Source organism: Candidatus Curculioniphilus buchneri endosymbiont of Curculio glandium (genome assembly GCF_964275155.1).
GTDB classification, from domain to species: domain Bacteria; phylum Pseudomonadota; class Gammaproteobacteria; order Enterobacterales; family Enterobacteriaceae; genus Curculioniphilus; species Curculioniphilus buchneri.
In genome coordinates this window covers 230,685-288,355 of the sequence record NZ_OZ193413.1, presented here as the reverse complement: position 1 = coordinate 288,355, position 57,671 = coordinate 230,685, and the positions used below count along the sequence as shown (strand labels likewise).

Below are 57,671 nucleotides of genomic sequence, written 5' to 3'. Positions count from 1 at the left end.
GATTTTTACTTTTATTTGAATCGTATATTACATATTTATGACTTTGCCAGTACTCGTTCCACTGTGTGAATTATTGCTTGAATCTGAGAATCAACTTCAATATTCACAAGATCACCGAGGTGTTTTTTTCCGAGTGTAGTACGTTTTAAAGTTACTGGTATTAAATGAACGCAAAATGTATCATCTACAATTGATCCTACTGTCAAGCTAACACCATCTATACCGATATAACCTTTATATATAATATACTTCATTAATTTTTTATCTGATACTTTAAACCAAATTTGCAAATTATTCTCTGAAGCATAAGTTTGCGTTACTTCAGCAGTAAAAATAATATGTCCTGACATAAGATGTCCGCCAATTTCTTTATTAAATTTCACTGCCCGCTCTAGATTTACTTCATCGTTTATCTTAAGCTTACTTAAATTAGTAAGTTTTAGAGTTTCTTGTATTACATCAAAACGAACTACATCATTTATGATCTCATTCACTGTCAGACAACAGCCATTATTCGCTACTGATGCCCCAATAGTTAAATCAAATAAAAGTGAATCTGGAAATTGAACGTAAAGGATACGACAACGAGCTCTTTCTTCAATAGAAAAAATAGACGCAGTACTCTGAATAATCCCAGTAAACATGTATTATCCTCTTCAGTGATTACTTTGATTATATGAAAGCTTAATACTCATCGTAATGTAATAAACATATCCAGTAAGATAGCATAACGTTTTAAATAAGGTTAAAAAATATATTTCGTTATGTATCAATGGATATTAACTAGGAGATATATTCACCGTTAAGTAGTCAATAATTTATTGAGTAATTTTACTTAATTTTAGTTAGTTTACATAACTGCTATAGTGGAAATAAATATTATGATGTAGAAATAAGTCCATGAGGATCTGATAATCTCAGAGAACACATGATATCTATTTGTTGTCAAATATTTTATAGAATTAAAATTCTGTAGAATTGATTATAGTATGCGTGAATTCAAAATGATACAATCATTAAATTGATATGTTTGGACTTTTAATTGGTATGTACGATATGCATATTCTATGCGAATAGAGATAGATGATAGTATCATAATCATACATTATGTCACTCAATATTGCATATATAATATTCTTGATATTCTTGACATATTGTTATGTAATAATATTGAATACATATAGTTAGTATGCTGGTACGCATACTTTGAATGATGTAAAACATACTTATCAAAATCTTTATTAAAGTAGATTGATTATATATGATATTTCTTAATATAATATGCATATATTAATTTTTAAATTTATTTAAAATCTCTTCTATTAAAAAATCTTTAACAGTACTCATAATATGAGTATATTAGATCATTTTATTATTATTCGTGTATTATTAGTATAGTATTAATAATACAAATGGTTTAAACTATAGAAAATTAGTGGAATATGAATATATTTCATGATTATAACTTTTTAAAATATGAATTAACATTCATAAAATATTTTTATATTTGCAAAAAAGAAGACATACGAACATATAAAAATCTATTAATTAATTAGAGTGATATTTATTTCAAATAATACTGTTAACATAACCGTGTATATGAACATCTTATTACTACTAAATGAAATCAAAATACGATTCTTATTCTATTACTATTATATTATTAGTAATAATTTATTAATTATAGACTTTCATTTACTTTTCTATCAAATTTAAATTGTATAATTATATACAAGATATATATTTATTATGTACATAATTTATTATATGCATATGTACATTTACTATTTTAGTATCTGTTAATCTTGAACTATATTGCCTTATAACTACATTATTGATATTGATTGTTATCAATTGATAATTTTCTATAAAATATTATATTATGAGTAGATATTAATCTTGACTTTTAATACTTTGATTAAGTAAATAGTATAATATACTTAATAATATTATAGCTAAAAATAAATCTTAATATAATTTTTTTTATGTATCAAATAACATTTCGTTTTAGGTGTTTAATATAAATCTAATAAAAAATGTACTGAGTTTACAATTTATCAACTTTTATCTTTTGTTATGTTATATGAGCATTTTGAAAATGAAGCTATTCTATACAAATCATACAATTCTATTAGAAATTCTTTTAACTAAACTTTTAAAATAAACTTCACTATGTATTTTTATGCATTAAATAGATAATGTAGCCATAATGTCATATTTTATTATTTTTAATTTTACTTTTTATCTGCTACACTGCACTTATATCCCTGTTTACATCCGTAGCTCAGTGGTTAGAGCACCACCTTGACATGGTGGTGGCCAGTGGTTCGAGTCCACTCGGATGTACTAAACAAAATTGATTTTCTGTAAGAATTTAAAAAATTTTTACTATGTTTACTTGTATAATATTTCGTCATTTTTAATGCACTAATATTTTATATCTATACTTGTATTGAAATACAGTATATCATATTTTAATATTTTCAGTATGATATTACATTTTTCCTAAATCTGTAAATTAAAAATATGTGATAAACAATTGCAATTGTTTCATCCTTTATTAAGATTACGATACTTACAATTTTAATTGTATTAGTGTGTAATAGCTCCTTTCATAAATATAATACATCGTCAAATTATGTTTAATTTTTACTCAAAGGCTAATAATAGTTGCGTAGATAGCTTATTTACTAATATTTTATTTAAATTATTTATCGTTCCTAAAATTTTTAGATATATATTATTCAATAAAAATTGACAATCTTATTGTGATTTAGTTTTAGATTAAAACATTTACATACTATTTATTTATGTGATTAGAATTATGACTCTTTGATAGAGAGGAATACATTATCTATACTGGATGATCATCTTTTTTGTATCCCTGTATTTTATTGTTTTACTTTATAAAAAGTAATTAGGCAATTTATTTTGAATAAATTAAAATATTCAATAATCTTTTATCAACAATAAAGATATATTACTAAACATTAATTCGAAAAATTATTGTTTACTATAACAGTACTGATGTTATATTTATAATATTTTACTTATTTTAAATTCTTTAATAAAAATTTTAGGTTGAATTATTTTATTAAAAGCGTAGAAGATAATTATATACGTTTTAAAAATTTATTTAATCAAAAATTCATATTGTATTATAAAATGAGTGCCTTGCTTTATTATCTGCCTGTTCTAGAGACACTAAAATCAGTCAGATATCCTCTGACATTCAAACGCTGAATGCTAAAATTGACCAAATTATAAATAATATAAATGCTATACGTTTTGATGCACAGGATACTAAAGATGAAGCTTTTTGTGCTAATCAACGTTTGGATGATAATCAAGTAACTTCTTACCGTAAATAATTTTTTTATTTTAAATCAAAATAACGTACTAAAGTGCTCCATTTTTTTCGTCTTGTAAGGTTTTTTTGAGAAGGTATTCAATATACGAGATTGTTAAAATAGATCTATATCTATATCTGTCATCTATATAATAATAATTTCTCAAAAAGAAAATTCGAAACTCTTGTACTAAACACTAAAATAGCAGTCTGATTGATATATTTATAACATATATAAACTTTTATTTTAAATTGAATGAATATGTTAATTATACCTATCAAATGTTTGATTAATATACCTTCTTAGTACATCATCACAGCTGTGATATACAGCTCCATTTTAGTTTATCTAAAATGTAATTTTTAGATATTTTAAATAATAGTAGCTATTTATAAAAATCTACCAAAATAGAATTTGACGACTTTTCATAATACTTCATTATCCTTTTTTAAAAAATATAAGTTAATCATTTAGGGTAATTAGTTAAGTTAAGTATCTAGTATAAATTACTTGAAATCACATTCAGTAAAATGTGACAGATGTTTTACAGGTACATCGTAAGATCTACAAAAAAATTATTGATTTTCTTTATAAATTAACTTTTTTTAAAATAAAATACTAATTTTTAATTTAAGTACTATAATTTACCTTCACGCTAAAACTAGCGTATTCTAAAATAGATAAAGATCCGAAGAATACACTCTTCAAGTTATATCGAAAAATTTAGATATAATGTTATTATGACATACTTTTCTATATCAGTTGATAGAACTGGTACCGTTGATCACTTATTTCAATAACCTAATTATTATATTATCTTTATAATAAATGTTATTGATATATCAAACTAATTCATAAAAATAAATGTACAAAAATTAAAGATTACAGTTTAGTATAATGGTCATCGTAATAGGATGGATTACTATTTTATCTTTTATATTTTTTAAATTATCTGTTACATTATCAATATTTTTCTGACTTTAAAATCAAAAATTTTATTTTTACCTGATATAAATTTAACTGAATAACTCTTATAGTTAATTTATTAGTATTATTTTTTGATCCAAAATACTTAAGTATATACTGTATTAACAGTTATTATAAAGAAGAACGAATTTTTTAAACAATTTATTTCTTATTTAAATTTAAATAAGAATCTCTGATCATCAATCTTTTAACAATATAATGATCATAAGATTTCTATAAAAAAATTGCTGTTATTTTCAAGTAAAAGCATGCTCAATTTTACATATCAATACTTCTATATCATGGTTAACAACAACACAACAACAGAGGTGGAGCAGAAGTTGTTGTGCCATCCTGTTGTATGTCTTCAAGTATCGTATTATTTGTTCAAAATGTATAACTTATGCCTATTGCTAAAATATTATCTGTTGAAATCTTTGCAGTACGAATAAAATCATCTTTAGTCAGAAGATTGATTCGATAATCAACAAAACTTAACATGTTCTTATTAAAAATATAACTAGAACTGACTTCAATATACTTTTTATAATTATGATGTACCCTGCCCTTATCATGATTGATTCTAGATTGTATATATCCGATAGCAGGACGTAAACCAAAATCTAGCTGATATTGTGCAATGAATCCAATGTTTTTAACATGTTTAGCAAATCCAAAGATTTCATGATTATCTTGATTTGAAAAATTACCAAACGGCGTCATATGATACGTTTCATTATATAAAGCTGCTAAATATAAGTCGTTAGCATCATATTTAAAACCAAGAGAATAAGCTTCAGCTCTTTTGATTTTTCCACCGTGATAATGAACGTTAGTCATCAATCCATATTGAGATTGAGTAAATTTGCTATTGGTATAAGCAGACCCGATAGACACACCTTGTCCAAAATCATAAGATATGGAAAGACCATAACCTTCACCATTTTCCGTCTGTATGTTATTAGCAATATTATCCTTGTTATTGTTTTTTCCCTGGTACTGGAATGCGACATTTAAATTATCTATTGTATTAAAGAAATTTGCATTTCGATAAGTAAGAATACTATTGGCAGGACCTGAGAGAAAATTATCTGAACATATTAGATCGCCGCTAAACTCCGGCATGGTATTTATCCAGGCTCCGATATCGTACAACACGCCATAATTACGGCCATAATCAAGACTGCCGTTTTCTCCAAACTTAAGTCCAGCAAAACTGAGTCGAGTACAATTATTTTTATCTGTCGGATTTTCAGAACGCAATTTTACTTCATGTTCCCAAGTGCCAAAACCAACTATATGATTATTAATATAGGTATTACCATGACAACCATAATAGATAGAAGAGCGGTCACCATTATTATTACTGTCAATAGATAGATAATGCGTGCTGTTAAGATTACCATATATATCTAATTTACTACCATGTTTGTTATAAACCTCAGTGGAGCTAGCAATGCCAGATGCAACCATACTCAAAACGAGTAAGGTAAAATACCTTAATTTCATTTTAATATCCTCTTTATATTCTATAGATTTCTTATCTATGACTAGTAAAAATCTATATCGTCAGAACAAAATACACGTGTATTTAACTTTTTGAGATCACAGGTAAATTGGGTAATGCACTCACTTTAGTGATGATACTAAAGAAAAAATATTATTTTAATTCGAATAACCAAAACAAACGTATGATTCTAATCTAGAAATTAAATGTAATCAAATTATTAGATACAAAATATTTTCAATATGTAATAAAAAGTTAATACACACATACACTTAATCAGATTTATTAATTTCATATAATCAGATTTATTAATTTCATATCATTGAATATATAAATATATTAATTTACCAGACTGCATATACCATTTTATTCTTTTGATAAAAATTAAAATACATTTACTATTATATGACATATAAAATATTCAAATATATCATTTTGCAACATTAAAAATTCCAATCATTATTGGCTTATAAAAATGTAGCATATATCTTAAAATAAGATATTTTATCTTTTATTTTAACATTTCTTTGCAAAATCATTTTAAATACAAGATACTATAACTAATGTATTGTTACTATGAAACGCGCATGGATGCATGCTTACGTAAGATTACTATGCTATCATGACTATGTCATATTTTTTCAGGTGTGATTAATGTAGAACATATTTGATTAATGACATACTGGCTTATAGTTTTGTCATAGGGCACATACAATGCGCCATGAATTCATGCATATTTCTTCAATGCATAGTTAGTTCAATTAATCCTAGAATAGAAGTTGGTATTCAAATCATATTGTTATTGTTTAAAATCATTTATTGAGATGATACATTGTAGTCAATAATTTAACATACTTATCGGAATATAAGTAGAGCAAGGTACATGGCTTATAATTTAATAATAAAATGTTGTTGCTATTTAAATTATTGATTATCATGTAAATAATAACTGTAATAATTAAACATTAATGCAATATATGATAGTTATGGTGTGATAATATTACCAATAGTCGTTGACTATTATTGATTAAGTAACTTAATATTACTTTTTCTGAGGATAAACTCGCTATTTATAAGTGAGTGTATTATTACTTTTCAGTACAATTAGAAATTGTTCATCAGTTTTATGCAAAATTTTTCTCTGTAATGTAAAACAAAGAATGCACGTCCGATTTTTATTTTACAATTAAATATCATAAGTATAATATCATAAGTATTCTGCTGTATTAATATGAATGATACTAAATGTTTTTATTGATGATTTGAAATAATCAACTTACGGAGACTATATACCATTTATTATTTATAATAATTTTCACAGCTAGTTAATTAGTAGTAGAACAACCTTATTTTAAATAACTATATAGATTTATCATTTAATTTATACTATATAGTTGCTCTTTTTATGTGTAGTCTAAGTATTTTCATATGTTATATGTCAGCTTTTGGATCTCTATTTTTAGAGACATAAAATTTATATTGTTTTAATTTGATTAATAGAGAATTTACATATTTTTTAAATATACTTTGCTTTTCAAGAAGTGATTAATTAAATTATCGATATTGTCTTTATGTTTTTGTCAATTTATTATAAAACAACTACTATATTATAGTTTGTACGAACTGTATTAACCTGTATTAACTAACAAAAATGTTTGTCTTAATAATAAGCACTATATCATACAATGTAATGAATATACACTTGTTCTATATTTATCAAATAAATATGGTACACAGATGTCACTTTGTTACGTATCGAATACTAATAAACACACATTAAATACTACCCTTCAGTAATTTCTTAATGGAATTCAATTAATTGAAGTAATGTGTCACATAAATGAATAATCTTACGAACATCTTTTTTTAAAAAGATATATGAACATATATCAGTGAATCTACAGTATGAAAGATAAACAAATTTGTCGTATGTCATTAGCAATTGAATTGGCTTTATATTATTAGTATAACTATACTAATTAAAATAATATACATAATCTATTCACTTTAAATATTGAAAAATGACAACATAAATTAACGTTATATCTAATTTTTTATATTGTCCTTGGTCTATTCAATATAGACCTTATCTTCCTTTATGTTATTATGCTACATGTTAAATATACAATTTAAAATACCAGTTATAGTATAATTCATATGCTTATGAAACTATACCCAATGATTGGACGTATCAGTAGCTTATTTAAGTAATGAACTAATATCTGATTATTTTTTCATCTCTTCTCAAATAATAGCCACACATACTTAACAAATATGAATTTTATAAAAAAGAATAGTTTAAAATAATCGATTTAATTCATTAAATACTACAACTCGATAAGCTACTGCCATAATAGTAGGACGATTAAAGATCGTGTTAATGAATGAAGTATTCGATAGTGTTTTCCTCTCCTTTCTGCTCTATAAGAGCTTGTCCTATATGTAGGATTTTAATAGCACACTTTCCAAAGAAATGGATACCAAGGATTTTTTATTTCACGATGAAAATAATAATTTCAAGCTACCAATATTCATTCCAATAATCTTTGCTCGTTCTAGATGTGTAAATTTTGCTTGGCTTACTTTCATAAGGCACTTGCATTGTTGTCAATTTTTGTTCAATTTTTCCAATTGAACTAATTTCAGGGATAATATATATACCAGTAGGTATATTGGAATGCAGTTAGAGATTCTCCTGAAAAAATCATTTAAGTTACAATACGGCCTTGATCGTAAGCTATGGAGGCTAAACTAGGATAACCAATTACATCACCTACTGTATAAATATGTTGGATAGTTGTTTGATGCATGTAATTAACCTTGATAAGGTATGATCATCTTCTTTGAATCCAATCTTTTTCAAGTGTAAGAGCACTTATATTACCGGTACATCCATTGGCATAAAGAAGAATATTATCTTTAATCCGTTTGCCAAAACGCATGTACACCTCAACACTATCATTCAATTCAGTTATTTTGTCGTATTCTTCATTATGTCGAATTACTATCCCATTTTCACTAAAATGATAAGATAAAGCAATCTGGATATTTCTTGATCAAAAAATGCTAATAATCGACCACGAATGTTCATTAAATCTACTTTTACATTCATGCCACGAAATATGGAAGCATACTTACAACCAATTATTCCAGCACCATAAATAATTAAATGATGAAGATCATGTTTTAAATTAAAAATAGATTTACTATCATAAATGTATGAATGAGTAAAATCTATATCATGTGGATGATGGGGTATTGAGCCACAAGCAATGATGATATATTTTTCACTAAGAACTGTGGTGCATGATCGCCATAGTTGATCTGGACGTGGTGTTCACCAACAAAACTAGCTTCTTCAATCAATATTTGACAATGATTACGTTTGTAATTTATTGCATGTAAGTTTGTGTCTGGATTACTTGATTGGAATAACGTAAAATATCAGCGATACCAGTGCAATATATGCGAATATTACTATGTAAAGGTAAAGGAATGTGATTTAATTCAATAATTGTTCTGATTGTTTGATGCAATGTGTTTAATGGAATAGTCTTCCCCAATGAGTACAGCTATTACCAACGTAGTCATGATGTAATAATAGCAACATGTACATCATATTTACTTAATCCCATAAGCTCTCTCGCCACTAGGTCTTGAACCAATAATAATTACATCGTAATCATACTTAGGTTGTATAGTTTTCTAATTTTGTTAGTTAAGAAACATTAATTTAAATTACATACTATATATAATATATTCAGTTCCAATATTAGAATTAATATAATTTATGTACATTAGTAGACAATAGAACGTTGTCTAAGAATATTTCTTGTATTATGTTAATTTTAATTCAACAACATATTTAAGATATGTAAGTTATTATAATAAATGACTGTCAATCATTATATATCAGAATGATAATGGTATTTACATACTAAATGAGTGATCTTATAATTAAGATGTGTTATATTTATCTCTATTTTGATAATATGATCGAATATCATAAATACTTATTATGTTATGATAATATATAGACTGAGATTATATAGAAATTAAAGTTACAATGTTATTGTAAATTGATTTTTTAGTAAAATAATGAGGAAATTATTTTCTATATTTTTATACGGGTTAAAACACATTACACATATCGAGTACAGCTCACTCGAGATCTTCATTTATTAAATCATTGCTTTCATTAGATTATTAAATCAAATATATTGATACCATTATTCAAATTTTAAATTTTATCCTCATAGCAAGAATATAAAATTATTTCATCTGATTAAATATTAAGTAATTAGTTAGGATGGTTTCATAGGTTGTTAACGATGCAAAAAATAATATATTAATTATATAGAATCAATGTATTACACTACGAGAGTGAACAAAGAATTGTAATTTAACAAGTTGTTGACATTAACAAGCAATATCTAATCAAGATTATAGACTATTAATACTATAGAAATCTTTATTTTATAATTCATGATTTTAAAATCAATAAATTTTTATAGCTATTGTACACTTTACAAAATTAACTGCAAAATTAATAAAATATAAGATAATTTTGCATAAATATTACTGTGTGAGCAATATGTATCAATTTTTTAGAACTATTTCCATCCATCCTAAGTGGATCAGCTACTATGATATTTTTTTCAAAAATTAGGAGAAACACTATAAATAGTATTTTAAATCAATTTAGTGATAAACATAATATGTATTATAAGAATAATGTATTGCCTAAATATTACATAATGCAGTGTTTTTTAAATTCTGTATATTAAATTAAAAAAGTATATTACAATTTCATTATCTAATACTTATCTAACATTAATTTTGACAAGTAATATTAAATGATCATTTTTAATATTATTTACATGAAAAGATAAATTAATGTACTCAATTAGATATTTATTACTAGTACATAACAACAATATCATGATGCTGTTGATGAGTTAGCAACTTTATACTAAATTTTCTAATTTATCTCAAAATAATATTTTTCTTATGGTTATTAAATTGAAAAATAAACAAATTAAGATAAAATCTAAAATTTCTGATTTTAGAACTATAAAATGCCCTACTATTCTAATTATAGACTCGGGTGTAGGAGGCTTGTCAATATACGACAAAGTCAGACAATTATTGCCACATGTTTGTTATTTATATGTTTTTGATAATGCGGCCTTTCCTTATGGGAATAAAACGACACAGTTCATTATAGATCGAATGATAGTTATCATAAATGCTATGAGTATCCTGCATCAATTAGATTTAGTTATTTTAGCTTGTAATACAGCCAGCACTGCATCATTACCATTGTTGAGAAATTATTTTAATTTCCCAATTATTGGCGTAGTCCCAGCTATCAAACCAGCAGCAAAGATCACTCGTAATGGCATCATTGGTCTTTTAGCAACTCATGCTACTGTGCAATGTTCCTATGTTTATGCTTTAATAAATCAGTTTGCAAAGAATTGCCAAATTTTGCGATTTAGTGCACCTGAACTTGTAGAACTAGCAGAAGCAAAATTTTATGGAGAAGTTGTTTCGTTATCGACACTACGCCAACTTTTTCATCCTTGGTTAAGTATGATCGATGCACCGGATACCATCGTGCTTGGCTGTACTCATTTTCCATTTCTTAATCGAGAACTTCAAACAATTTTTCCTCATAGTACTTACCTAGTTGACTCTGGAACAGCTATTGCTTACCGTACTCTGTGGTTAGTAAATCATTGTTTAAATATAAATTGCACACAAGATTTTTCTAAATTTAACCAAGTTTATTGTCTTACTACTACCATGACTAAAAAAGTAGTCACTATGATGTCGAATTTAAATCATTATGGCTTTAAATCAATTAAGCAATTAATAATTTAATAATTAGTAAATTAGATTATGTTAAATATAGACTTCTTGAGTCTCGAACTTTAACTTAAAACTAACATTCAACTCTATAGTTAGAGTATAATATGTTATTTAAATACTTTCGTAATATTATTTTAATAATAGTTAATTATATTAAATTATTTATTATTAGTTGATATATAAGAAATTTTGCAGATTTAATTTATCTATGTTCATCAGAAATATTTGAATGTACACCATTTAAAATTCATGAATCAATTCTATTTGGAACATCTTGGAACATCTTTATTGAGATAATTAACAAAATAATTTTTTATTAATTAAAGTTTTAGAAGTTTAGCAATCAAATTAATTACATTATTTAAATATTCAAAATAATCTATACATATATCTTTTTATACATCAAAAAAAATACAAGTTCTAATAAATATTAGATTTGGTTTTTTAAATATTAATATATCATGTTAATTCTGTCATAATAAAGTGAAAGAATTAACTGAAATTATATTTATCAGTAAAAGATAAATAAATTGTCTACATTGTATAGGTTAAATAGCCATGGTTTTTAATTATAAAATACATGATGATTTAATTCTGTGTTTAAATCCATAGCTATACACAGCTATTTTATCATAATCATAGCTGATAGATATATAAGTTAAAAAAAGTAAGAGAAAGTAATATATAGTTTAGACTAATTATCTTTAAAAATGATATAATTCTTAGAATCATATAGTAATTTAAATAATCATCATCTAATAGATAAGTTTTTTTAAAAAATAGAAGAAATGGAATTTAATAATTCTTTTACGACATATAAAATTTCTTTATCTTTGTAAGAGTGTTATTAATGACATATCCATTTTATGGATATATGAAATTTTTAACACTTTGTAAAAACTCGACTATCTATCTTATGGTTCATCCTTACATATCGAAATAATCAATCATTATTAATAATATTTTGAAAATCAACATGCATAGAATAATGAAATTATTAATTTTGAATAAAATTCATAATATAATATTATTAATTGTATGTTATAGTAAATATATAAAAACATGCACAATAGTGCATGCTTTTCAATATCAGACAAGTTTGATAAAAAAATTTTATACATTAACATTAAAAAAATAAAATTTAATATGTCCTATTTTAGGATGAATTATTAGCTACCATAATGTTTTACATCATAAATATCATATGTTATATAATATGATACTCCATTAGTAATAGCTAGAAAAGATTTATATACAAATATCATGAAGATATTAAATAAAGTCATTAATCATTATTAGCATATGTTACTTTTTTATTTATTAGGATGAACTATTCTAAAAATAACCAATCGATAAATCATACTTGAATTTAATCTATTGCAGGTTTTTTAAAGTACTAACCTACTTTAGTACATCAAAAAATTAATGAAGACGTTAAATAGGATAAAATAAATTGTCTGAAAAACATAATTAAAAAAATATTATCATTATGTTATTAAAAGTTAATCGTCTTGCTATAGGATCATTTTAAAAAAAGGTCATATATATTTTTGATAGCACAATTGCTCATCGATATGAATAGAGCATGTATGTTGTGGCAACATCCATCGTTTCATTAACTCCTGTGCTAAAGATGGATAATTTTGATAAATATACCATGCAAGACGTTGAACTTCAGGAAGCATATCTTGATCACGTAGCAGACTTGCTATCCTAAATTTTATATTGCCAGCTTGACGAGTACCAAACAAATCCCCAGGACCTCGCATGTCTAAATCACGTTGCGCAATAGTAAAGCCATCATTATTATCACGTAATATTTGTAGACGAGCTTTTGCAACTTTCTTAAGTGGAGGCTTATATAGTAGTACACAATGAGAAGCTTTTGTACCACGTCCTACTCGTCCGCGTAGCTGATGTAATTGTGCTAAACCAAGACGCTCAGGATTTTCGATAATTATAAGGCTAGCGTTAGGTACGTCCACACCAACTTCAATGACTGTAGTTGCTACCAGCAAATCTATTTTTCCTAATTTAAAATTTTTCATTAATTCCTGTTTTTCTTGTGTTTTTAATCGACCATGAATCAAATTGATTTTTAATTCAGGCAGCGCATTTTTTAATTTTTTAAAAGTGACTTTAGCCTCTTGTGCTTCAGTCATTGCTGAACTTTCTATTAGTGTACAAATCCAATAAATTTGACGTTGCTCATTTAAACAAACCTGACGGATACGCTGAATAATTTCTGTACGTCGAGTATCTGGAATAATAGCTGTTACTACTGGTATTCTTGTCGGAGGTAATTCATCGATGATTGAAATATTAAGATCAGCATAAATGCTCATTGCTAGGGTTCGAGGAATAGGTGTAGAAGTCATAATTAATTGATGTGGATAAAAACCTTTGGATAAACCTTTTTTCCAAAACGCTAACCTTTGATGTACGCCAAAACGATGTTGTTCGTCAATAATCACCAATGATAGCCTTGCAAAGCTTATTTGATCTTGAAAAATTGCATGAGTTCCAACTACCATTTCTATGTGACCTTTGGCAATTGCATTCCGTTGTGTCTCACGTATTTTACAATTTTGTTTACCGGCCAACCAACCAGATTGAATACCTAACGGCGAAAACCAATCTTTAAAATTATGTGCATGTTGTTCAGCTAGCAATTCTGTAGGCACCATAAGGGCTACTTGTTGACCATTGCTAATAGCTTTTAAAGCAGCTAATGCTGCTACAAGTGTTTTACCAGATCCCACATCTCCCTGTACTAACCGTATCATAGGTACGTCACATGCCAAATCTTGATGAATTTCTGCTATTACGCGCTTTTGAGCATTTGTAAGAGAAAATGGCAAAGCAGTAATAAAGCGCTTTGTTAAATCAGTATTGTTTTGTAGCGGCATAGCCCGATATTTTTGTATATTATCTCTGATTGCTAACATACTTAAATGATAGGCTAACAACTCTTCAAAAATTAATCTTCGTTGTGCTGGATGGGAGTACTGTGCTAATTCATTTAGTGATATGTTTGTCGACGGACGATGTAATATACGGACTGCATCAGCTAAACTCATCATGTTATAATTTAATTCTGGTGGTAATAATTCAGACATCGATGTGCAATTAAGTATTGCAAGAATCTGATCGATTGCGTTTCGTAATATCGTTTGACGTACTCCTGCTATAGTAGGATAAATTGGAGTCAAAGTTGTAGTCAGTACTATACGTTTACGTTTTCTTACAACATATTCTGGATGAATAATTTCTTTACTTCCGTATCGATCTTGTTTAATTGTCCCATAAGCAGATATCCACTGACCTGGAAAAAAACTATTTTTCATCCTTTCATTGAACTTAAAAAAACGAAGCATCAAAACTCCGCTATCGTCACGTAAAAGGCAACTTAGCATTCGTTGTCGACCAAAACTAACAGTTCTATTTAAAACTGTACCTTGTACAGCGACCTTCCTTCCAGGAAGGACTTTTTCTATGGGAAAGAATCTGCTTCTATCCTCATATCGGATTGGAAGATATAACAGTAAATCTTGAAAACTTTTAAGTCCAAATTGAGTAAGTTTATTGATGAAATATGGATTGATCTTTGATAACGTCTTAAGCGATATAGCATTTAAAAAAATCCCTTTATTCACATCAAGACTCCACAGTTTATGATAGTGACATATTACTCCAATAAAGCTATAAATTTCATCTGAAAATAATCTTTTGACAGCATGTAAAATATTCAAAGTAGCGATCATTAGTCCTTCAGAAACAATAGGCTATATAATTTATTTTACATATCTTTATTTTATCTTGAGATTTTGTGAAGCAATACCAGTGTATTAATACATATAGTCAAGTTATTTAACAGGTTCTGAGAGATAAATACATTTTTTATTATTTTTATAATGATGTATAATTCCTCGCACATTGATACTGTATCAGTATTGGATTAGTATAAGTTTATCTAATTTTTATGGGATAATAAATACCATAATATAATTCATGAAAAATCATCAATTTTATTAAGAACTAAAATAAATAATAATTTTATCTTTAAAGATAGCAAAAAGTCGGTGATAACATTCAGATAAAATAATAAGAGTATGCTATCGCGATGTTTAATTAATATAGTGTGAAAATTAGCATTTTATGCTAATTCTAATAGAATACTTTAAATATTATTAGCAACAACACTTATGGAATAAGTTAAATTAATTGCAGCCACTAAATTTTGATCTGTTAGTATGACTATTTCGTTGTTGCATAATTTTTTTGAATATTTTCTAAAGAAATATTAGCTAATTTTTTATTTTTATTTAATTTATACATTGACAATTTATATTCTAAATTGGTTAAATTGTCGTGGTTAATAGTTTTAAGCATCCGACGCACTTTTACTCGTGCCTTAGAACTTACAATAAAATTTAGCCAAGAAGCACTAGGACAAGCGCTAGGAGAAGTAATAATTTCTACAGTTTGACCACTATTAAGTGGTTGAGATAAGGGATACATCCTCTATCTACTCGTGCACCGACGCACGTATTACCGATAAAAGTATGCACTGCATAAGCAAAATCAACAGGAGTAGCGCCAGCTGGCAATTCAATAATCAGTCCTTCCGGAGTAAATACGTAAATTTCATCAGGAAATAAATCAAATTTAACATTTTCGATAAATTCAAATGCACTGCCAGCACTTTTTTGTAATTCAAGTAAACTTTTCATCCAGCGTTGCGCACACATTTGAGTTTGAGTTGTAGTACTAATTTCACCTTGCTCTTTGTGTATCCAATGTGCTGCAACTCCCATCTCAGCCATTTGATCCATATCTTCTGTACGTATTTGTACTTCTACCGGTACACCGTGTGGACCTATCATGGAAGTATGCAAAGCTTGATAACCGTTAGCCTTAGGTATGGAAATATAATCTTTTACTTTTCCTGGTCGAGGTTTATATAAGCTATGCATTTGGCCTAATACCCGATAGCAAGCATCTACATCTATTACGATCACCCTAAATGTATAAATATTCATAATAGACTGAAAACGTTGATCTTTTAAATGCATTTTACAATAAATAGAGTAAGGATGTTTTTCTCTTTCACTAACGCGACATGGAATTCCTACTTCAATTAATCTTTCTTCTATTTCTGTAAGAATTTTTTGAATTACTTCCGTATGATTTCTTCGAGATACTTTAACTACATTTTTAATAATTCTATAACAATTAGGATACAGCGCTTCAAACCCTAGTTCTTCAAGTTCTATTTTTATATGATAAATACCTAATCGGTGAGCTAATGGACTATAAATTTCTAATGTTTCTCGCGCGATACGACGACATTTATCTGGTCGAAGAGCACCGAGAGTGCGCATATTGTGGGTGCGATCAGCTAATTTGATAAATATAACTCTGATATCTTGTACCATTGCCATAATCATTTTTTGAAAGTTTTCAACTTGTGCTTCTTGTTTATTTCTAAACTTAAGTTTATATAACTTAGAAACGCCTTCGATAAGTATAGCTACTTTTGTTCCAAATAGTGTTTCCATATCTCGATATGTAACCGCAGTGTCCTCAATGACATCGTGTAAAAGTGCTGCCATTAAAGTTTCGTGATCGAGACGCATCTCAGCTAAAATACAAGCTACTGCCACGGGATGGGTAATATAAGATTCGCCACTAGAACGAGTTTGTCCCTCGTGTGCATCACGAGCAAAAAGATAAGCTTGCCGAAGAAGTGTAATTTGATATTCAGGCAAATAGAGTTGAATCAGTAGATTCAGAGTTTTAAACAGATACAAAATAGACTAGTTACCTGAGCTATTAACAAAAATTTTTATTAATCACGATAATAACTTTATTATCTACTAGTTTATTCGTTTGATATACCTGGTCCATTATATCAATCCAATATTTTATTAGTGATTAGACCTTCTTCTATTTCACGCAAAGCAATTACAGTATACTTGTCATTTTCTTTTGGAACCAATGAATTTTGACCTCCAATCTGGATTTGACGGGCACGATGTGCTGCAACGAGCACTAGATCAAACCGATTTCCAATTTTTTCAACGGCATCTTGTACAGTGATACGTGCCATATATGAGTTACTCCATAATTAAATAAGTTACTAGCATATTATTAAAATATACGTCAGTCTGCTAATAATGTTCTTATTAATGTATCATGACGTAATTTTTGACGATTAACGCGTAATCTTTCACATTGAATAATAGTTTTTAAATCATTGAGTGCAGCATTAAAATTATCATTGATAATTAAGTAATCATATTCGTCATAGTGTATAATTTCGGAAACTGCTTGTATCATACGCTGAGTAATTATTTCTTCGCTATCTTGACCACGACTGCGCAGTCTCCGATCAAGCTCTTTTTTAGATGGAGGTAAAATAAAAATGCTACATACATTGGGTGCATTCCGTCGGATCTGCTGTGCTCCTTGCCAATCTATATCAAGCAGCGTAGTAACATCTATTTCAAAAACCTGTTTAATTGTCTGTCGCGCAGTGCCATAATAATTACCAAAAATTTTTGCGTGTTCTAGAAAAGCTCTTTCAGAAATCATCTTCTCAAATTCAGCTACGGATATAAAAAAATAATGTTGTCCATGTCTTTCTCCAGGTCTCATATCACGGGTAGTATGCGAGATAGCTACTTGTGTATCATAAAAAGTCCGTTTTTTAAGTAATGCTTTGATTAAACTGGATTTTCCAGAACCGCTTGGCGCAGAAATGATATATAACATATCTAAAATCATCATGAAATAGTCAATTAGGTTATAAAACGGAATTGATTGTACATGTCATAACGTAAACGTAATAGTGATCTAGTAGCACATTGCTAATGATAAAAAAGTCTGTAATCAACGAAAAATTATCGATTTCAGTATGCAGTATAGTTCATGCCATAAATTCAATTTTTTCTAGTCTTTTAATTAAAAAACATCCAGATAATATATCGTTTTTAATTTAAAAAATTCGCGTGTATAACATATATTAATAGTTAAATAACTATCAAAATATTCTGACAACTATTCAGTTGTTTCTTAGTAAAAATTAATGGTAGATTAGTATCATAATTTTTATTATTTTTTATATTTCAAGTATATCTATAATTTTGTTGAAGTTCTTTAACTTCTCTTCGAGAGAACCGAAAGTATATACCTTAAAAGTATATTATAAATATTTCTTATAATATGTAACTTTTACGATCTTTTTTTATGAAATGGATATATATCTTCTGATCTTTGGTAAGATTTTATTGTTATAGAATTTTTCCTTTTTCTAATACGATCTTTAATCGTGATTAAAGTATAATATGAAACATTTATACAGTATGGTAATGCTGGCAGCACTAATTTTACTAATACTTCATTCAATTTAAAAATTTTATTTTTAATACCGATATACTGTTGTTTAGTAAAAAGCTATTCACTTCTTTTTTTAAACGATAATATACAAGAAAATTTTATTTTGACAAAAATATAGACCAATTTATTCTATTGTTAATCTTTTTTTATATCGTTATAACCACTAGTTGCTTTAAAGGTAAATAAATGTTCATAAAATATGGTTATTTATAGAAAATATAATTTATGCTAAATAAACATTTATCTTTAAAAAAGAAACGTCTAAATTATTTTTAGCTTATACTTGTCTAGTAAGACAAGACATACCCTTTCTTCATTATTGACTATTTACGATAATTTATCAAAATTTTTAAAAATTAAAACATGTTTATAAAATAAAGATATATATCTTATTCAGAGTATAGTACCTATTTATATATAATAGGTTTGATGAACATTCAAGTATTATTTGTATTAAATTACAAAATTTATATTTTATATTAAGTTACATATGCAAGTACATGATTATTTAGAACATAAATACATTTATTCATAAAAAATTAACATGCGATATTATAATTGATATTAAAAATTTAATGTAATTAAATATTACAAAATACTCAGTATTTTAGTAAGCTTTAATATAAATCAAAATAATAATGAAATATGTTACATTTATATTTTAAGTAAATATATAAAATTAAAATATTTTTATTAAAATTAAATATTCGTAAAGCTTATGGGTGACTAAAAATTACTTAACAAATAGATATTATCTTAAATTGACTTCTTACTAATATTAAAATCATATATTTAAAATACGTTTAGTTTAAATATTAATTAATATAGCATAAATATATTATTATTGTATTCCTACTATTAAATAGTAGACCAGTGAATTTTTGTAAATTTAAAAATACAAATAATAAATATGTAATTATATTAACCAGTGAATTTAACTGGCATTTTTATGCCATGGTATTTCTTTTTAAGAAACACTGTATATTTTGAATAAAATATTCATTAATAAATTAGACAACAGCGTTAAATAATAATGAAATTATTCAGACCTACAATACATCATTATAGCGAATGATCCAATTAGGATCATGTATATAAATTAAAATATGATATATTTTTCTAATTGATTGATTTAAAATGCCGTAAAAAAAGGCAATATAACACTGCGTATCAAATATTTTGACAAAAATGTATCGTATAAAGTCATTCTACTATAGATAATAGTATTAAAAATTAAACATTAAGTACACTATAAAATGTTTATTGCAATGATAATAATCAATTATAACATTAGAGATAATATTCATATACATGAACCAACATATTAGTTGTGATTAAAATAGTTACCTTAAATAGAAGATGTAGTATAAACACATATTACTTTATAAAGAACTGACTTAAAAAACGCTAGTTTTTATAGTAGTTTATTTAGGCATTTTGTTTTAACAATCGAAAAAACATTTTTCAATATAAGATTGACTATCATTTTGAGTTAAAGTATATATTTTAATTTTAAAAATAGAATTTATTATTTTTACGTTTTTTTTAAAATTTTTATAAAAATTTTTACGTGTAATATGAACTATGAACATAGATATAAAAAATTACGTTTAGTTATAGATATAATTTTATTAAGTATTACATCATTATATGATGCGTGATCACAATCGTACCATTAGTACGATTTTAATAATCAATAGCACTACAATTCAGATATTAACCTGCATGACAATAAGTATAAAAGATTAAAATTTGTTCAACCTAAATAAAAGAAAATTAGTAAAATTTAAACAGTAAAATATTCTCTACATTGACATTGTGTAATGTAATTAATCTAGATGCAGACATCTAGTAAAAAAATATTTAGATCATACGATCTACCACAGATCTTAACCTTACTTAGGATATTAATAAGACGTATTTATTTAAATTTTTTTAATATTAAATAAATCAACAAATTTGAAATATAGGATAAACATCCTATATTATATTTCTACGGAAATAGCCAATATATTTAATCTATTCACAGAAACTATATATTATATCTTATAATAAATGTACTATTGTCCGTATTCAATCTACTATGATTGCTATAGCTTAAAATCTTTTAGATCGTCGTTGGTTACCTCAGAATCAATTTGACCTACTAAATAAGAACTAACTTCAACTTCTTGAGGTGCTACTTGTACATTGTCTGATACTAGCCATGAATTAATCCATGGAATTGGATTAGAACGAATTTCAAAGGGAAGTTTTAAACCAACTGCATGCATACGTATATTAGTAATATACTCTATATATTGACAAAGTATTTCTTTATTTAAACCAATCATAGATCCGTCTTGAAAAAGATAACTTGACCAATCTTTTTCTTGCTGCGCTGCTAACAAAAATAGAGAATAACTTTCTTGCTGACATTCATGTGCAATATCAGCCATTTCTGGATCATCTATACCAGAACGCATTAAATGCAACATATACTGAGTTCCGGTCAAGTGCAATGCTTCATCTCGAGCAATAAAACGAATTATTTTAGCATTACCTTCCATTAATTCTCGTTCAGCAAAAGCAAATGAACAAGCAAAACTAACATAAAAACGAATTGCTTCTAATGCATTTACACTCATTAAACATAAATACAATTTTTTCTTTAAGTTATGTAAATCAACCTTTATTGAATTACCATTTACTTGATGTATTCCTGTGCCTAAAAGATAATAATAACTAGTCAATTCAATTAGATTATCATAGTACCTAGAGATATCTTTAGCACGTTTCAAAATATCTTTATTAGACACAATATCATCAAAAACAAAAGATGGATGATTAACGATATTACGGATAATATGAGTATAAGATCTTGAGTGTATAGTTTCTGAAAATGCCCAAGTTTCGACCCACGTTTCTAATTCAGGAATAGAAATTAACGGTAACAACGCGATATTTGGACTGCGTCCTTGAATAGAGTCCAGTAGTGTTTGATATTTTAGGTTACTAATAAAGATATGTTTTTCATGTTCTTGCAGTGATTGATAATCAATACGATCTCTCGACACATCAACTTCTTCTGGACGCCAAAAAAAAGACAATTGCTTTTCAATTAATTTTTCAAAAACATTATATTTCTGCTGATCGAAACGTGCGACATTAACTGATTGACCAAAAAACATTGGTTCCAAAAGTTGATTATTTTTAAACATTGAAAAAGTAGTATAGGCCATATGATTATTCCAAGTGCATTAAAATAAATATTAAATTTATATTTGTCTAAGATTAAATCTTACAAGCATTGCTTTGGCAAATGTCCTGCTGTAACAACTTCAAATCGTCTTGCATATCTTCCGCACCATCACGAGTATTTTGATAATAAAGAGTTTTTACTCCAAATTTATACGCTGTTAATAGGTCCTTGAGTAATTGTTTCATTGGTACTTTTCCAGCTGGAAATTGAGCGGGATCATAATTAGTATTAGCAGCAATGGCTTGATCAATAAATTTTTGCATTACACCCACAAGATGTAGATATCCATCATTGTTTGACATTTCCCACAAAAATTCATAGGAATGTTGTAGGCGAATTGATTCAGGGACTACCTGACGTAAAATACCATCTTTAGAAACTTTAATACTTACTAAACCACGCGGTGGCTCAATACCATTAGTAGCATTAGAAATTTGAGACGATGTTTCCGATGGCATTAATGCTGACAAAGTGGAGTTGCGTAAACCGTATGCTTTAATGTCTGTACGCAAAGTTTCCCAATCATAATGATTGGGTTCATTAGTAATACTATCAAGATCTTTTTTATAAGTATCAATAGGAAGTATACCTTGCGCATAAGTAGTTTCATTGAACCATGGACATGCCCCTCGTTCTTTAGCTAAATCACAGGATGCCTTCAGTAGATAATATTGAATAGCTTCAAATGTACTATGAGTTAAATTATTAGCACTTCCATCAGAATAACGTACACCATTTTTTGCTAAATAATAAGCAAAATTGATTACACCTATACCGAGAGCCCGACGACCCATAGCACCTCGTTTTGCAGCTGGAACTGGATATTTTTGATAATCAATTAGTTCATCAAGTGCACGTACTGCCAACGGCGCTAGCTTGTCTAAATCTTCAAGACTATTTATCTCACCAAGGTTAAAGGCCGACAGAGTACACAGCGCAATTTCTCCATCGTTGTCATTAATATCCTCTAAAGGTTTAGTAGGAAGAGTAATTTCTAAGCATAAGTTAGATTGACGAACTGGAGCAATTTCCGCGTTAAAGGGAGTATGAGTATTACAATGATCTACATTCTGTACGTAGATACGACCCGTGGAAGCACGTTCTTGCATCATCAATGAAAATAAATCCAATGCCTTAATTCGACGTTGATGAATGCTATTATCTTTCTCATATTGCGTATATAGTTTTTCAAATTCATTTTGATTGGAAAAGAATGAATCATATAAACCTGGTACATCAGACGGGCTAAATAGAGTGATATTTTCTCCCTTTATTAGACGTTGATACATAAGTTTATTTAACTGTACGCCATAATCTATATGACGAACTCTATTATCTTCAATACCACGGTTATTTTTGAGTACTAAAAGGTTTTCTATTTCTAAATGCCAGATAGGATAAAATAAAGTGGCAGCACCGCCGCGTACACCACCTTGAGAACAAGATTTAACTGCTGCTTGAAAGTATTTATAGAATGGTATGCAACCAGTATGAAATGCTTCGCCACCTCGAATTGGACTACCTAACGCACGAATTCGACCAGCATTGATGCCGATACCAGCTCGTTGTGATACATATTTTACAATAGCGCTTGAAGTAGCATTAATAGAATCTAGGCTATCTCCACATTCGATTAATACACAAGAGCTAAACTGACGAGTGGGTGTACGTACACCAGACATAATAGGTGTAGGCAATGAAATTTTAAACGTTGATATTGCATCGTAAAAATGTTTTACATAACATAGTCGTGTTGTACATGGATAATTAGAAAACAAGCAAGCAGCTACTAAAATATATAAAAACTGAGCGCTTTCATAGATTTCACAAGTAATTCTATTTTGTACCAGATATTTACCTTCCAATTGCTTAACAGCAGCATATGAAAAATTCATATCACGCCAATGATCTATAAAACTATCCATTTGATTAAATTCGTGAATATTATAATCTTCTAGTAAGTGCTGATCGTATTTTCCCATTTCTACAAGACGAGCAACATGATCGTATAGTTTTGGTGGTTCAAATTGACCATAAGCTTTTTTACGTAAATGAAAAATTGCCAGTCTTGCAGCAAGATATTGATAATCAGGCGCTTCTTTTGAAATTAAATCTGCTGCAGCTTTTGTAATGGTTTCATGAATGTCGGTAGTTTTTATGCCTTCATAAAATTGAATGTGAGAACGTAATTCCACCTGTGAAACGGAAACATTGTTTAGTCCCTTCGCCGCCCAGTCAATAACTCGATGAATCTTGTCTAGGTTAATAGTTTCTTTACGTCCATCACGTTTAGTGACTAGAAAACTCTGATGCATGCAGCCCCTTACTTGTCTTTTTTATAGTCTTTAAAGATTACATTCCAACATGTAGGAAAGTTACGTTTTTTAGAAAAATAATTTGTTATATATATAAGATCTTTGATCCTGTTGACTAACAAGATAATAACAATGCATTACCAATGCAAGTGAGTCGAATTAGGATCTATGTGGATAGCATTGAGAAAATAACGTTCATAAATAAGGTAACTTACTATTTAATTTATGTTTTCTGGTTAATAAACATAGAAGAAATAAAATTTATTTGACCTTGAATTTTATTCAATAATAGTTTCTTATAGTGAACTTCTATTTCAATAGCTAGAATATAGCAAGATTTTTTAACAAAATACTACTACTGCATAGTATATCAAATTTTTATATTGACTGCTTCGTATATAAGATATAGTTAACATCCACATTATTACATAAATAAAATTGATCTTTGAATGGATTGTATTTTAAACCAATAATCTGCTTTTCATGCAACGAGGTGTCATCGATCCAATCGAGCAACTCAGCAGGTTGAATAAATTTATTAAAATTATGAGTTCTACATGGTATCATACGCAATATGTATTCAGCACCAATAATAGCTATTAATAATGTTTTTAAATTACGATTTAAAGTCGAAAAAAATACTTCACCATTTGGTGTTATCAACTTGGCACAAGCTTGTACAATTAATTTTGGATTTGGCACGTGTTCTAATACTTCCATGCACGTTATAATATCATAAGCACCAGGATAGATACTAGCATGGTGTTCCACTGTTTGATGGATGTAATTAATAGATATACCGCTTTCAAGGGCGTGTTGTTTAGCACTTTCTAATAGTTCCGCACTTATATCTAGACCAGTTACTTTTGCTCCTTCTCGTGCCATACTTTCTGACAATATTCCACCGCCACATCCAACATCAAGTACATTTTTAGAAAATAATCCTTTAGAACAATTAAGAATATAATCTAAACGAATCGGATTAATTTGATGTAGTACTTTGAATGCACCATTTGGATCCCACCAACAATTGGCGACAGAATTAAACTTGATAATTTCGTTGAAATCAATATTGTTTATATGTTTTTTGATGTGTAATAATGTTTTATCACTCATAAAGGTTATTATAATTTTTATCTATTAATATATGTAAAATAATCTATTCAGTAGCTAATGTCTTGATAAGGTTGTACTCTTCTATGTTAGAAACAATATTCTCTTCCGAATATATATAAAACTAAAGTAATTTTTATATTTTCCTTATCATTTCAAGACTGCCATTATACTGAAGAAAGATGATATAATCTGAAATTATGACACTTGGGTAAATGCTATATACAGTAACACTATAAGGATAGTAGCTCAATGAGCAATTTTGGTAAAGAAATTATACCAGTTAATATAGAAGAAGAGATGACACTCTCTTATTTAGATTATGCCATGTCGGTTATTATTGGACGTGCACTGCCAGATGTCCGAGATGGACTGAAACCTGTCCATCGTCGTATACTGTTCGCAATGAATGTACTTGGTAATGATTGGAACAAACCTTATAAAAAATCAGCGCGTGTTGTTGGTGATGTCATTGGTAAGTATCATCCTCATGGAGATAGTGCTGTTTATGACACTATCGTACGTATGGCACAACCTTTTTCTTTACGTTATACACTGTTGGATGGTCATGGTAATTTTGGTTCAGTCGATGGCGACTCAGCTGCTGCAATGCGTTATACAGAAATACGTATGGCAAAAATTGCTCATGAACTATTGGCAGATTTAGAAAAAGGGACTGTCAATTATACCTTTAATTATGATGGGACTGAACAAATTCCAGATGTTATGCCTACTAGAATTCCAAACTTGTTAGTTAATGGTGCTTCAGGTATTGCTGTGGGCATGGCTACAAATATTCCACCACATAATCTTGCAGAAGTTATTAATGGATGTTTAGTATATATTGATAATGAAAATATTAGTGTTGAAAGCTTAATGAAATATATTCCTGGTCCTGATTTTCCAACAGCAGCTATCATTAATGGCCGATGCGGTATTGAAGAAGCTTACCGTACTGGACGAGGAAAAATTTACATCCGTGCACGCGCTAAAGTAGAAAACAATAAAAAAACTAACCGTGAAACTATTATTGTTCATGAAATTCCCTATCAAGTCAATAAGGCACGTTTGATTGAAAAAATATCTGATCTAGTAAAAGAAAAAAGAATTGAAGGAATTAGTGGTTTGCGAGATGAATCTGATAAAGATGGTATGCGTATCATCATCGAAATAAAACGTGATGCAATAGGAAAAGTAGTGCTCAATAATCTTTACTCTTTGACTCAATTGCAAGTATCCTTTTCTATCAATATAGTAGCCTTGCATCAAGGAAAGCCAAAAATATTATCGTTGAAAGATATTTTATCAGCTTTCATTCACCATCGTCGTGAAGTAGTAACCCGACGAACCATTTTTGAATTGCAAAAAAACCAAGAACGTATTCATATACTAGAAGCATTAACGATTGCAATGATGAACATTGATCTAATTATTGCATTAATTCGTCAAACATCGACTCCAGAAGAGGCAAAAATTGCTCTTGCGTCTCGTCCTTGGACTCTAAAATCTATTGCAAACATTCCACTAAATCATATCGAAGATATCAACAAGCTAGACTGGACAAAGGAGGAACCGAAGCATAGAATTCTTGATGGACAATATTATCTCACGGAACAACAAATTCAGGCAATTTTAAATGTCCGGTTACAAAATCTGACGAATTTGGAACATGAAAAATTATTTAAGGAGTATCAAACTCTACAGTCCTTAATTAGGGAACTCACACAAATTTTAGAAAATCCAATTTGTATGATGCAGGTAATACGTAAAGAATTAATAGCTATTAAAGAACAATATGAAGATCCTCGGCGTACTGAAATTACTACTCATTCCTCTGATATAGAAGTTGAAAATTTAATTAATCAAAAAGATATAGTTGTTACTCTATCTTATCAAGGATATATAAAATATCAGCCGTTAACTGACTATGAAGCTCAACGCCGTGGTGGAAAGGGAAAATCAGCTGCTGCTGTAAAAAATGAAGATTTTATTAATCGTTTATTAATAGCAAATACTCATGATACTATCTTGCTTTTTTCAAATCAAGGAAGAATCTTCTGGAAGAAGATCTATCAATTACCAGAAGCAAGTCGAGATTCTCGTGGTAGACCAATAGCTAATCTTTTGCCTCTGCATCCGGAAGAACGTATAACTGCTATTTTACCAGTAAAACAATATAAAGAAGGAAGTTATGTGTTTATGGCAACAGCTAACGGTATTGTAAAAAAGACTTCTTTGAATGAATTTAGCCGTCCGCGCAGTACCGGTATTATTGCCATAAATCTTAATAAAGGCGATGAACTTATAGGTGTTGATCTAACCGACGGAAAAAATGAAGTTATGCTATTTTCTTCCTATGGAAAAGTTGTTCGCTTTTCAGAAAATCAAGTTCGTAGCATGGGCCGTATTGCAATAGGTGTTCGAGGAATTAATTTAGCAAAAAAAGATCATATCGTTTCTCTTATCGTACCGCGTAATAATGGACTTATCTTGACGGTAACCCAACATGGTTACGGGAAATGTACTCTTCAATCAAAATATTCAACTAAATCGCGAGCCACGCAGGGCGTAATCTCTATCAAAGTTAACAAACGAAATGGAAAAGTAGTCGGTGCGGTACAGGTAAATGAGTGTGATCAAATTATGATGATTACTGCTTTTGGTACTTTAGTACGCATACGGGTTTCTGAAGTAAATATCAGTGGCCGAAATACTCAGGGTGTTACACTAATTCGTACTGTAAATGATGAAAAAGTAGTAGGTTTACAATCTCTAATTAAACCACCAGAAGATACAAATATAAATCAAGAAACATCTGAAAACTAAATCATTTTCACCAAATAATTAATTATTTTAATAAAGTTCATGAAAATGACTAAATTGAATTTAGTTATTACTAATAATAATCATTTGTCATAATTAACTAGATGTGATTCTAAAACTAGAATGTGATATCATTTATTAGTTTTCAATTTAGGTAATTAATTTGCTTATATTTAATATGCTTAAATTATTTTATTTCACATTGCAGTTATTTTTCAGTTTTTTTTAAAAAAAGTATAAATTTAGAAATTTTTGTCTATAGACAAAAAAAATTACGAGCATGGAATTTGATAAAGTCAAATAGAGTCAATCAATCAGCATTGATCTAATCAATGTATTTATTTGTGTTCTACAGCTACAAATTATGATAGAAAATAAAATATTTATAATGAATAATTTATATTCTATTAATTACATACTGTTTAGTAATCGTTCTAGATTGTTGTATTTTTAACGTATTGTAACATCCAACAAAATGGATGGGATTGATATTAATCATATATTGTTTCACTTTCTTCTTATAGAAAAATATGATGTCTATATTTAAATTACATTTACTGATAAAATTAATTTATTTTAATTTAATTGAGTATATTAGAACAATATCTAGTTTTTATTGAAATGATCAGATCAATTCCTTCAATTACTATCTTAATAACTTACATTATCTTTTGGATTAAATCAATTTGATAATTAATAAATCAAATGATTTCTATATAAGTTGCTATAATGTTAATAAGCATCTAAAATGTTCAATATATGAAAATTGACATATACATTTTATTTAAAATCATGTCTTCATTTTTATAGTATATTATTTTTTAGGACGTAATACTGGAAAAAAAATTACATCTCGAATAGTATGTCTATTAGTCAATAACATTACCAAACGATCAATTCCAATACCTAATCCAGCGGTTGGTGGCAATCCGTATTCAAGCGCAGTGATATAATCATTATCATAGAACATGGCTGTGATATCGACATTATTATTATGTTTAGACTGTATTTGTTCAGTAAATCTAATAGCTTGATCTTCTGGATCATTTAATTCTGAAAAACCATTTCCTATTTCTAAACCTCCAATAAAAAACTCAAACCTTTCAGTAAAAAAAGGATTCTCATCATTACGGCGAGCTAGCGGCGAGACTGATGCTGGATAGTTAGTGACAAATGTCGGCTGAATCAAATGGCTATTTGCAATTTCTTCAAATATTTTAGTTTGAATTAATCCAATCTCCCAGCTTTTATTTATATCGATGCCAAGCGATTTTGCAACAGAAGTTATGGAGACCTTATCGTTTAAAGATTCTGAAGAAATATCTGGACAATAATGACAAATCATTTCTTTCATAGTCATTTTAGTAAAAGGTTTGTTGAAATCAAAAACTTTATCACCATAGCGTACTATTCTAGTACCTAGTACTCTCTTAGTTAATGTTCGAAAAAGATCTTCTACTAGCGACATTAAGTCGCGATAGTCTGCATAGGCCATATAGAGTTCCATCATGGTGAACTCTGGATTATGGTATGTCGATAATCCTTCATTTCGAAAATTACGATTAATTTCGAAGATTCGTTCAAAGCCGCCTATAACTAACTGTTTCAAATATAGTTCTGGCGCGACACGTAAATACATGTCATGATTGAGTTCATTATGATAGGTAATAAATGGACGCGCTGATGCTCCTCCTGGAATGGGTTGCATCATTGGTGTTTCTACTTCCATAAATTCGCGATCGATCATAAAACGACGGATTTCCGCTATAATATGCGAACGCAGTTTAAATGTTCGTCGTGAATAATCGTTAGCAATAAGATCTAAATAACGCTGACGATAGCAGATTTCTTGATTAGTTAATCCGTGAAATTTATCTGGTAGTGGACGTATTGCTTTAGTAAGTAGACGAATTTTATAACATCGAACAGATAGCTCTCCTGTACGAGTTTTAAATAATTTTCCATGTACACCTAAAATGTCGCCGAGATCCCATTGTTTAAAATGCTCGTTATATATATCATTAGATAAATTATTACAGGTCACATAGAGCTGAATTTTTCCACTAACATCTTGTAAAGTCACAAAAGCAACTTTTCCCATAATTCGACGAGACATCATTCGACCAGCAATGTTAACTGTAATATCCAATTTTTCTAGTTCGTTATTACTTTTTTCACCATAGCATTCATGTAATTGTTCGGTGATAGTATCACGACGAAAATCATTAGGAAATGCTATGCTTTTTTGACGAAGTTGGATCAATTTTTCCCGACGTATACGTAATTCATTATTTAACTTTAAATCTTGAGAAATATTATTTTTCAAATATAATTCAGACATATAGATTTTTATAACCCCAATTTCAAACTAGCTTCAATAAATTTATTTAAATCACCATCTAGAACTGCTTGGATATTTCGTGTTTCAATGCCAGTACGAAGATCTTTTATACGAGAATCATCAAGAACATATGAACGAATTTGATTACCCCATCCAATATCGGATTTAATATCTTCCATTGCTTGCTTTTCAAGATGTTTCTTTTTTAATTCAAGATCATATAACTTTGCCTTTAATTGTTTCATCGCCTGGTCCTTATTTTTATGTTGTGATCGGTCGTTTTGGCATTGTGTGACAATATTTGTTGGCAAGTGAGTTATACGAACTGCAGATTCAGTTCGATTAACATGTTGACCGCCTGCACCTGAAGCACGATAGACATCAATACGTAGATCAACTGGATTAATTTCAATATCTATATCATTATCCACTTCCGGATAAACAAAAGCAGCACTAAAAGAGGTATGCCGTCGTCCGCTAGAATCAAATGGACTTTTCCGTACAAGACGATGAACTCCGGTTTCAGTACGTAACCAACCATAAGCATAATGACCTACGATTTTGATCGTTACTGATTTAATACCTGCTACTTCTCCTTCAGACATTTCTATTATTTCAGTTTTGAAATCACGGAATTCTGACCAACGCAGATACATTCTAAGCAACATGCTAGCCCAATCTTGAGCTTCGGTACCGCCAGAACCAGCTTGGATATCCATATAGCAATTCGATATATCATATTCATTAGAAAACATACGATTGAATTCTAATGGAGTTAATTGTTTTTCCAAATTGCCTAGTGTATTTTGAATTTCAAAAAACATTTCTTCATTTTCATTATTTTCATTTTCTTCGATAGATAATGTTAAAAGACCATCAACATATTCTAGTTCTTGAGTAAGGTGATCAATTGTTTCAATGGTAACTTTCAAAAGGGATCGTTCTTTACCTAAAGCTTGAGCGAGACCAGATTTATTCCAAATATCAGGATTTTCTAATTCAACATTAATTATATTTAAACGTTCTCTTTTAATATCGTAGTTAAAGATGCCTCCTTACAATGGAGGTTCTTTCAAAAAGATTTGCAATGTGATTTTTTATCAAATTAATAATTTCAAACATAGATTAATGTGCTTACCTATAGTAAAATATGTACTAATATAGCATTATAATAGATTGACGGTCCAGTAGAAGATAATATCACTCATTGAGTAAAAGAAGTGCATGCTATTTACAATGGCCAAATATGCTGAATTAATAACTGTAAACTGCGTTGTCCTCGAAATGTGATTACATTAAGTTGATAAGCTAATTGGACAATATGAAACTCATTTATGGGTAGACAGGAGGGATCAATATTAAAAGCAATGCCATCGAGTATTGGTCCACCTATTAATGGTTTTAAAATAAGCTTTAAATGTTGTTTTTTTATTATTTTATGATTTACTATCTGAAAGTAACCATCAAATAGTGGATTTGGAAACGATTGTCCCCAAGGACCGGCATTTCGCAAAAGTTCTGCAGTATTTAGTGTCAGATCTTTATCTGTCAATTCACCATCTGACCAAATCACCTCTTCGAATTGTGTAGAATTTGAATGATCATTAACTAATTCAGAAAAATGTTTTTGGAATAAATTAAATTTTTTCTGTTCTAGCGTTAAACCAACTGCCATAGCATGTCCGCCAAAATTTAGCATTAATTTTGGGTACAGAACATTTAGATGTTCAAGTAAATTACATAGATGCAATCCGGAAATTGAGCGTCCTGAACCTTTTAAAAGACCATTTTGAGTTGAAGCAAAAGCAATAACTGGTCGATGGAAATATTCTTTGATTCGTGCGGCTAGAATTCCAATTACCCCCTCGTGCCACTTATCATGGTACATAGCTAACCCATATGGCATTTGACTCTGATTACATGACTCTAGATTCTGACATAAGGTCATAGCTTCAACTTTCATTCTTTGTTCAATTTCACGTCGACTTTTATTAAAAACATCCAATTTTTTTGAAAAAATATGAGCTTGAAGTAGATCATCCGTCAATAACAAATCTACTCCTATTGACATATCATCAATTCTTCCTGCAGCATTCAGTCTAGGTCCTAGTGAGAAACTAATATCATTAGTGCATAATTGAGTTCTATCAATTTTAGCTATATCCGAAAGTGCTTGAATGCCGGGACGACATCGACCGGCTTGGATACGCTTGATACCTTGATGAACTAAAATACGATTATTGGAATCTAGTGGTACTAAATCTGCTACGGTACCAAAAGCTACTAAATCTAGAAATTCTGCTAATTTAGGTAGCATTATGCCTTTTTTTACAAACCATCCAATACTATTAAGCTGAGCACGTAATGCCAATAGTAAATAAAAGGCTACTCCGACTCCTGCTAAGCATTTCGAAGGAAATGTACAATCATGTACATTAGGATTTACAATAGCATCAGCATCTGGAAGAATTGTGCCAGGTAAATGATGATCAGTAATAATTATCGGAATGGCTTTTTCACGTGCTAATTTTACTCCAGCATAGGAAGAAATTCCATTATCTACAGTGAGTATTAACTGAGCGTGGTGTGCTGCTGCTTTTTCCACGATTGCAGGACTCAATCCATATCCATCTTTAAAGCGATTTGGTATGAGAAAATTCACGTTTTTCGCACCCATTTGTCTTAATGACAGAACTGTTAGTGCTGTACTAGTGACACCATCAACATCAAAATCTCCAATTATCATAAAATTGTGTTGATTGAGTATTGCTTTTACAAGCAATGTCACTGCCGTCTTAATACCATTTATTTGATAATAAGCTAGCAAATTTCTAGTTTTTAACTCCAGTTCACTGATGGTATTGATACCACGTTGTACATAAAGTTGTTTTAGTAACAATGGAATATCAGCTTCTTCTAAAAGAGAAACGTTTCCTATTGGACGCCGACGTAATGTAGTTTTATTTATCATTATTTTATTGCTATATTAATGTTCTATCATTTACTTTAAACATTTTTATAATATTGGACATGCATATAGCCATTTTAAAACTATCTAATTTTGAATTAAAGAAACACTACTAATAGTATTATTATATTACATATATAATATATACTGATACTAATAATAAATATTGATAAAAAGTGTTTAGTATTTCAATTACAGAATAAAACAATATCTCAGTTAAATTACTATTAAGTATATCTGACACCAGGATCAGACAATTTTTATCTAAAAATTAGTTTTTATTAGAATAGGAAAATATTATTAGATTATATTGGAATATATCATAATTTTCGTGTTTTCCATGTAGTTTATAACTATTATTACTGAGGATCTTCGTAAGATATAATTACTCTTTTTAAGAAATTTTTGATGATAGTTAGCATCTTAAAGTATTTTTAAATAATTAAACAAAATTTAAATAATCTTGTTTAGTGATTAATTAATATTCTATGATAATATAGATGGGAGTATATAGTAAGTCATTCATTAATGTTTCTGAGTAGGTATGTCGTATTGAATGTTATTTAAATTTGAATTTTATTCACATCATTTAATAGATTACTTGAGAATTGATGTTTTTTGATAATAAATAATGGATCTATTTTATATCGATACTGCTGACAGGTATATTTAAATACTTTAATAAGTATTAACAACTTTAAATTATCAGTATTACGCAACAACTAAAAATTATAATCTTTACCAAAATCTAATTTTTAGTAAAGCATTGCAATGCTACATTATTTATTTTATTAAAAAAATATTATTTATATTTTAAATTCATTGCTTTTAATGTTAATAAATTAATTTTTTGATCTTATTCAAATATAATTTATAAATTTGTGTTTATTGGTACAGTTAACAAACTTTCTAACTTTATTTCGAAACAAATTTTATATGTCAGCTTACCCAAGATTTACGTTTGTCATTTTGGATTTGAATCATAGAAACAATTTTTTCAAAAGCATGATTATCTGGTTTTGTATAGTTTATGATCCAGCGAAATAAGTCAAGATCATCACAATACAATAAACGAATAAAATGTAGTTTTTCTTCCTCATTTAGGAAATCGAAATTTAGTTCGAAAAATGGTGTAATAATGATATCTAGTTCACGCATACTCCTTCGGCATGCCCATCGGAGTTGCGCTTTATTATAAATTTTTATATTAATTTTCCTTTTATACTCAAAACATTAATTATTTAATTGATATTTTCGATTATCTTTAAAACGTATCTATTGTACTGAACTATAAGTTTATGGCAATAGACGAATAAATTTATAATACAACGATATTGCAATAAAATAGATGCTAAACAAGCATATATTCCATACTTTCTACAAGAAACATACATTGTGTTCTATATAATAGAGTAATATTAATATATTGACAAAATTAAATATTCTAATTTAGCACTGGCTAATTAATTTAAATCAATAATATATAATAAAATGCCAAGTTTTTATTTTTAAAAACATTCACTAATCAATTTTTGATTAACTATAAAGTATTTAGTTCAAGTTCTATTGTTTAATAGAAATAACATAAATTCATAAAAATCATAGCAATATGAAAAAAAATAAATTAAGGGAAGCATTCCTACATCCGTTTAATAGGATGAATTTTAACCGTCTTAAACAATGTTCTTATTATCAAACTAAATTAATTTAAATTATACATTTAATCTTCAAATTATAAAAATTCATTCAAGAATACTAAATTTTTAGACCACAAACTTTTTAATGAGATGATTGTGTATCTTAAAATACATTTTTTGAAGGAAGAGATTATTATCAATATTATGTGTGACCTATAGCAATAACATTGTATTTGATTGTAAATATATCAGTTATTAATTATATATGATAAATATCTATTAATGATAGTCTCATTGTATGTAGTAATGCGTCGGCATTCTTCGGTTTTCAGCGTTTTAATCTTTTAAAAATTATCTTTATAATTACAGTTCTGTTACTAAGTAACGATGTTATTTTTTAGTTAAGTGATTTAATTATCTAGTTTTTAATTGCTAATATTAGCGATTAAATTACTATTATTGATTTTACTTGATATACTTACTTGTATTGGTTGTAATAATCATTGAGCAATGAATATGATTATGATCAATATCAAAAACTAACCAAAGTAACTGCGAATTAAAGAAAGCATGCTACATAGTGTGAATTGTATTATTAAAATGATATTTAATTAATCAATACAAAAATTAATCTAGAAAACTAAGTTCTGTTAATTTAAGTTATTTTTTAATTTAAAGTTATATGTAATCATATCCTAATAATCAATTTAATGTATTCAATTATTTATTGTAAAACTTTGAAAGAAACAAACAATTTTAAATTTTATGGAAACAGTGTCGTACAAAGAAATGTTTTAACTTTTTATAAAACAATGTTTTAACTTTTTATAAAACATGGTAAAGGACAAATATTTAGCATACTTGTGCTGTCATTGCATACACGTAATGAAGCATTTTTAGATAAATGATTATTCATCACTGCTTGTATTGTAATAGAAGTATCTGCAAGTCGACAAGCTGCTAATACTGTTCCGGTTCGTCGCCATCGGTTTTCTATTTGTAATTCAAGCTCATCTCCAGCAACAGGAATATGAGACGCTTGTCCTAACAACCAATATAAAGAACGTTTATTAATACCGCGATATTGAGCCCGAGCTACTGTCTCTTGACCAATATAACAACCTTTGTTAAAATCAATTCCCTTGAATGCTTGAATATTGGTAGCTTGAGGAATAAACTTCGTAATATTGGCGCTGTCAATTAATGGATAACCAGCTTCTATATCCAGCGCTAACCACTGTTGGCTATCATTGAATTGAGCTATGCCTGTTAGTTTTTTTTGTAATGCATCACGTATTTCTGGTGTTGTTATAAGTAGGAAACGAGATGTAGGTAAATTAAAATGAATAATGGTTGTATGTTGATGATGTATCACAGGACCAGATGCATATTGCATACAATCAAATAATTCACTAAGGGTTTCTTGTGCTTGAAATCCTGCAATACCCAGCAATACCGCTTGATCATTAGCTGTTATTGTGATTTGAGATAGAATAGAATATTTTTTTAGTGCACTCAGTTGAATATCGCGTACACTACGTCGTACGATATATCCCATTCCGTTTCCATAATAAAAAATAAATAAATTACTAATCATTTTACCTTTAGGGTCGCAATGAGCAGAATAACAGAAATAATCTGATTTTAATTTTTTTACGTCACATGTAAATTGTCCCTGTAAGTATTGTATAGTATCTTTACCATGTAGCGTGATTAATGCCCACTCCTCTAGAGAAATTAGAGTCAGAGGTAAATGTTGCGAAGATAATGGTAATCGGGGAGTAAAAGATACATTCGATAACATAACTAAGCCTATTGATATTTGATGGTATATAAAATGTCCTCATTTTCCTAATGCACTCATTTGCAATACAATGCTTACAAAACATTATAATTTTATAACTAAATGTGATTTACAATATGACATATGCTATTTTTTTGTTATGTTCTTTCGAACAAAGTGAGAACAAAAAGAATAGAAACGTTCATATACATGAGTATATATCTTACCTACTAATGTTGAACACCGTAAACTAAGAACCACACTAATGCATGCTACCACCAAAGATCCTGCCATATCCAGTGGAAAGTGCACACCCATATAAATTCTAGCCCAAGCGATAACAATACTAATAACGAACAAAAAGATACCTTGCCAGCGTAATATTCTACTTATAATCATACTAAAGCTTATGGCACACGATAGGGACATATGATTGCTGGGAAAAGAATTATTAGCAGGATGAGAAAGAAAATGTTGTCCAAGTGGAATCATAAATGGCCTCAGATGATATATCATAAAAATTTTTTCAATAGCTACATTGATAACTATTGAAAATAGCATACTAAGTGACGCTACTAATACAACTTTTTTAGTTTTCTTTCCACGCCAAAATAAATTAGAAAATAACATTAATGGAAATAATACGATGGCATCGCGTGCAAAGAATGTGCCTATTTGAAGGATACCGGGGTTAACTTCCACAGGAGCGTTAATTAACTGAAATAAGTACAGGTTGAGTTGTTCTAGTATTGGAATAGATATTATCATAATGATATGTCTGTATTGAATATTGGAAAATAGGTATATTATGCTATAATGTCAATATTATTACACTTTTATCCAAAAAAGGATCGTTATTAAATTAGCGATATTAATCTATATTACGCACAATAAATTGATAAATGGCAGTATTGAAAATAAGTATTCATGCATATTCCATTATCTCAATAAGATACTATTTAAAATGTTAATCATTTGTTTGCTTTTCTGTGATATATATAATAATGACGATAATGCAATAAAATTAAGTTAAAAGATGAGATATTTTCAATTATAAAATACAAGATGTTTAGCAAAATTTATCATATATATCAAATTTGTTGATAACAAAGTTAATATAATTGTGACTTTATTGTTGCTGAATTCGTTTTTGATAAGATCAATAAATCTAACAGATCAGCTGTATTGATTTCTTTTTACTTAATGAATAGCAGAATATATTTTATTAGCAAAATTGAATATTAACTAGAAAAATAATTCTTTAGAAGATCTATATAATTGATATGTCAAGTATTGTAGTCTAGAATGAATTATAAGAAAATTGTAATTTCAATAAACGTGAACTATGTATAAATATTTTTATAATTCATTTGGTGGCAATAACTTATATTATAATATTATATTCAATAAATTTATGTAATTTTAATATTAGTCAATTGACTTGTTCTTTAAAATTAAAAATATATTGCTATTCTTTTCTTTTTTTAGAGAAAAACTGATGTACATAATTTTTTTAATAAAAAAGTTTGATAAAAATATATTTTATATTGAAAAATTAATTTTTGAAAAAATTACAGATTGTTACATCAAACAATAAGATATATTTTTAATAAAATAGATAATTTTAAAAATTGACAATAAATATTAACACCATGATTTTAATAGTATTAATAAATAAATTTGACTTAAAGAAGTTATAGTGACAGCTATAATTATATATGAAGACATATATCGCAAGAATAGCAATAGTTTTAATTATTAATTTCTATTAATGGAATAATAAACCGCTTTCATGAAAGTAAATACTTAATTAAGTAGTTACATTAATTTATTTAATTAAGTCAAAATCAGTTTTTTATATGTTTAGTGAATATAAAAATGTGTAATTTTACAACATGTCACTTTATTTGACATAATCTTTAGAAAATAAAAACCTAAACAATACTCATTATCTAATGAACCGCATGCGAGAATAATAGATGTTCTGTATCTATTTAGGCAAAACCGATTAATATCAATAAACATAAAGTAATCTGTTTTACAACAGATTATCTTATAAGATAAAACGACTTAAGTCCTCATCGGATACTAATTTATCTAGATGATTGCGAACGTAATCTGAATCAATAGATATAACTCTACCATCCCATTCGCTAGCATCATAAGAAATTTCTTCCATCAAACGCTCTAAAACTGTATGAAGACGACGAGCCCCTATATTTTCAACACGCTCATTCACCTGCCAAGCAGCCTTAGCAATATTTTTGATAGCATCCTTAGTAAAAGTAATGTGTACTCCTTCTGTTTTCATTAATGCAATATATTGCCTAGTGAGAGAAGCGCTTGGTTCTGTCAAAATTCGTTCAAAATCTTCAATCGTTAGTGCTTCCAGTTCCACACGAATTGGTAATCGACCTTGTAACTCAGGAATTAAATCTGATGGACTAGCAATTTGAAATGCACCAGAAGCGATAAATAGAATATGATCTGTTCTTACTACGCCGTGCTTGGTAGATACTGTACAACCTTCCAATAAAGGCAATAAATCGCGCTGCACTCCTTCTCGAGATACATCTGACCAAGATACTGTATCTCGTTTACAAATTTTATCAATTTCATCTATAAATACAATACCGTGTTGCTCAACTGCTTCAATTGCTTGTTCTTTTAATTCCTCCTGATTAACGAGCTTAGCTACTTCCTCTTCAACTAACAATTTCATTGCTTCTTTAATCTTGATCTTTCTTAGAGTCTGTTTCTGTCCAGATAAATTTTTGAACATTGATTGAAGTTGGTTGATTATTTCCTCCATACCAGGAGGTGCCATGATTTCAACACCAAGTGAAGCGGCAGCAAGATTAATTTCAATTTCTTTTTCATCTAGCTTACCTTCTCGTAGTTTTTTTCGAAAATTCTGACATATATTGGAGGATTCATAATTTCTTTCGAAAATATCCTTAGAATTATTATTCTTTGGAGTTGGGATTAAAACGTCAAGTACTCGTTCTTCTGCTAATTCTTCAGCTCGTAATCTATTTTGTTCAATGGATTGTAACCGTACTATTTTTATTGCTGCATCAGTTAGATCTCGAATGATAGAGTCAACTTCTTTACCTACATAGCCAACTTCTGTAAATTTAGTGGCTTCTACCTTAATAAAAGGAGAATTAGCTAATTTTGCTAAACGACGAGCAATTTCTGTTTTACCAACACCAGTAGGACCAATCATAAGAATGTTCTTCGGTGTTACTTCATTGCGCAGCTCTTTATCTAGTTGCATACGACGCCAACGATTACGTAACGCGATGGCTACAGCGCGCTTAGTACGATGTTGGCCAATAATGTAACCATCGAGTTCACTGACAATTTCGTGTGGAGTCATTTTAGACATATTTAAGATCCTTACGCACTGTACGTTAATTCTTCAACGGTGTAACAATGGTTTGTATAAATGCAAATATCACCAGCAATTTTTAAAGCCTTTTCAACAATTTCACGCGCGCTTAATTCAGTGTTCTCTAAAAGAGCACGTGCTGCAGATTGAGCATAAGGCCCACCTGATCCAATAGCAATAAGATCATCTTCTGGTTGCATGACATCGCCACTTCCAGTAATTATGAGTGAATTATTTTCATCGCTTACTGCTAGGATCGTTTCCAAACGACGTAACATTCGATCAGTTCGCCAATCTTTGGCCAATTCTACAGCAGATTTAATTAAACGACCTTGATGCATTTCTAATTTACGTTCAAATAATTCAAATAAAGTAAAAGAATCAGCAGTGCCTCCGGCAAATCCGGCAATCACTTTGTCATTGTATAGACGACGGATTTTACGTACATTACTTTTCATGATAGTATTACCCAAGGTAGCCTGACCATCGCCACCCATGACGATATGTTTCCTACGGCGTACACTTATAATTGTCGTCACAAACATTTCCTTTAGAGTATAGGTAAAACAGGCATTTTCTTATTAGACAATACAGGGTAAAGAATAACTACTCAGATGGGGTGAAATTATAAATTTTCAACCCTTTCACAGAAACAGAGATATAATGTGAAAAATCTAATTTTTTCTATACCGTAGGTATGTATCAGTTTTATCTCAGCTTCAATAAAAAAATCTAATCAGATGCAATTAATATATTAATAGCGATTATACAACGTTTAACATTGGTGGAAGATTTTATCTAAGTAAATCTTCATTCTTTTATACTGTCACTATTTTTGATAGTATCGTAAAAATTACGCCTTTCACAAAATGAAAACATTTAAAAACTACTCCGTTAAATATACAATAATCGTTATGAAACAAGATGGAATTGTAAGTATGTATATTTTTAAATTTATTTAATCAAAAAGTAATACATAGGATGTTTCTTATTTATTTCATGGTTAATTAGGTATAACAATGAATCTTTACATGTTTTTTATTACTATGGTCTAGTAATAATACTTTTTTAATTTGAAGAACATGCTTTTAGCAAATGACATTTGATGAAATGTTATTGCGGCTTGTAAAAATGTTTTATGAAAAATATTATAACGGTTTTCAACACACAAGATATATTATCATGTTATTATAATTGAATTAATGTTTTTTAAATTTTTGGAAATAGCAATAATAGTTAAACTTACATTGCATGTATACATGCATACCATTTTACATGACATATGATTCCTTTATTTTTCTAATTTTAAAAATAAAATAGAATATTAATTTATTCAGAAAAATATTCTTCAGCATTGATTTTTTAATTAAAATTACGATTTTTTCATTATATAATATTTAAAGTTTAAATTTAGCATGGAGGATGTATAGATACTATCTAATTCTATGTTGCTACTGTGAAACATAAAAAATTTAACTGTTATTAAAATATTTAATACGATTAATTAAATCGTACAATTTTAACCAACTTTAATATTTAAAAAAGGATTTTATTATAACCTTATGAAAATTTTTTATAGTTTGTACTAATATAACGAGTTAGTTAGTATGCTCCTATATAGATGATGCTAGGAGTAGTTTTTGTAGAAGGACATGATGTAATGTTTATTAAATAAAGTAATAAATATGTTAACTGAATAATTTAACTACATTTAAGACATCTTGTTCGTTTCTAGTATATTCTGATAGTTTAAATATATTAAATATTATTTTGAACGTCAGTTACCATATGGACACTGCTTTGAATTCAAAAAAATAGCATATTATTGTCGATTTTTATATAAACACCAGTAATTTCACACCACTACTCTAATTGATTGAAATAACATAATCAACCTACCTGTTGTCTTATCCGTCTCAACTTAGATGAAGTTAATCGAGTCTATAAGTACTAGACAAGGTATTTATTTGATAATGTTAACACCAACTGTGTTGGTATGCATACCATGTCTCTATAAAGCATTTTATATTAAAAAATATTAAATACTTATCATTCACTAGTATATAAATAATTTACTTTATTTTAAAAAATTATTATTATTTTTTATGTATTATTTAAATATAACTTAAAAAACGATGTTAAATACCGATAGTATAAATAAAAATTCAATTTAATAAAATTATAAATAGGCTAACTAGATATAATTTTTGTAAAAAAATTTATGTTATTTATTTACGTTAAAGTAAATATTTCCGGTAACGTCATGTTACCATATTGAAATAAAAGAAAAAATTAATCTAAAATTCAAGAGAATAGATATCAACTTACATATAAGTACATTTTATAATCAATCTGAAATTGCAAGAAAATGCTGACTATTGTCAATAAAGCTTATTTCAATAACATACTATTTTATGAAAAATAGTGAGCTTTACTATGATATAGTAAGCATCTATTATACCTTGATAAATATATCAATAAATGAAAATTTAGATAAGGTAAAGTTTTATGACTATAAGCTAGCATATAACTAAAAGACTGAAAAATTATGCATAATATTTATACTGATGAATTACAACTATTAAAATAGTTGATAGTTAGTGGAATGGATTACTATTGATTAATAGTATTTCATGAAATGAAATGTGATGTAATTCCGAATTAATAGATAGTATAATATGCGTTTATTTCAATTAATTTAATATCTCTGGCTGCATTACTTTGCATATCTTTAACATTTATAATTTTGCATTTCATAATAAAATATAAAGATCTTTACTTATCTATTACATTCATCTAAAATTATTGTTTGTAACACATTTCCTTTAGGCTATCAAGGTATGTTCTTGGAATTTTGTTAACAATTGATCGATATATTCAATTCTTACTGTATGATCTGTTAAATTACAAATAAATTTTAGTCGAGTTGGGCTACCTATTTGGTAGGTAGTACAATGGGTCTTCAATAAGTCAATGAGATATTTAGGATCAACTCGTTGGTTTTTTTCGCTGAATTCAATAAAGCCTCCTTTATCATTACCTTCAATTCGACATATTCCTAGACCTTGTGCTTTTCGTCTTAAATTAGCAATTGCCAGGAGATGATATGTTGGTATCGGTAATAATCCAAATCGATCGATCAATTCTATTCTTATTGTTTCAATTTCATGGTCATTGGTGGCACTAGCAATACGTTTATAAAAAGACAGGCGTGTATTGATATTAGAAATATACTCTTTCGGTATCAGCATAGGAACGCATAATTCTAAATTAGTTACTTGTTGCGTTAGAGTGCTAAAAGTAGGTTCACGGCCTGATTTCAGATCAGCTAATGCACTTTCCAGTAATTCCATATAAAGGGAAAATCCTATTGTTTCTATTTGACCACTTTGATCTTCCCCTAATAGTTCTCCTGCGCCTCGAATTTCTAAATCATGTTTTGCTAAAGTTAAACCAGCACCCAAATCTTTCAAAGAAGCAATCGCTTCTAATCGTTTATGAGCATCATGAGTCATAGCTTGTATTGGTGGTGTTAATAGATAGGCGTAAGCCTGGTGGTGAGAACGACCAACACGACCTCGCAATTGATGCAATTGCGCCAGACCAAAATGATCAGCACGTTCGATGATAATTGTATTAGCATTAGCAATATCGATACCAGATTCAATAATAGTAGTGCATACTAGTATATTAAAGCATCGACGATGAAAATCGTTCATCACCTGTTCTAAATTGTGTTTATGCATTTTACCATGCACAACTGCTATTCGTGCTTCTGGTACTAATTTTTCCAATGTATAGACAGTATTCTTAATACTTTCTATTTCATTATGGAGATAATATACTTGACCTCCACGTAAAAGTTCGCGTATTATTACTTCGCGTATAAGTAAATGATCATATTCATGTATAAAAGTTTTCACGGAAAGCCGACACACCGGAGGTGTGTTGATAATCGATAAATCACGTATTCCAGCCATTGCCATATTTAAAGTACGAGGAATTGGTGTAGCAGTTAATGTAAGAATATCTACGTCGGCACGTATTGCCTTGAGACTTTCTTTATGTCGAACACCAAAGCGATGTTCTTCATCAATGATGAGTAATCCTAAATCATACCATTGAACATTACCTTGTAATAGTTTATGTGTGCCAATTAAAATATTAACTTTACCTGTGGCTGTTTGATTTAAAATTTTTATTTGATCGCTCGAATTACGAAATCGTGAAATCATTTCTATATGCACTGGCCAATTGGCAAATCGATCCCTAAAATTATCAAAATGTTGTTGTGCTAGCAAAGTATTAGGTACTAAAACGGCTACTTGTTTACGATTTTCTATCGCTATAAATGCAGCTCGCATTGCAACTTCTGTTTTTCCAAAGCCAACTCCACCACAAATTACCCGATCCATCGCTAACGGTTGATACATATCACTTAATACTTCATTGATAACTTGAGTTTGATCTTGTGTAGTCTCAAAAGGAAATTCTTTGCAAAAAATCTGATAGCTTGCCTTATTAGGAAGAAAAGAAAATCCAGTTTTGATTGCGCGCTGGGTGTAAATATTAAGAAGTTCAACTGCAGTGTCCCGTATTCGTTCAGTTGTTTTTTTTCGAGCACGCATCCAAACTTCATCACCTAATTTATGTAACGGCGCTTGTTCATCCGAACCAGCACTATATTGACTAATAAGATGCAATGAAGATATAGGAATATAAAGTTTATCATCATTAGCATAAGTAATGATTAAATACTCTGATTCAATACCATTAACTTTCAAAGTAGTCATTCCAGAGTAACGGCCTACTCCATGTTCTAAATGCACAACAGGTTGATTTTTATGTAGTTCCGCTAAATTACGAATTAATACATTGACGTTAATTGTACGATAATTTGTTTTTTTTTGGTGACGAACATGTTCTCCTAGCCAGTCGCTTTCACAAATCAATGTTCGATTACGGAGTACATCTATAAAACCGCGTTCATTAGCACCAATAATATAATACATACCGTGTTCACTTGCATCTTTTAAATTTTTTATTCGTTTTGGTTGAATATTGACTTGCATTAACAACTCGCTTACGATATTCCATCGGTTTTCACTATCTATTAAAAAAATGATTTGACCATCAAAATTTCTACAAAAATGGTGTAGTTTATTCAATGGAATTTTATTCTGAGTCTCTATGATTAAATCTGGAAGAGGACTAAAATCCATATTTTTTTGGTCAACTCTTTTTTGAGTCAAAATATTGGAACTGATTTGTACTTGCGGCCATTTTTTCATCTCGGATAATAGGTTATTTACTTTTAGCCATAATATTTCAGGAGGTAATAACGGTTGCATAGGATCAATATCTTTATTCTTATATTTTATATGAATGTTCTTCCAAAAGTGATTTGCATTTATTTTGAAATCATCTTGGCTGATTAACAATGTATTTACTGGAAGATAGCTAAATAACGATACTAGAGGTTGATTAAAAAAAAGTGGTTGCCAGAATTCAATTCCTGCTGGTAAAACACCTGTACTTACTTGTTGATAAATATGTTTAGCATCGCATCGTATATCGAAATACTTACGCCACTGACTACGAAATGTATCCATGCCAGATTTATTTGTAGGAAATTCATGTGTTGGAAAAATTTCAATGTCAGTAACATTTTGAAATGTGTGTTGAGTATCCACATCAAACATATATAATTCATTGATTTTGTTTTTTAAAAAAATGATACGAAAAGGTTTTTTGCTACTCATAGGATAGATATCTAATAGCATATTATGAATTGAAAATTCACCATGAACCATTACCTGATCCACCTTGTGATAACCAAGATTTTCTAAATGAACACGTAATCTATTACATGATAGATCCTGTCCTTTTACAATTTGTAAAATGTGACAATGTAAAAAATTTTTTGGACAAACTCTTTGCATCAAAGTATTAATTGGAATAATTATTGCTCCCCGCACCATTAAAGGTAAGCGAGAAAGTGTAAATAACCGATCAGAAATAATTTTTTGATTAGGCGAAAAATGGTCATAGGGACAAGATTCCCAATCTGGTAGAATTAAGATTGAATAATGAGTCAATTTCTGGATTTCATGGTGTAGTTTCAAAGCGCTTTTCATATTACTAGTAATGATCATTACTGGTCCAACATAATGATCAATAATCATGGTACATTCAAAAGAATTTGCAACATCAAGAACCTTACCCAAAATTAGTTTTTGGCCAGGCATTGTAGGTATGGTATAATACACTTGTTTTAACATATTAATAATTAATCTGTTTTAGCTTAAGAAGAAATTTAAGAAGAAATTGTAGTTACAATGTACAATAAAATATTTCTATAATAAATTATGTATAATTTATTGTAGAAATAAAAAAAGATTGTATAGAACGCCGAAAATTTCAGCATGACATACAACTCTTTATTATCCTTATTTACTTTACTTGCGCAACCTCAATCAAACGAAAAATAATGTATCAGCCCATCGTATTATATATTGGTTTTCGCTATATGCGAGGAAGAACATTAGATCATTTTGGCTGTTTTATTTCTTGGCTATCAAGAATAGGCATCACACTTGGAGTCATGGCTTTAGTAATAGTTTTATCAGTCATGAATGGTTTAGAACGTGAGCTAAAAAATAATATTTTAAAATTCATACCCCATGCATTGTTGACTAATGCTACAGAACGATTAAATATTCAATGTATCCCGCGCTTACTACCAGAAACGTTGTCTGGAGTGGTACAAGCATCGCCGCTAATTACTAGCGATATAGTACTACAAAGTGCAAATGGTATAGCAATAGGAATGATGTTAGGAGTTAATTTAACTGATCCAGAACCACTATGGCATTATTTGTTAGATGCTCGGAAAAATGACTTATTAGCTGGCCAATATCGGGTAATTTTAGGTAATGAGCTAGCTATACAGTTAAAGGTCACACGTGGTGATCAAATACGATTAATGGTACCAAATGCTAATCAAGTAACACCAATAGGACTTATTCCTAACCAACGATTATTTATCGTAGCGGGTACTTTTTCTACTAGAAATGAAGTAGATAATTATCAAATTCTCGTGAACCAACATGATGCGGCGTGTTTGATGAACTATGCTATCGGTGAAATAACTGGTTGGCGTCTATGGTTAAAAAAACCACTCGAAGTAGATCAGATAAAGCGTGTACAATTTATACCTGATGGATTAGTATGGAAAGATTGGAGAGATTGCAAGGGTGCTCTTTTTAAAGCAATACAGATGGAAAAAAATATGATGGGCTTATTATTAAGCCTGATCGTTGGAGTTGCAGTGTTTAATATATTTACTTTTTTAGGACTTTTGGTCATTGATAAAAAAGCTGAAGTAGCGATTTTGAAAACTCAAGGAATGACACGAAAGCAGGTGCTTCAGATATTTATTGTTCAAGGAACTGTTACTGGAATTATTGGTGCTTTTCTAGGAAGCTTGCTTGGTATCATCTTAACTATCTATCTAAATCAATTAATGCCTGTTGGTGTGTTTTTTGATGGTGCAATTTTGCCAGTTGAAGTCCACACAAAACAGATAATAATTATCATGTTATCAGTAATAACTGCCTCTTTATTATCCACACTATATCCTTCTTGGCATGCTTCTAGTATGCAACCTGCTAAAGAGTTACGACATGCATAATTCTAATCCGCTTTTGCAATGTCATTTATTAAGTAAATGTTATCAAGAGGGAAAACTTTATACTGAAGTCTTACATGAAGTTAGTTTGATTCTTCAACCTAAAGAAATGATAGCAATTATTGGCAACTCTGGTTCTGGAAAAAGCACGCTATTGCATCTATTAGCTGGTTTAGATCAACCAACTAAAGGTGAGGTTATTTTTGAAGGGCAACGGCTCAATATACTTTCTTCTGCCGAACGTGCTTCGATTCGTAATCGACGAATGGGATTTATCTATCAATTTCATCATTTGTTACCGGATTTTTCTACTGTAGAAAATGTAGCGATGCCACTTCTGATAGGTGGTATGCGACCAACTCAAGCGAAACAGACAGCGCTTGAAATGCTCGAAGCAGTTGGTCTTGAAAAGCGAAGTTATCATCTTCCCACAGAATTATCTGGAGGTGAAAGACAACGAGTTGCTATTGCTCGTGCATTAGTTAATAATCCTTCACTAGTATTAGCAGATGAGCCAACAGGTAATCTTGATCAAGATAATGCTCACAATATTTTTGATTTATTAGATGCGTTAAATGTAGATCAAGGTACTGCCTTTTTAGTAGTTACCCATGATGTCAAATTAGTAAATCGGCTGCATCGTAAATTAGAAATTCGAGATGGAATTTTATTGGAAATCATATAATGAACATACCGTTATCACTAAAAATAGCAATACACTTTAGTCGAAAACATAACGGTAATAGTATGATTTCAATAATTTCAGTCATTTCTACTATTGGAATTGCTTTAGGAGTAGCAGTGTTAATTATTGTTCTGAGTGCTATAAATGGATTTGAATATGAGTTGAATAATCGAATTTTAGCCATAATACCACACGGCGAAATTGAACCTGTGAATCCACCATTGTCAAATTGGCAGACAATAATAAAGCATATTCGTCAAGTTCCTGGCGTACTTTGTGCTACGCCTTATTTAAATTTTACTGGGTTAGTAGAACACGGTAATAAACGTCAAGTTATTCAAGTAAAAGGTACTGAATTAACACAAGAAGAATGGGAAAATACACTGGGAAAATATATTATAAATGATAATATTTGGCAGAATTTTTGTGCTGGTAAAAATCAGATTATTATTGGTCATGGTATAGCTCAAAAATTAGAAGTCAAACAAAGTGATTGGATCACTTTACTCATTCCTATAAGTACTACTCAGATGAAATTACCTCAGCTACATCGTATCCGACTACAAGTACGAAGTATTGTAAAGTTAAATAGCCAACTTGATCACAATTTTGCAATTGTGCCATTGGTGGATGCCCAATATTATTTACAATGGAGCCACAATATTAGCGGTATTGCTATTAAGGTTAAAGATGTGTTTAAAGCCAATACATTGGTGCAAGACGCTGGTAAAGTAATTAATGCTAATGTTAAAGTACGTCATTGGATTAGCACATATGGCTACATGTATCGTGATATTCAAATGATTCGTTCAATCATATATTTGGCAATGGTTTTAATGATGGGAATTGCATATTTCAATATCATTGCTACGCTAATGATGGCAGTTAAAGAAAAAAGTGCTGATATTGCAATATTACGTACTTTAGGAGCTAAAAATAAGATAATTTATGCTATTTTTATTTATTACGGCCTACTTACTGGATCTCTCGGAAGTTTTATAGGTGTAATAATTGGTGTGATAATCGGACTAAATTTAACTAAACTAATTGAAAACTTAGAAAATTTATTAAATAGTTCTTTGTTATCTAGTGATGTTTATTTTATTGATTTTTTACCGACCCAATTATGTTGGATAGATGTTATAAAAGTACTAATTATCGCCCTGTTACTTAGTATAATTTCAAGCCTATATCCAGCGTGGAGAGCAACGTTGCTTGACCCAGCTCAGATATTAAGCAAGCAATAACATTATATGGAACATTATTCGCATAATATGTCAAATATTTATTTTTTACTTTTAATGCAATAAGAATCAATTTCATATTGCATTTTAGTCTAATTTTTATTAGATCTAGGATAAATATTTTAAAAAAATTTTTTCAAAAAATAAATACTCAGAAACTTATATAAATAATGTTTATGCTATTTAAACAATACTATGTGAAATTGTATTGTTAAATGATTGTTCTCTAATTTTTTAAAATACATCTTATAATGAATTTATTGAATCAGTAAGTTGTATTATGATACACACATAAGTTTTCTTAGAGAACAGATAAAATAAACTTTTCATTATTACATTAAATAACATTAAATTTTAATATTTTAAAAACATCTTCTTGATTTTTATTTAATTAGTCAATGTAGTTTAAGCCTTTCATATAGGGTCGTAATACTTTGGGTACTTCAATGCGTCCATCAGCTTGTTGATAGTTTTCTAATACTGCTACTAGGGTACGGCCAACTGCTAGTCCAGAGCCGTTGAGAGTATGTACCAAATGCAATTTTTTATCTACTTTACTACGATAACGAATATGCATTCGGCGTGATTGGAAATCACTAGTATTAGAGCAAGACGAGATTTCACGATAATTATTTTGTGCTGGTAGCCATACTTCTAGATCGTAAGTTTTGCATGATGCAAAACCAATATCTCCAGTGCATAATAGCATTTTTCGATACGGTAATTGCAGGAGTTGTAGCACTTTTTCAGCATGATGAGTAAGTTCTTCTAAAACTTGCATTGATTGTTTTGGCGTAACAATTTGTACTAATTCTACTTTATCGAACTGATGCAGTCGAATCATCCCGCGAGTATCACGTCCATAAGATCCTGCTTCTAATCGGAAACATAAAGTGTGAGAGAGCATTTTCATTGGTAGCATATCTTCTAAAATGATCTTGTCTCGCATGAGATTAGTAAGTGGTACTTCGGCAGTTGGGATTAATGAATAAGTACTATTATCTAATTTTTTTTTTAGTGGCTGGATATGAAATAGATCATTGTAAAATTTAGGTAGTTGTCCAGTACCGTATAGAGATGTATGATTAACTAAACATGGCAAATAATATTCTTGATAACCGTGTTGCTCAATATGTAAATCCAGCATGAATTGGATCAATGCACGATGTAGTAAAGCAATTTGGCCACGCATTATGACAAATCGGGCACCAGTCAATTTAACTGCTGTTGCAAAATCTAATCCACCAGTAATTTCACCAAGCTCCACATGGTCACGAATAGGAAAGTTATATTGACGAGGTTCTCCCCAGCGTAACAATTCTATATTGTCGTTTTCACTAAAACCAATGGGTACTTCATCTGCAGTAATATTAGGTAAAAACGATGCATAACGATGCATAGAACGTTGTAATAATTCCAATTTTTTTTTGATAGAATTTAGTTTTTTATCTAGTGGACCCATGTTCATTTTTAATGATTCAATATTTTCTCCACGAGATTTAGCAGTGCTAATTTCTTTAGATCGAACGTTACGTTCAGCTTGTAAATTTTCTGTTTTTACCTGCAAGATTTTACGGCGTTTTTCCTGATATCGTAATGTCTTTAAATCTAGCATAAATTTTCTAAGAGCTAATTTTTTGGCGACTGCGTCAAGCTCTTTACGCAGGAGATTAGGATCTAGCATGATCTTCCTATCATCTTACGATGATGATATTAATTTATAATTGAATGATATTTCACAAAGTTTATTTTTATACAATTGTTATCATTGATTTTAATCTGAATCTCCTAGTGATTTATAATATTTCATAAAGTAAATTTTATATATTTTTTAATAATATTAAATTAAATGTGTTTTTTTAATAAAAAAATCTAAACGAAATTTAAGTTAAAATCAGCTGTAATTTATATTATGTAAGATAGCTATCAATAAAATTTTAATTTTAATAAATAATTATATGAGTAGATAGAATTTTGTTCAAATTTTAATGCAATTAAATTCATTTAATAGACTATCTTTAATTTTTGAATAAAAAAGTGATTTTAAAATTATCAATGATAATGACATTTTATAACGGAAAGTAATAAGTATTGAGAAAATTTTTAAATATATCTAGTGATTTAATTGAATTGTTTCGTTGCATCACTGTTTGATTACTTGTAATATTAAATAAATTAAAATTATAAGTTAAAATTATAGAAGAAAATGTATTTTTAACAATTCATAAGGATAGACAATATTTTTATTATTAGATCTTTATTTTAATACGTTTCTACGTATATTTAATTAAAGTCACTTTATTGACGCTGATCATCTAGTATCACATGATTTGGTATTGTAAAATGAAATTTTTCTACATTTATTGGATTAAAATTCTGATGTGTAAGTTGAAAGGCAATGAGCTGATTATCCTGGTCTAAATACATGAAATTTTCAATTGTACCGTTAGAGGTAATTTGAATTGTAAATTGTCTTAAATTACTACGATCGTATTTGGGTATTAGATAGAAAACATCTCTTTCTTTATGAATATTATACTGTTTCCAATCAGCAATGTTATTTCGTATCATTAATAGAAAAGGTACGTTATTATCAGCAATATTTTTTAACCAATTGGCATTTACTTGTTTTAGAAGTGGATTATAAACCCACAAGGTTTTTCCATCTGAAATCAAGATATTTTCGTTTGGTGAAATTATATGCCAATTAAATAAATTAGGTCGTTTTACCCATAATTCTCCTTGTCCTTCTTCTACTTTAATACCTTTATTATCAATAATCTGTTGGATAAAGCTAGCGTAGAAATTATTAATTTGACTAAGTCGACTTTGAAGTGCATGAGCATCATCGCCCAAAGCTGAAGTGGTGATGAAAGTGAGCAATAAAAAAGAAAATTCAAATATTTTTTTCATTATTAGTGTTCCTTATTTAATGTGCTATGTATTAATAATGAAAGTAATATGTATTGATTCCATCACGAATACAAAAATTTTTTCAAAATAAAAATTTCATAGAAATATCTTATGATACAAATAAATTGATAAATTTTTACATTTTTATACTTGACAATATAAGTAACATTATTTTTTTATGATATTATAAATGATACTTTCCAGCTACTATTGTGCTTAGAAGAAAAAATTTTGTTCTATTAGTCAGAATTTTTATTCTAAAATATTATGGAAAATATTATTCCTTCTAATAATAGAAGATTCAGGAAATGCATTGTGTTCTATTATGATGCTTTTACGATCAATTATAATTTCAACGTTATTGATATATTTTAAATTTTAAAGTATCATTAATCCTAATGATTCTATTTATTTTATGTATTTATTTAGTATAATGTTTTTAGTATAATATACTATTATACACAAGGTGAAAAAATACTTAGATTCTATATATATTAATCATATTTTACATATCTAAAATTCATTGAATATCAAGTATAACTAAATATAGTAAATATTGATTATACTTTAAATTTCTTTAGATTCTTTATCAAAAGGCGCAGAAGAAATATATTAAAATATTATCTTTAAGTTCAAGTTAAATAATGATTGTTAATAAAAATGAACGTTTTAAAACAATTAATTACATAAATACTTTAATTTAAATAGAGATATAAACTTTTTGTGATCTAACTAAATAATATTAATTATTATAGAATAATCAATTCATCTTTATTATAAAAACAACTTATTCTATAATAGAATAGGCTAAATTAGCATGTTTTGTACTTTTATTTATAGCTTATTTATCATCGTATATCACATATTCTATCTATTTTTAATGCATTATTTTATAATACTAAGCATCTTATTTTAAAAGTATATATAAATTTCAACATAATCATAATGCGTCATTGAATTGTACATATTTAATATATTTTTGATTATTATATGACACCGTAGCATTAGATATCAAATTATAAAAAAATAATTTTAATTTATTTAAAATTAAAAATATAATGAAATATCTTACATTTCACTATTATTTACTTTATAAGTATTTATTAATTTAATAAAACATTTTCATAAAATAATGGTAATAAGTAATCAATTACTTATTCCACTCATAGTATTACTATTTTACTAGTAAAATGGATGATAAGTATCTTATGGTACAAGATTATAATACAAAGATCTTGTACGTTATCTCATGTTATTATTTAATTGGATATTAGCCTATATCTATATTAAATTAACTTCCATGTTTATATTTCATTTTTATAAAAACTGTTAGTTGTGTATAAAATATACTGCAATATTTATTCCCTTAACATCTAAGTTATGTTTAAATTTAATAAATTTTAGAATTAGTCAAAAGACTATATTGGAACATCCTGCATTAATATTATAATTAAATAAATTATAATCCATATATTGAACTATTTGTAGCTAACATGGTGATATTTCAATCATTATACTAAATGAGATTATTAAAATATAAAAAGATCATACTAACGTAAAAAGCGATCATTTCTATACAAAATGAGATAGATTTTATGATACAAAAAATAGATTTCTTGTGAATAAAATGATTTAAAATTATTAATATTCCTAGTATGAAGGAATATCACAAATGATTTATGATCGTGATATAGTAAAGATGAAAGATTCTAATCAATTTATTATCATCTAATAGTAAAATAAATTATAGAATAATAAACATTCTTAAAAAGAATTACATTAATTAACTGGAGATGAATAAATTTCATAAAAAAACTAATATAATGTATTATTAATGATTCTGTATTGTAGTGAATGTATGATATTAAATATATTGAAATGCTAAATTAGAAATGTGTCTTAATTTTAGTCAGTACAATTTTTAAACAAATTTTATTAATTGAATAGACCTATATTATCTTCTTAAAGATAGCTAATTTTGATCATCGGACGTATCTAAGTTACAGATTTAGATCCTATATCATATATAGGGGCTAAAATAATTTTATGGCTAGTGAATTAATGTATCAAAGTACTTTTTTTATTAATTTCTTTAGACACAGATGGATTAATCAATGTATAATTGAATATTAAGTAAGAGTATATTACATGCACATACATATTAAAGTATAGTTTTTAGAATAGAGATAATGGTTTTGATTAGATAGTATTGTTAATTATATCATAATGGTCATTAGAATCAAAAAAATAGATTAACTGTTATATGATTAGCGTTAGTAATGATGTAAAATGTTATGTCGAATAATAATCTTGCCATCAATATTTATGTCTATAAATTAACAGTTATCTTTTTATGACCATGTAAATGGATGAGATTTATTTTGATAAATCAGATATTTTATAAATGAATATGTTGAATAATAATTAATCGGTAAATGCTTTACAGATTTGAAACATACAGTATTATACACTAAATACTTTATGTGGAAAATTATGAAGTAGAATATTATTTTACTGTTAGTAATGAGAATTATAAGTAAAAATATCGTCTCTTTGTTCTACAAAAGTACGAAAATTGTTATTGGCTTTATTATGCCGGTTATCAAAAAATATAATAGTTAAATAATGAAGTACTTTAGAACCAATGATTTCAATCATAGTTAGCCAGGAGCAATTAGTAAATAGAGTCAAACCAACTACCCAGATCAATAAGAAAATGTAGATGGCAGCATCAATGTCGTTCAACCACTCTAAGATTGCATGGCATAGTAAAATACCAACAAAACCACCAGAGTCAAAATGGTAAATATCATCAATATTAAGTGTAGCTAAACCACAAGAGGATAGAAGCAATATTTGACTTCCAATGAGTTTTAGTGATAAATCGAAAAAATTAACAGAAATAGGTTGCAGAAACTCACGCCAGAAAAAAATAAGCATGATGAGCGGTATTCCGTATGCTAATACGCCGAAACTAAATAACAATATATCGGCAAGCCAAGCTCCTACTTTACCACCTAAATTATCAATCGAGTCATGCCAAGCAGTTTGTGACCAACATGGATCTAATGGACTAAAACTAGTCAGTGAAATTATTAAAAAAATAGAAAAAAAATTGACTTTAACTAAAAACATGACTTTTAACCACTGAAATTTTTTCCTAAATTTTTTTAGAAAAAGGTTTTCATTTTCTAGATATTTTCGATCCAAAATGAACTCTTTTTATGTCATTAATTATATAAGAAAAATTCTTAAATACAGTTTTTTTTGTATTATAAGCAATCATGGATACTGAAAAAAGATATATTGTATTTATACTTAATTATTAATCAATAATTTACAATCAAAAGAAAATATCTTCGATGCGCTATCATATTCATAAACACATATATTTGGATATAATCAATATCTGATTAATATATATAAAAACACTAGGAAATCATTCACGATTGTCAGAATGAAAAAGAATATATTCAAGTTATGGTCTGATATTAAATGAAACTCCTAAATATATTGCATTATTTCTACTTCTATGTTAGGTTACCCGGATAGGTTCAGTATTGTCGTTTTTATCGATACTTTTTCAAAAAAATCAGTCATAGTGAATCTATGAGATAACATGGACTATGATAGTCATATGTACTAATAACACAATCTTTTTATTTATACATGATTAACATGTATAAATGATTTCTACCTCTATATTGTCGACATAATATTGCACTCACTCATTTTTTATCAATCATTATTCGTATGATAATTAATTTAAATCATAATAATGATATGATAATAGAAAATAGACTCATTATGTTTACATCATTTTTTTAAAATAAATTATGAAGATTGAGAACTATCTCCCCTAAATTAAATTATTATTAACGCACTGATTTTTAATCAATATATAAATAGTCAAAAACATGTGCTTAAGCAATCTTAATTTTTCATTTTTTATAATCTTTACATAAAAATATATCTAGATTTTAAATTCAATAAAATAATGAAGACAAAATACTTGTATGGAAAGTCATAGTAAATTAATCATATTAGGTTCGGGACCTGCAGGATATACTGCAGCAATCTATGCTGCGCGAGCAAGTCTCAATCCTATTTTGATCACTGGTTCGGAACAAGGAGGACAATTAACTACTACTGCTAACATAGAAAATTGGCCAGGAGATCCTGATGATCTAACTGGACAAGCATTAATGGAACGTATGTGTATTCATGCTATGAAATTTAAAACTAAAATCATTGTCGATTATATTGTAAAAGTTGATCTACAAAATAGACCTTTTTCTCTTATTGGAGAAAATAATCAATATACTTGCGATGCACTAATTATAGCTACCGGATCTTCTGCACGTTATCTCGGATTGCCATCTGAAGAAACTTATAAAGGTAGAGGAGTATCAGCTTGTGCTATTTG

General features: G+C 28.5%; 24 protein-coding genes, 1 tRNA gene and 5 pseudogenes (1 of these 30 only partly in view). 8 read left to right on the top strand and 22 right to left on the bottom strand.

Annotated features, from left to right (window positions below):
- Positions 1 to 35: 35 nt before the first annotated feature.
- Positions 36 to 644 carry a riboflavin synthase subunit alpha gene (locus ACICP0_RS00840; protein WP_395480067.1) on the bottom strand — a complete coding sequence of 203 codons (609 nt, stop codon included), beginning with the start codon at positions 642 to 644 and terminating at the stop codon, positions 36 to 38.
- Between the two features lie 1,629 nt (positions 645 to 2,273).
- Here ACICP0_RS00840 and ACICP0_RS00835 point away from each other — a divergent pair.
- Positions 2,274 to 2,346 (top strand) — tRNA-Val (locus ACICP0_RS00835).
- 833 nt (positions 2,347 to 3,179) lie between these two features.
- Positions 3,180 to 3,371: pseudogene (locus tag ACICP0_RS00830) on the top strand (LPP leucine zipper domain-containing protein); the annotation flags it as partial.
- Positions 3,372 to 4,703: 1,332 nt separating this feature from the next.
- On the opposite strand, the gene ACICP0_RS00825 reads toward ACICP0_RS00830, so the two are convergent.
- Together ACICP0_RS00825 and sthA are read right to left on the bottom strand one after the other, a co-directional pair.
- A complete protein-coding gene (locus ACICP0_RS00825; RefSeq protein WP_395480066.1) occupies positions 4,704 to 5,825 on the bottom strand; it encodes a porin in 1,122 nt (373 codons plus the stop codon).
- A gap of 2,296 nt (positions 5,826 to 8,121) precedes the next feature.
- Positions 8,122 to 9,522, bottom strand: a pseudogene (sthA, locus tag ACICP0_RS00820) (Si-specific NAD(P)(+) transhydrogenase).
- A gap of 1,311 nt (positions 9,523 to 10,833) precedes the next feature.
- Here sthA and murI point away from each other — a divergent pair.
- Positions 10,834 to 11,709 carry a glutamate racemase gene (gene murI / locus ACICP0_RS00815; RefSeq protein ID WP_395480065.1) on the top strand — a complete coding sequence of 292 codons (876 nt, stop codon included), beginning with the start codon at positions 10,834 to 10,836 and terminating at the stop codon, positions 11,707 to 11,709.
- Positions 11,710 to 13,235: 1,526 nt separating this feature from the next.
- Here murI and recG read toward each other — a convergent pair.
- The 7 genes and pseudogenes from recG to ubiG all read right to left on the bottom strand — a co-directional run bounded on the left by recG (position 13,236) and on the right by ubiG (position 25,770).
- Positions 13,236 to 15,353 carry an ATP-dependent DNA helicase RecG gene (gene recG / locus ACICP0_RS00810; protein WP_395480064.1) on the bottom strand — a complete coding sequence of 706 codons (2,118 nt, stop codon included), beginning with the start codon at positions 15,351 to 15,353 and terminating at the stop codon, positions 13,236 to 13,238.
- 726 nt (positions 15,354 to 16,079) lie between these two features.
- A pseudogene (locus tag ACICP0_RS00805) lies at positions 16,080 to 17,510 on the bottom strand (RelA/SpoT family protein); the annotation flags it as partial.
- Positions 17,511 to 17,614: 104 nt separating this feature from the next.
- A pseudogene (rpoZ, locus tag ACICP0_RS00800) lies at positions 17,615 to 17,809 on the bottom strand (DNA-directed RNA polymerase subunit omega); the annotation flags it as partial.
- 53 nt (positions 17,810 to 17,862) lie between these two features.
- Complete coding sequence (gene gmk / locus ACICP0_RS00795) at positions 17,863 to 18,486, bottom strand: guanylate kinase (protein ID WP_395480228.1); 624 nt, start codon at positions 18,484 to 18,486, stop codon at positions 17,863 to 17,865.
- Between the two features lie 2,702 nt (positions 18,487 to 21,188).
- On the bottom strand, positions 21,189 to 22,319 hold the full coding sequence (nrdB, locus tag ACICP0_RS00790; RefSeq protein ID WP_395480063.1) for a class Ia ribonucleoside-diphosphate reductase subunit beta: 1,131 nt from the start codon (positions 22,317 to 22,319) through the stop codon (positions 21,189 to 21,191).
- 52 nt (positions 22,320 to 22,371) lie between these two features.
- Complete coding sequence (gene nrdA / locus ACICP0_RS00785; protein ID WP_395480062.1) at positions 22,372 to 24,654, bottom strand: class 1a ribonucleoside-diphosphate reductase subunit alpha; 2,283 nt, start codon at positions 24,652 to 24,654, stop codon at positions 22,372 to 22,374.
- A 378-nt stretch (positions 24,655 to 25,032) separates the two neighbouring features.
- Positions 25,033 to 25,770, bottom strand: a complete 738-nt coding sequence (gene ubiG, locus ACICP0_RS00780; RefSeq protein ID WP_395480061.1) for a bifunctional 2-polyprenyl-6-hydroxyphenol methylase/3-demethylubiquinol 3-O-methyltransferase UbiG — start codon at positions 25,768 to 25,770, stop codon at positions 25,033 to 25,035.
- Between the two features lie 249 nt (positions 25,771 to 26,019).
- On the opposite strand from ubiG, the pseudogene gyrA reads away from it, so the two are divergent.
- Positions 26,020 to 28,569 (top strand): annotated as a pseudogene (gene gyrA, locus ACICP0_RS00775) (DNA topoisomerase (ATP-hydrolyzing) subunit A); the annotation flags it as partial.
- A gap of 835 nt (positions 28,570 to 29,404) precedes the next feature.
- Here the strand turns inward: gyrA and lysS are convergent.
- The 9 genes from lysS to mfd form a co-directional block, all read right to left on the bottom strand.
- On the bottom strand, positions 29,405 to 30,931 hold the full coding sequence (gene lysS / locus ACICP0_RS00770; RefSeq protein ID WP_395480060.1) for a lysine--tRNA ligase: 1,527 nt from the start codon (positions 30,929 to 30,931) through the stop codon (positions 29,405 to 29,407).
- Between the two features lie 8 nt (positions 30,932 to 30,939).
- Positions 30,940 to 32,053 (bottom strand): peptide chain release factor 2 gene (gene prfB / locus ACICP0_RS00765; RefSeq protein ID WP_395480059.1). Its coding sequence is split into 2 segments (ribosomal slippage): positions 30,940 to 31,983 and positions 31,985 to 32,053, totalling 1,113 coding nucleotides; the frame shifts between segments, so codons are not numbered across the junction.
- Between the two features lie 109 nt (positions 32,054 to 32,162).
- Entirely contained in the window at positions 32,163 to 33,902 is a 1,740-nt protein-coding gene (gene recJ, locus ACICP0_RS00760) for a single-stranded-DNA-specific exonuclease RecJ (RefSeq protein WP_395480058.1), read from the bottom strand.
- A 936-nt stretch (positions 33,903 to 34,838) separates the two neighbouring features.
- Positions 34,839 to 35,057: a succinate dehydrogenase assembly factor 2 gene (locus ACICP0_RS00755; protein ID WP_395480057.1), complete on the bottom strand. Its 219-nt coding sequence runs from the start codon at positions 35,055 to 35,057 to the stop codon at positions 34,839 to 34,841.
- Between the two features lie 1,296 nt (positions 35,058 to 36,353).
- Entirely contained in the window at positions 36,354 to 37,340 is a 987-nt protein-coding gene (ygfZ, locus tag ACICP0_RS00750) for a tRNA-modifying protein YgfZ (protein WP_395480056.1), read from the bottom strand.
- Positions 37,341 to 37,466: 126 nt separating this feature from the next.
- Complete coding sequence (locus tag ACICP0_RS00745) at positions 37,467 to 38,087, bottom strand: undecaprenyl-diphosphatase (RefSeq protein ID WP_395480055.1); 621 nt, start codon at positions 38,085 to 38,087, stop codon at positions 37,467 to 37,469.
- 1,285 nt (positions 38,088 to 39,372) lie between these two features.
- Entirely contained in the window at positions 39,373 to 40,710 is a 1,338-nt protein-coding gene (gene hslU, locus ACICP0_RS00740; RefSeq protein ID WP_395480054.1) for an HslU--HslV peptidase ATPase subunit, read from the bottom strand.
- An 11-nt stretch (positions 40,711 to 40,721) separates the two neighbouring features.
- A complete protein-coding gene (gene hslV / locus ACICP0_RS00735; protein ID WP_395480053.1) occupies positions 40,722 to 41,252 on the bottom strand; it encodes an ATP-dependent protease subunit HslV in 531 nt (176 codons plus the stop codon).
- A gap of 2,286 nt (positions 41,253 to 43,538) precedes the next feature.
- Complete coding sequence (gene mfd, locus ACICP0_RS00730; RefSeq protein WP_395480052.1) at positions 43,539 to 46,994, bottom strand: transcription-repair coupling factor; 3,456 nt, start codon at positions 46,992 to 46,994, stop codon at positions 43,539 to 43,541.
- Between the two features lie 209 nt (positions 46,995 to 47,203).
- Between mfd and lolC the strand changes: the two genes are divergently transcribed.
- The 3 genes from lolC to lolE are packed head-to-tail and all read left to right on the top strand — an operon-like array spanning position 47,204 to position 50,335.
- A complete protein-coding gene (gene lolC / locus ACICP0_RS00725) occupies positions 47,204 to 48,406 on the top strand; it encodes a lipoprotein-releasing ABC transporter permease subunit LolC (protein ID WP_395480051.1) in 1,203 nt (400 codons plus the stop codon).
- A complete protein-coding gene (gene lolD / locus ACICP0_RS00720) occupies positions 48,399 to 49,088 on the top strand; it encodes a lipoprotein-releasing ABC transporter ATP-binding protein LolD (RefSeq protein ID WP_395480050.1) in 690 nt (229 codons plus the stop codon). The genes lolC and lolD overlap by 8 nt, the downstream gene beginning before the upstream one ends.
- Entirely contained in the window at positions 49,088 to 50,335 is a 1,248-nt protein-coding gene (lolE, locus tag ACICP0_RS00715; RefSeq protein ID WP_395480049.1) for a lipoprotein-releasing ABC transporter permease subunit LolE, read from the top strand. The genes lolD and lolE overlap by 1 nt, the downstream gene beginning before the upstream one ends.
- Before the next feature lie 388 nt (positions 50,336 to 50,723).
- Here the strand turns inward: lolE and serS are convergent, their stop codons facing one another.
- The 3 genes from serS to ACICP0_RS00700 all read right to left on the bottom strand — a co-directional run bounded on the left by serS (position 50,724) and on the right by ACICP0_RS00700 (position 56,455).
- The gene (gene serS / locus ACICP0_RS00710; RefSeq protein WP_395480048.1) at positions 50,724 to 52,016 is read right to left on the bottom strand and encodes a serine--tRNA ligase; all 1,293 of its coding nucleotides are present in this window, start codon (positions 52,014 to 52,016) and stop codon (positions 50,724 to 50,726) included.
- A 614-nt stretch (positions 52,017 to 52,630) separates the two neighbouring features.
- Positions 52,631 to 53,245: an outer membrane lipoprotein chaperone LolA gene (gene lolA, locus ACICP0_RS00705; RefSeq protein WP_395480047.1), complete on the bottom strand. Its 615-nt coding sequence runs from the start codon at positions 53,243 to 53,245 to the stop codon at positions 52,631 to 52,633.
- A 2,517-nt stretch (positions 53,246 to 55,762) separates the two neighbouring features.
- Positions 55,763 to 56,455 carry a DNA translocase FtsK 4TM domain-containing protein gene (locus tag ACICP0_RS00700; RefSeq protein ID WP_395480046.1) on the bottom strand — a complete coding sequence of 231 codons (693 nt, stop codon included), beginning with the start codon at positions 56,453 to 56,455 and terminating at the stop codon, positions 55,763 to 55,765.
- Between the two features lie 806 nt (positions 56,456 to 57,261).
- On the opposite strand from ACICP0_RS00700, the gene trxB reads away from it, so the two are divergent.
- Positions 57,262 to 57,671, top strand: partial view of a thioredoxin-disulfide reductase gene (gene trxB, locus ACICP0_RS00695; protein WP_395480045.1) — the 5' end (the start) only. 541 nt of this gene lie beyond the right edge of the window; 410 of the gene's 951 nt are visible here — the first part of the coding sequence; it begins with the start codon at positions 57,262 to 57,264; the stop codon falls past the right edge of the window.

What these genes read in the sequence shown, in the direction of transcription:
- ACICP0_RS00840 (WP_395480067.1), bottom strand. Translation starts at nt 644, where the DNA reads ATGTTTACTGGGATTATTCAGAGTACTGCGTCTATTTTTTCTATTGAA.
- ACICP0_RS00825 (WP_395480066.1), bottom strand. Translation starts at nt 5,825, where the DNA reads ATGAAATTAAGGTATTTTACCTTACTCGTTTTGAGTATGGTTGCATCT.
- murI (WP_395480065.1), top strand. Translation starts at nt 10,834, where the DNA reads ATGGTTATTAAATTGAAAAATAAACAAATTAAGATAAAATCTAAAATT.
- gmk (WP_395480228.1), bottom strand. Translation starts at nt 18,486, where the DNA reads ATGATTTTAGATATGTTATATATCATTTCTGCGCCAAGCGGTTCTGGA.
- nrdB (WP_395480063.1), bottom strand. Translation starts at nt 22,319, where the DNA reads ATGGCCTATACTACTTTTTCAATGTTTAAAAATAATCAACTTTTGGAA.
- nrdA (WP_395480062.1), bottom strand. Translation starts at nt 24,654, where the DNA reads ATGCATCAGAGTTTTCTAGTCACTAAACGTGATGGACGTAAAGAAACT.
- ubiG (WP_395480061.1), bottom strand. Translation starts at nt 25,770, where the DNA reads ATGAGTGATAAAACATTATTACACATCAAAAAACATATAAACAATATT.
- lysS (WP_395480060.1), bottom strand. Translation starts at nt 30,931, where the DNA reads ATGTCTGAATTATATTTGAAAAATAATATTTCTCAAGATTTAAAGTTA.
- recJ (WP_395480058.1), bottom strand. Translation starts at nt 33,902, where the DNA reads ATGATAAATAAAACTACATTACGTCGGCGTCCAATAGGAAACGTTTCT.
- ACICP0_RS00755 (WP_395480057.1), bottom strand. Translation starts at nt 35,057, where the DNA reads ATGCGTGAACTAGATATCATTATTACACCATTTTTCGAACTAAATTTC.
- ygfZ (WP_395480056.1), bottom strand. Translation starts at nt 37,340, where the DNA reads ATGTTATCGAATGTATCTTTTACTCCCCGATTACCATTATCTTCGCAA.
- ACICP0_RS00745 (WP_395480055.1), bottom strand. Translation starts at nt 38,087, where the DNA reads ATGATAATATCTATTCCAATACTAGAACAACTCAACCTGTACTTATTT.
- hslU (WP_395480054.1), bottom strand. Translation starts at nt 40,710, where the DNA reads ATGTCTAAAATGACTCCACACGAAATTGTCAGTGAACTCGATGGTTAC.
- mfd (WP_395480052.1), bottom strand. Translation starts at nt 46,994, where the DNA reads ATGTTAAAACAAGTGTATTATACCATACCTACAATGCCTGGCCAAAAA.
- lolC (WP_395480051.1), top strand. Translation starts at nt 47,204, where the DNA reads ATGTATCAGCCCATCGTATTATATATTGGTTTTCGCTATATGCGAGGA.
- lolD (WP_395480050.1), top strand. Translation starts at nt 48,399, where the DNA reads ATGCATAATTCTAATCCGCTTTTGCAATGTCATTTATTAAGTAAATGT.
- lolE (WP_395480049.1), top strand. Translation starts at nt 49,088, where the DNA reads ATGAACATACCGTTATCACTAAAAATAGCAATACACTTTAGTCGAAAA.
- serS (WP_395480048.1), bottom strand. Translation starts at nt 52,016, where the DNA reads ATGCTAGATCCTAATCTCCTGCGTAAAGAGCTTGACGCAGTCGCCAAA.
- lolA (WP_395480047.1), bottom strand. Translation starts at nt 53,245, where the DNA reads ATGAAAAAAATATTTGAATTTTCTTTTTTATTGCTCACTTTCATCACC.